Source organism: Aquidulcibacter sp., assembly GCF_049239865.1.
In the GTDB taxonomy this organism is placed as follows: Bacteria; Pseudomonadota; Alphaproteobacteria; order Caulobacterales; family Aquidulcibacteraceae; genus Aquidulcibacter.
The window spans coordinates 1-41,252 of sequence record NZ_JBMLTR010000061.1 but is presented as its reverse complement, the minus strand read 5'-3'; the positions used below and the strand labels follow the sequence as shown (position 1 = coordinate 41,252).

37 protein-coding genes are annotated in these 41,252 nt (G+C 57.0%); 30 read left to right on the top strand and 7 right to left on the bottom strand.

Annotated features, from left to right (window positions below; translation table 11 throughout):
• Positions 1-328 precede the first annotated feature (328 nt).
• From ACOVRA_RS04600 to ACOVRA_RS04590, 3 genes are all read left to right on the top strand, one after another.
• A complete protein-coding gene (locus ACOVRA_RS04600) occupies positions 329-1,222 on the top strand; it encodes a carbonic anhydrase (protein ID WP_421719272.1) in 894 nt (297 codons plus the stop codon).
• Between the two features lie 195 nt (positions 1,223-1,417).
• Positions 1,418-2,209 carry a DUF1330 domain-containing protein gene (locus ACOVRA_RS04595; protein WP_421719271.1) on the top strand — a complete coding sequence of 264 codons (792 nt, stop codon included), beginning with the start codon at positions 1,418-1,420 and terminating at the stop codon, positions 2,207-2,209.
• 269 nt (positions 2,210-2,478) lie between these two features.
• Positions 2,479-3,066: a cell wall hydrolase gene (locus tag ACOVRA_RS04590; RefSeq protein WP_367117147.1), complete on the top strand. Its 588-nt coding sequence runs from the start codon at positions 2,479-2,481 to the stop codon at positions 3,064-3,066.
• A 77-nt stretch (positions 3,067-3,143) separates the two neighbouring features.
• On the opposite strand, the gene ACOVRA_RS04585 is transcribed toward ACOVRA_RS04590, so the two are convergent.
• The gene (locus tag ACOVRA_RS04585) at positions 3,144-3,944 is read right to left on the bottom strand and encodes an SDR family oxidoreductase (protein ID WP_421719270.1); all 801 of its coding nucleotides are present in this window, start codon (positions 3,942-3,944) and stop codon (positions 3,144-3,146) included.
• 153 nt (positions 3,945-4,097) lie between these two features.
• Here ACOVRA_RS04585 and ACOVRA_RS04580 point away from each other — a divergent pair, with 153 nt between their 5' ends.
• The 21 genes from ACOVRA_RS04580 (at position 4,098) to lpxB (ending at position 25,789) form a co-directional block, all read left to right on the top strand.
• Entirely contained in the window at positions 4,098-4,379 is a 282-nt protein-coding gene (locus ACOVRA_RS04580) for a succinate dehydrogenase assembly factor 2 (RefSeq protein WP_290801870.1), read from the top strand.
• A 56-nt stretch (positions 4,380-4,435) separates the two neighbouring features.
• The gene (gene trhA / locus ACOVRA_RS04575; RefSeq protein WP_421719269.1) at positions 4,436-5,092 is read left to right on the top strand and encodes a PAQR family membrane homeostasis protein TrhA; all 657 of its coding nucleotides are present in this window, start codon (positions 4,436-4,438) and stop codon (positions 5,090-5,092) included.
• Between the two features lie 210 nt (positions 5,093-5,302).
• Positions 5,303-5,701 carry a hypothetical protein gene (locus ACOVRA_RS04570; protein ID WP_421719268.1) on the top strand — a complete coding sequence of 133 codons (399 nt, stop codon included), beginning with the start codon at positions 5,303-5,305 and terminating at the stop codon, positions 5,699-5,701.
• Between the two features lie 129 nt (positions 5,702-5,830).
• Entirely contained in the window at positions 5,831-6,208 is a 378-nt protein-coding gene (locus tag ACOVRA_RS04565) for a VOC family protein (RefSeq protein WP_421719267.1), read from the top strand.
• Positions 6,209-6,301: 93 nt separating this feature from the next.
• A complete protein-coding gene (gene mfd, locus ACOVRA_RS04560) occupies positions 6,302-9,769 on the top strand; it encodes a transcription-repair coupling factor (RefSeq protein WP_421719266.1) in 3,468 nt (1,155 codons plus the stop codon).
• Between the two features lie 75 nt (positions 9,770-9,844).
• On the top strand, positions 9,845-10,483 hold the full coding sequence (locus tag ACOVRA_RS04555) for a hypothetical protein (protein ID WP_421719265.1): 639 nt from the start codon (positions 9,845-9,847) through the stop codon (positions 10,481-10,483).
• 172 nt (positions 10,484-10,655) lie between these two features.
• The gene (gene rpsB, locus ACOVRA_RS04550) at positions 10,656-11,471 is read left to right on the top strand and encodes a 30S ribosomal protein S2 (protein WP_290801854.1); all 816 of its coding nucleotides are present in this window, start codon (positions 10,656-10,658) and stop codon (positions 11,469-11,471) included.
• 71 nt (positions 11,472-11,542) lie between these two features.
• A complete protein-coding gene (tsf, locus tag ACOVRA_RS04545; protein ID WP_421719264.1) occupies positions 11,543-12,466 on the top strand; it encodes a translation elongation factor Ts in 924 nt (307 codons plus the stop codon).
• Between the two features lie 190 nt (positions 12,467-12,656).
• Complete coding sequence (gene pyrH, locus ACOVRA_RS04540) at positions 12,657-13,394, top strand: UMP kinase (RefSeq protein WP_290811629.1); 738 nt, start codon at positions 12,657-12,659, stop codon at positions 13,392-13,394.
• Positions 13,395-13,397: 3 nt separating this feature from the next.
• Positions 13,398-13,955, top strand: a complete 558-nt coding sequence (frr, locus tag ACOVRA_RS04535) for a ribosome recycling factor (RefSeq protein WP_421719263.1) — start codon at positions 13,398-13,400, stop codon at positions 13,953-13,955.
• 1 nt (position 13,956) lies between these two features.
• Positions 13,957-14,727, top strand: coding sequence for an isoprenyl transferase (locus ACOVRA_RS04530; protein ID WP_421719262.1), 771 nt, complete (start codon positions 13,957-13,959; stop codon positions 14,725-14,727).
• Between the two features lie 2 nt (positions 14,728-14,729).
• A complete protein-coding gene (locus tag ACOVRA_RS04525; RefSeq protein ID WP_421719261.1) occupies positions 14,730-15,581 on the top strand; it encodes a phosphatidate cytidylyltransferase in 852 nt (283 codons plus the stop codon).
• On the top strand, positions 15,578-16,786 hold the full coding sequence (gene dxr, locus ACOVRA_RS04520) for a 1-deoxy-D-xylulose-5-phosphate reductoisomerase (RefSeq protein ID WP_421719260.1): 1,209 nt from the start codon (positions 15,578-15,580) through the stop codon (positions 16,784-16,786). The genes ACOVRA_RS04525 and dxr overlap by 4 nt, the downstream gene beginning before the upstream one ends.
• Before the next feature lie 41 nt (positions 16,787-16,827).
• Positions 16,828-18,027 (top strand): M50 family metallopeptidase, encoded by a 1,200-nt coding sequence (locus ACOVRA_RS04515; protein WP_421719259.1) that lies wholly within the window; start codon positions 16,828-16,830, stop codon positions 18,025-18,027.
• 90 nt (positions 18,028-18,117) lie between these two features.
• Complete coding sequence (bamA, locus tag ACOVRA_RS04510; protein WP_421719258.1) at positions 18,118-20,550, top strand: outer membrane protein assembly factor BamA; 2,433 nt, start codon at positions 18,118-18,120, stop codon at positions 20,548-20,550.
• Between the two features lie 36 nt (positions 20,551-20,586).
• Positions 20,587-21,306 (top strand): OmpH family outer membrane protein, encoded by a 720-nt coding sequence (locus ACOVRA_RS04505; RefSeq protein ID WP_421719257.1) that lies wholly within the window; start codon positions 20,587-20,589, stop codon positions 21,304-21,306.
• Positions 21,307-21,475: 169 nt separating this feature from the next.
• Positions 21,476-22,510: a UDP-3-O-(3-hydroxymyristoyl)glucosamine N-acyltransferase gene (gene lpxD, locus ACOVRA_RS04500; protein WP_421719256.1), complete on the top strand. Its 1,035-nt coding sequence runs from the start codon at positions 21,476-21,478 to the stop codon at positions 22,508-22,510.
• Complete coding sequence (gene fabZ, locus ACOVRA_RS04495; protein ID WP_395631601.1) at positions 22,507-22,959, top strand: 3-hydroxyacyl-ACP dehydratase FabZ; 453 nt, start codon at positions 22,507-22,509, stop codon at positions 22,957-22,959. Before lpxD ends, fabZ begins: the two co-directional genes overlap by 4 nt.
• Entirely contained in the window at positions 22,956-23,750 is a 795-nt protein-coding gene (gene lpxA / locus ACOVRA_RS04490) for an acyl-ACP--UDP-N-acetylglucosamine O-acyltransferase (RefSeq protein WP_421719255.1), read from the top strand. The genes fabZ and lpxA overlap by 4 nt, the downstream gene beginning before the upstream one ends.
• 39 nt (positions 23,751-23,789) lie before the next feature.
• Entirely contained in the window at positions 23,790-24,641 is an 852-nt protein-coding gene (locus ACOVRA_RS04485) for an LpxI family protein (protein WP_421719254.1), read from the top strand.
• Entirely contained in the window at positions 24,638-25,789 is a 1,152-nt protein-coding gene (gene lpxB / locus ACOVRA_RS04480; protein WP_421719253.1) for a lipid-A-disaccharide synthase, read from the top strand. The genes ACOVRA_RS04485 and lpxB overlap by 4 nt, the downstream gene beginning before the upstream one ends.
• Here the strand turns inward: lpxB and xseA are convergent.
• Positions 25,786-27,246: an exodeoxyribonuclease VII large subunit gene (gene xseA / locus ACOVRA_RS04475; protein WP_421719252.1), complete on the bottom strand. Its 1,461-nt coding sequence runs from the start codon at positions 27,244-27,246 to the stop codon at positions 25,786-25,788. The two genes, lpxB and xseA, sit on opposite strands and share 4 nt — an antisense overlap.
• A gap of 187 nt (positions 27,247-27,433) precedes the next feature.
• Between xseA and ACOVRA_RS04470 the strand changes: the two genes are divergently transcribed.
• Positions 27,434-28,024, top strand: coding sequence for a fasciclin domain-containing protein (locus ACOVRA_RS04470; protein WP_421719251.1), 591 nt, complete (start codon positions 27,434-27,436; stop codon positions 28,022-28,024).
• 17 nt (positions 28,025-28,041) lie between these two features.
• On the opposite strand, the gene ACOVRA_RS04465 is transcribed toward ACOVRA_RS04470, so the two are convergent.
• Genes ACOVRA_RS04465 through ACOVRA_RS04450 form a run of 4 tightly spaced genes read right to left on the bottom strand, consistent with a single transcriptional unit; the run spans position 28,042 to position 31,461 of the window.
• The gene (locus ACOVRA_RS04465; protein WP_421719250.1) at positions 28,042-28,968 is read right to left on the bottom strand and encodes an AEC family transporter; all 927 of its coding nucleotides are present in this window, start codon (positions 28,966-28,968) and stop codon (positions 28,042-28,044) included.
• On the bottom strand, positions 28,965-29,450 hold the full coding sequence (gene ruvX, locus ACOVRA_RS04460) for a Holliday junction resolvase RuvX (RefSeq protein ID WP_421719249.1): 486 nt from the start codon (positions 29,448-29,450) through the stop codon (positions 28,965-28,967). The genes ACOVRA_RS04465 and ruvX overlap by 4 nt, the downstream gene beginning before the upstream one ends.
• Positions 29,450-30,160 (bottom strand): DsbA family oxidoreductase, encoded by a 711-nt coding sequence (locus tag ACOVRA_RS04455; protein WP_421719247.1) that lies wholly within the window; start codon positions 30,158-30,160, stop codon positions 29,450-29,452. The genes ruvX and ACOVRA_RS04455 overlap by 1 nt, the downstream gene beginning before the upstream one ends.
• Positions 30,157-31,461: a diguanylate cyclase domain-containing protein gene (locus tag ACOVRA_RS04450; protein ID WP_421719246.1), complete on the bottom strand. Its 1,305-nt coding sequence runs from the start codon at positions 31,459-31,461 to the stop codon at positions 30,157-30,159. The genes ACOVRA_RS04455 and ACOVRA_RS04450 overlap by 4 nt, the downstream gene beginning before the upstream one ends.
• A 96-nt stretch (positions 31,462-31,557) precedes the next feature.
• Between ACOVRA_RS04450 and ACOVRA_RS04445 the strand changes: the two genes are divergently transcribed.
• The 5 genes from ACOVRA_RS04445 (at position 31,558) to ppdK (ending at position 40,713) form a co-directional block, all read left to right on the top strand.
• Positions 31,558-32,349 (top strand): SDR family NAD(P)-dependent oxidoreductase, encoded by a 792-nt coding sequence (locus tag ACOVRA_RS04445; RefSeq protein ID WP_421719245.1) that lies wholly within the window; start codon positions 31,558-31,560, stop codon positions 32,347-32,349.
• A 308-nt stretch (positions 32,350-32,657) separates the two neighbouring features.
• A complete protein-coding gene (locus ACOVRA_RS04440; RefSeq protein ID WP_421719244.1) occupies positions 32,658-34,607 on the top strand; it encodes a hypothetical protein in 1,950 nt (649 codons plus the stop codon).
• A 139-nt stretch (positions 34,608-34,746) separates the two neighbouring features.
• Complete coding sequence (locus tag ACOVRA_RS04435; RefSeq protein WP_421719273.1) at positions 34,747-35,631, top strand: glycine--tRNA ligase subunit alpha; 885 nt, start codon at positions 34,747-34,749, stop codon at positions 35,629-35,631.
• Positions 35,632-35,634: 3 nt separating this feature from the next.
• Positions 35,635-37,785, top strand: coding sequence for a glycine--tRNA ligase subunit beta (gene glyS / locus ACOVRA_RS04430; RefSeq protein ID WP_421719243.1), 2,151 nt, complete (start codon positions 35,635-35,637; stop codon positions 37,783-37,785).
• Between the two features lie 270 nt (positions 37,786-38,055).
• On the top strand, positions 38,056-40,713 hold the full coding sequence (gene ppdK / locus ACOVRA_RS04425; protein ID WP_421719242.1) for a pyruvate, phosphate dikinase: 2,658 nt from the start codon (positions 38,056-38,058) through the stop codon (positions 40,711-40,713).
• Positions 40,714-40,926: 213 nt separating this feature from the next.
• Here the strand turns inward: ppdK and ACOVRA_RS04420 are convergent, their stop codons facing one another.
• Positions 40,927-41,097, bottom strand: coding sequence for a hypothetical protein (locus ACOVRA_RS04420; RefSeq protein ID WP_421719241.1), 171 nt, complete (start codon positions 41,095-41,097; stop codon positions 40,927-40,929).
• Positions 41,098-41,252 lie beyond the last annotated feature (155 nt).

Genomic DNA, 41,252 nt, shown 5'->3' with positions numbered 1-41,252 from the left:
CGAAGTGGCTGGCATGGACGTCGTCGACCTCGGCACCGAATAAGGTCGCTGAACCGCTCTTATCTAGAAAGGCCCCGGAGCAATCCGGGGCCTTTTTTTGGCTGGGGAACTCTCACTACCAAAGCTCCCCTCTCCCATAAGAAGAGGGGCATGCCCATGTGGATCCTTTCTGATGCAATCTCCGTTTCGCCAAAGCGCTTCCGCGCTCCAAAGCCTTCTGCGATATCGGTCGGCCACATCCAAGGTCCCACACCCCCTCACACAAAAGTGAGAAAGGCTTAATGCCTTATGGTTAAGCATAGTGCCGAACAGAGCGAAGGGTGTGACCATGAAGCGTGTGTTGGCAGGTGTTGGAATTGTAGCCTTGGTGGCCATTATCGGCATTGGCACGGCTAAAGCCTTAATGAGCGGTGAAGCGCCCCATGCGGCGGCTGAAGCCAAGCATGATGCCGCCGATGCCCACGCAGCGCCCGCAGCCCACGAAACGGCAGAAGCCCACGCGGCCCCCGAGGGGGAGAAAACGTCCATTCTGTCGCAATTGATTCCTGGCAAAGATGGTGCCCATTGGGATTATGAGGGCACGAATGGTCCTGAGAATTGGGGCAAGATGGCTGAGGCCAATAAGGCTTGCGCTTCTGGCCAAGAACAATCCCCCATCGATCTCACCGGCGGGGTTGATGCGGAGGTTTCCAACATCGCCCTGCATTGGAAGCCCGCTGAATGGAACGTGCTCAATAACGGCCATACCATCCAAGTTGAAGGCAAGGACGGCGGCTATGCGACCATTGATGGCGAGCGCTTTGACCTCATTCAATTCCACTTCCATACCCCGTCTGAGCACACGATTGACGGGCGCAATTATCCGATGGAAGTCCATTTCGTGCATAAGAATGCCGAAGGCCGGCTAGCGGTTATTGGTGTCTTGATGATGCCCGGTGGCGAGAATCCTTTGTTCTCTACCATTATGGAAAAGGCCCCTAAGGAAGAAGGCACGGCCAGCGTCGGCATGATTGAGCAACGCGGCATGATCGCCCCTATTGATGGCGTTTATCGTTATCAAGGCTCACTGACCACACCTCCTTGTTCTGAAACGGTTTTATGGACTGTTCTGTCGACACCAATCTTGGTCTCGCAAAAGGATGTGGAAGCCTTCCAAGCGCTTTTCCCGATGAATGCAAGACCGATCCAGCCAGTCAATCGCCGCTACGTGCTGCGGGATTAAGGTAAGAGCCGCTTAGCCGCCGCACGGGGAACAGGCATTTTCACGCTTGGCCGATTTTTGTGGAACCAATGTTTCACCAAACCCCGTCTAAACACTGCTTACCGCTATCCCCAACCTTCCCAAACTCACAAAAGAGTATACCATTCGCTTCTAAAGGCTATGACTAGGTCTATGCCGCAGAGAGGATTGGTTGAGATGACGCAGAAGACAGGTGCTTTCACCCGCGTGGCAGGCTTGCTGGCTTTGGCGATCAGTATACTAACCAGCCTTGTCCCCACCGTGACCGCTGCCCAAACAACCCCCAATCCCGGCTATCTAGTTGTTGTCGGCAAGACCACAGATCGCGCCAAGATCGCAAGCTATGCCGCAGAATTGCCAGCGATATATGCAAGTCTTGATGGCTATTATCTCGCCATTGGGGCACCGGGGCGGGGTGTCACTTGGCTAGAGGGACCTTGGACAGATCGCTCGTTGATCTTTGCCAAATTTCCGACGCGCGCCGGTGCCGATGCCTTCTGGTGGGGCGACGCCTATCGGGCTGCCATTCGTAAGCGCGACAATGCCGGCGTGTTCAGCGTGGTGGCGATTGAAGGTGCAGGCCCTACGCCGTTTGAAGGGGCAGGGTCAGGCTTTTTGATCGTGATGACGGGGAGTACCGGAAAAGGGCCTGCCGACCAAGATGCATCTGCGCGCGCGGCAGCGAGCCTGATCGACGGGGTCAAAAGCTCTGGCGGGCAATTGGTCAATACACCCAGCATTGGGCAATTTACGCCGATGGAAGGTGATACTGTTTTTGACCGTTTCGTAGTCGCAGCTTGGCCCAGCCTTGCTGCGCGCGACGCCTATCTGGCAAGTGGCGATGCCGCAGAAGCCAAACACCTGCGCGCTATGGCCGGGATAAGTGCCGTGGCGGCGGTAAATGGCGTTCCACGCAACCAAGCCCCCACCGCGGTAAACCCAAATCCGACTGGCGTCGCGCCCAAATAAAGCGAATCATTTGGGGTAAAATAAGGTCGTATTCAGGCGTTTTTGGCAGCAATTTTTGGGTTCTTTTCGTCACCCAATTATCCACGGGAAGGGGGTAAAACGAGCTGAAAAGCGCGCTGACAACCCCCCTATGCGGAATTGCAACGCTGGCGTAAGCGCCTAAAACCCTTAACTTAATTTGTCTGTTTTTCCCCAATTTAGCGAAAGTTACAGGTTGCGACTGCGTTGCTGCGTTTGCGAAATGGGGTTCGGCGGGCTAAAAGGCACTCATGAAGTCGGGACAGACCGGCCTCTCTAGGACCTTCGTGCGTGATGCAGCGACCGTCCTAGGGACTGTGTGTTTGATCGTATGCCTCAGCACGATCGCTCATGCAGAACCTGTGGTGGAAGATGCCCAGGTTGATGCCGACATAACCACGACCCAATCCCAGGGTACTCCGCAATCGAAGCGCAACACGGCCGAGCTCGACCGTGCGCGTCAGATACGGTGTCTGGCTGAGGCAGTGTATTATGAAGCGAAGGGTGAGCCCCGTCGCGGCCAAGAAGCAGTAGCTGAAGTGGTTGCAACGCGGGTGGCTTCAAAGGCATATCCAAAGAGTTTCTGTGGCGTTGTTTACCAACGTTCAGGACGGAGTTGCCAATTTTCTTGGGCATGCAGCGCTAGGCGTGCCCCAAGCGGTCTACAATGGCAACGCGCCAATGAGATCGCAGAACGTGTCGTTGATGGGTGGAGACCCGGTGTAGCACCCGGTGCGACCCACTTTCACGCGACATTTGTTGACCCCAGCTGGGCGCGCGTCTATCGCCGCGTTACAAGCATCGGGGGCCATGTCTTCTACCGCCAGATCGTGCGGTAAAATCAAACGAAGTCCATTTTGACTTCCAACCTATCAGATGCCCTCGCTGTCTCCGGCGAGGGCATTTTGCTTTTCGATTAGCTGTTCAGGACGGTCTTGCGCATTTGCTTGGCGAGATATTTGGGCAAAAAGCGGCTGAAGAAATGCGCGCGGTCTGCCGCTTTGCCGACTTTGACGATGACATCTTCCCCATGTACCGCATCCCAAGTGCGCGCAGCGGCCATTTCGACTGGGTAAATTTCAATGCCATTCATGGCAGGCCGCTCTTTCGAGTTTGACCCTGCCTTTTCAACCATATCGAGGATGGGGGTGTCGACAAACCAAGGGCACAGGGCAATGACGCGAATATTCTTGCGCGAGAATTCAACGTCTAAGGCCTCACTCAAGCCGCGCACGGCAAACTTGGTCGCCGAATAGACGGCAAGGCGAGGGGAGCCAACGAGTCCAGCTGTGGAAGCGGTATTAATGACGCGGGCACCGGGCGTGGTTTCCAGAAGCGGCAGGGCGGCATAGATTCCGTTCATCACTCCTTTGAGATTCACATCCACCACCAGGTCGGCGTCATCGTGTGCCACATCTTCATACCAGCCGTGCTTGCCGATCCCGGCATTGTTGAACAACACATGCATTCGCCCGCCCGTCGCATCGCCAAACTGGCTTACAGCATTGCTCCACCCATGGCGGTCGCGCACGTCAAAGACGCCCGTGCAGTACGAATCAACTGGCATATCTGCCGCGGTTTCCGCAATGCCCGCGGCATTGACGTCATAAAGCCCGCAATACCAGCCGCGTTGCGCAAAATGATGGGCGGTGGCCCGGCCAATGCCTGATCCGGCTCCGGTTATAAAAATCGTTTTCCGGCCGCGTGCTTCACTCATTTTCATTCCCCGCTAGATGGTCTGGTGCGTCAATGGGCGGCGCAACTCGATAGGACCTGCAGAAACCCTACCGAACGGCACAAATGCACTGCGGTCAAGTATGCTGGAATGCGATTGGCGCGCTATATGATGGCGCTAGACAGGAGAGACGTCATGGAAGACCGCGATACGTGGATCAAGCAATTGCGCTATCGCGCTTGGCGGCGCGGCTTTCGCGAGCATGATTTCTTGATGGGCACATTTGCCGACCAGCATTTGGCAAACTGCAGTTCAGAAGATCTCGATCTTTTTGAAGCGCTTCTCGATCAAGCCGATTGGGATGTCTATTATTGGATCGTCGGCCAAGTGCCGGTTCCAGAGAAATTTCAGGGTCCTGTGATGGAAAAATTGCAAGCGATGAGCTTCACGGTTGAAACCATTCGTCGGACAAGTTGACGGGCGAGAGGGCTTCGCGCCCTTACGAATGACACAAACTTCTGTATAGTCGAGCTATGATAGCTGATCTTGACCATTATCCAAGTGTTTGGGCCCGGCGGGCGGACTTAATCGTCCATCTCGCGGGATTGACCTTGGCCTTGTTTGGCGGTGGTTTGGCTTTAGGTCTTGCCGTCAGCAACGGGATGCTGGGCAAAGTCGCGGCGGTTTCCATCTATGCCTTGGGCTTGATCGCCATGCTGGCTTTCTCCCTGGCCTATAATTTTGCCAAACCCAGCTGGCAGCCGTTTTTACGCCGCTTAGACCATGCGGGCATCTTTTTGATGATTGCCGCCAGCTATACGCCTTTCACCACGCAAGCTCTAACTGGGGCTTGGTCCATCGGCATGACGACGGCTGTCTGGGCTTTGGCTGCCCTTGGCATAGCGGGCAAGATGTTTTTGCCCGGCCTTGGCAAAGCCATTTGGGTTGTCCTCTATCTGGCTCTCGGCTGGATGGTCGTCATTGCCATTAAGCCGATGATTGAAGAAGTTCCTGCTGTGGCCATGTGGCTGTTGGCGGCTGGTGGTGTTGTCTATTCGGTTGGTACGATCTTCTACGCGGCAAAGGGTCTTAAGTTCCGCCGCGCGATATGGCACGGCCATGTTGTGGCCGCAGCGGGCCTGCATTATGCGGCGATCTTGGTAGGGGTCGTGCTTGTCGGGGCCAATTAAACTGCCCGTTTAGCGCAGACGAGACGTCCCTCCCTGCAAAAATGTTTCCGACAGGTAAAAACATTTTTGATCTCCCCTTGAAACCCGTTTCTCCCCTGCATTTAGATGGCCGCGCTCATAGAGAGCCCTGATGCACAGGTTGATTGGAGAAACGACATGAAAATGATCACGCGTTTGGCTGCGGGGGCAGCTTTGGCCATGGCTATGACTATGGGTGCAGCGGCACCCGCCATGGCGCAAGAGTCGAGCTATAAGCCGGGCTCCGTTTTTGAACTTAGCTATATCAAGGTGATGCCCGGCGAATTTGAAAATTATATGGACTATCTTTCGGACCGCTGGAAAAAATCCAATGAATTTTTGAAGAAAGAGGGCGTCGTTCTCAGTTATCGTGTTTTGGCAATCAACAATGCCCGCGAGGGTGAACCAAGTTTGGTTTTGCTAATTGAATACAAGGACTATGCAACCAACGCGCAAAAAGACGCAGTCGGCAAGAAACTGAACGAGTTTATGGCCCAGACCGATCGAAGCTCTCAGGCCGCTTCTGCCGCGCGCCGCAAAATGCGGGAGCAAAGGGGCTCGATGGAGCTACAAGAGCTCATTTTGAAATAATTCTGGCAAAATCTCTGGAACAAAGGGCTGTGGACGGACCGCGTCCGCAGCCCGATTTGTTTGGTCCGCCCGCTTGACGCCCTCTGCCAAGCGCCGCACAAGTTTCGCCCATAACAGGGAGAGAACACCATGGCGAAAATCGGCTATCTCAGCATCGGAACCAATGATTTTGATAAAGCGACAGGCTTTTACACCACGCTTCTGGGCGAAATTGGTGGCAAGCCTTTGATGCCAACCTCTGCTGGCTTGATCTACCGTTTGCCCGAAGGGGCGATGTTGATGGTCACCAAGCCCCATGACGGTGCAGCAGCCACTTTTGGCAATGGCACGATGATCGCCATCCAAGTGGATCAGAAAGAGCAAGTCGCAGCCATGCACGCCAAAGCGCTGGAATTGGGTGGTTCGTGCGAAGGCCAGCCAGGCCCGCGCGGCGCTTTTGGCGATTTTGCCTATTTCCGCGATTTGGATGGCAACAAACTGGCGGTCTATTACTCCACCCAAATGTAGAGACTGAATCGGCGGCTACTGAAGTCCTGCCCTCGCCAAGGGGGCAGGGCGTCGCTATATCGCGTGACCATCCTCCGCAAAGCACAGCGACCCATGCCGATCTCTCTTGTCGAAACCCTCGCCAACGCCGTTGGCCCGTTGCGCGTGTCAGGTGCCGTTGAAGGCTATGACGCAGGGCTGATCGCGCGTGCCGCTTTGCTGCGGGGCGGGGTGACGTTGCATGTGGCGCGCGATGATGCCCAAGCGTCGAGCTTTCTGGCGGCGGTTCGCTTTTATGCGCCTAGCCTGTCTGTTCTGCGGCTGCCGGCTTGGGATTGTTTGCCCTATGACCGGGTAGGCCCAGCGCCTGAAATCAGCGCGACGCGGCTATCGACTCTCACCCAATTGATCCGGCGAAAAGAGGGCGATGCGCCGGTACTGGTATTGACGACGGGCGCCTCCCTTCTCCAACGCGTCGCGCCTCGCGACAGGTTGCGCGCGGCATCTTTCTCCGCCCGGCCTGGCCAGATCCTCGATGTCAGCGTCATTCAGGCCTATTTCGCCGCCAATGGCTATGTACGGACAGCGACCGTGCGGGAGCGCGGTGACTTTGCCATTCGCGGCGGGGTGATTGATCTATTCCCGCCAGAATTGCCAGAGCCTGTGCGCCTCGATCTGTTTGGCGATACGCTGGAAAGCATCCGCAGCTTTGACCCCGAGACCCAGCGCTCAACCCATCAATTGCAAGGCGTGGTGTTAGCGCCCGTCTCAGAAGCTATTTTAGACGATGTCGCGGCCAGCCGTTTCCGTCTGGGCTATTTGGAATTATTTGGTGCCGCCCAAGGCGACCCGCTCTATGAAGCGGTCACCAAGCGCATGCGCCGCAATGGGATGGAACATTGGTTGCCGCTGTTCCATGAGCATATGGAGACGGTGTTTGACTATGTGGGTAATCACGCCCTGATTAGTCTTGATCCCCATGCCATGGATGCCGCGACCGAACGTGCGGCCCAAGTGACGGATTATTACGAGGCGCGCCGCATCCCGCCGCCCAAAGGCTCTGCTCCTTATAACCCGCTACCACCTGAACGGCTCTATGCCACGGTGGGTGAACTAGAAGGCTTGCTCGCCAGCCGCGATGTGCGTCGTCTCAGCGCCTATCAAGAGGCCGAAGGCGGTCAAGCGCTGATCGAGAGCGGTGCTAAGGCAGGTCGCAACTTTGCTGCCGAACGCGCCACCGAAGGCGTCAATGTTTGGGATGCTGCCCGCAAGCATGTCGAAGCTTTGGCGGCCCAAGGTGTGAAGCCAATCTTGGCTGCTTGGACGGATGGCTCGGCAGAGCGTTTGGGCCATGTCTTGCAAGAGCATGGCATGGCGGCCCTGTTCCCGCTGCCCAATGCGGATGCCATTGCCTTGATGCCCAAGGGCGCGATTGGTCTTGCGGTTCTGCCGTTAGAGCGCGGCTTTGTCGCTGAAGACTATGCCATTCTGTCGGAACAAGACATTCTGGGTGAGCGCTTGGGCCGTGCGCGCAAGCGCCGCAAGGCTGCCAGTATCATTCTGGAGGCGGGCAGCCTGTCGGCGGGTGACCTTGTGGTGCACATTGATCACGGCATTGGTCGCTATGAGGGCCTGCGCACGTTGGACGTGCAGGGCGCACCCCATGATTGCCTTGAGCTGATCTATGCTGGTGGCGACAAGCTGTTCCTGCCCGTTGAGAATATCGAGCTCGTCTCGCGCTATGGCTCTGAAGATGCGACCGCCCTGTTGGACAAATTGGGCGGTGTGGCGTGGCAGGGCCGCAAGGCCAAAGCCAAGCAGCGCCTGAAGGATATGGCCGAAGCGCTGATCAAGATCGCCGCAGCGCGCGCGGCCAAAGTGTCAGAGCCGATTGTGGCAGGCTCTGGCGATTATGACGAATTCTGCGCCCGCTTCCCGTGGGATGAGACCGACGACCAATTGTCGGCCATTGAAGACATCTTCAATGATCTGGCGGCTGGCCATCCGATGGACCGGCTGATCTGTGGCGACGTGGGCTTTGGTAAAACCGAAGTGGCCCTGCGCGCGGCCTTTGTTGTCGCCATGACCGGCCGGCAAGTGGCGGTCGTGTGCCCCACGACACTCTTGTCGCGCCAGCACTTTAAGACCTTTAGCGAGCGCTTCCGCGGCTGGCCGATCCGGGTGCGCCAATTGTCGCGCATGGTGGGGTCTAAGGAAACGGCAGAGACCAAGCGCGACCTCGCCGATGGCAAGATCGATATTGTGGTCGGCACCCATGCCATCTTTGCCAAGGACCTGACGATCCGCGATCTGGGTCTGGTGATCGTCGATGAAGAGCAGCATTTCGGCGTGAAGCACAAAGAGCGCCTGAAAGAATTGCGCACCGACACCCATGTGCTGACCCTGTCGGCAACGCCCATCCCGCGCACCTTGCAATTGTCGCTGGCCGGTATTCGCGAGATGTCGATCATTGCTACTCCACCGGTCGACCGCTTGGCCGTGCGCACCTATGTGACGCCTTGGGACCCGATCACGATCCGTGAAGCCCTGCTGCGTGAGAAATATCGCGGTGGCCAAGCCTTCTTTGTCGCCCCGCGGGTGGAGCATTTGGAGGATATTGAGCGCTTCATGAAGGAAATGGTGCCCGAAATGACCTATGCGGTGGCGCATGGTCAGATGAGCCCAACCCAGATGGAGCCGATTGTGACGGCCTTCTATGAAGGCGTCTATGATGTGCTGATCTCGACCACGATTGTGGAAAGTGGCTTGGACATTCCCCGCGCCAATACGCTGATTACTTGGCGCGCCGATATGTTTGGCTTGGCACAAATGTATCAATTGCGGGGCCGGGTTGGCCGCTCCAAGACCCGCGCCTATGCCTATCTGACGGTGCCTGCTGAAAAGCCCATTACGCCAAGTGCCGAAAAGCGCCTGAAGATCCTACAATCGCTCGACAGTCTTGGCGCTGGGTTCCAATTGGCCAGCCATGATCTCGATATGCGTGGTGGCGGCAACCTCTTGGGCGAAGAGCAATCGGGCAATATTCGCGAGGTCGGTGTCGAACTCTATCAGCAAATGCTGGAAGAGGCGGTCGCCAGCCTGCAGGATGGCGGCGAAGTCGTCTCGGCGCGGTCTTGGTCGCCTGCGATCAATCTGGGGGTCGCGGTTTTGATCCCAGAAGACTATGTGGCAGACCTCAATGTGCGCCTGTCGCTCTATCGCCGCTTGAGCGAGCTGGAGAGCGATGCCGACCGCGACAGCTATGCCGCAGAACTGGCCGACCGCTTTGGCCCCTTGCCAGAAGAAGCGCGGCAATTGATCCAGATTGCGGGCGTCAAAGCACTGTGCCGCAAAGCCCATATCGCCAAGCTGGATGCCGGGCCAAAAGGGGCTGTGCTGACTTTCCGCCCAGAATCTGCGCCCGACCCGATGAAGCTGGTGGCAGCCGTGCAAAAGCAGCCTGCGCTGTTCCGCTTGCGGCCAGACGGCAAGATGGTGGTCAATGGCGATTGGTCTACCCCCGAACAACGCCTCAAAGGTGCCCGCCGCGCCGCTGCCTTCTTGGCTGCAGAAATGGGGTGAGGGGCGAGGGCTTGACGGCGGCTCTTGCAAGAGATCACATTCAAGTCTTCTAAGTTTTCAGTTGTTCGGATTTTTATGAAGTTATTGGGTGCCCTAGCGGTTTTGATCCTTGTCTCTGGCTGTCAAGCGATTGGACAAGCAGATACCTGTCCATTGCCACGCGAAGATACCGAACGCCTCCTCGCGCTCAATTTCGAACAATTCGACCAAGACCTCAAAGGCGGGTGGCGTGCTGTTGGCGATCGGCACGGCTGCGAGGCGCGCGGCGCGCGGTTGATTGAGGCCTACATTAAGAAGCATCAGAAAAACATTCCAGCCAGACGCGTGGCGACGCTTAATTGGCACCTCGGGCAGATGTGGGCTTCTGCGGGTAACTCGCGCAAAGCCATCGCCGCCTTCAAGGCGACAAAGCCTGAAGGCGATGACGCTCAAAACTTTTATGCCGATGCTACGATTGCTTACCTTCAGCGCGATAGAAAAGCCTTTGATCATGCGCGGGCGGGTTTGGCAGCTCTGCCGCCGCCAAGGAATTGGGACAAGGCGGTCGCCGACTACGAAAAGCGCTTCAACATGCCTGGGCCGGTGTGGCCGATCAATCTGGATGTGGTGGATCGCCTAGGCGCGTGCTTTGATGAACCTTACTGGCTGGCTTATTCAGGTGCTTGCCTGAACGCAGTTACCCCAACCACACCCCCAACTGCCGTCAAGCCTTGAGTTTTGAGGGCATTGCTCCTACATGACCGCCATCACGCACGCGGGCTCGCGGCGCGCGAACCCTTTTTTATTCCTTTGGGGATGGGCAGGGGTCGTTCGTCCATCCGGCGCGGTTCTCACTCCGAGGCCGCTCCTGCTCGCGGAGGCTAGCCGGAAAAAGGATTGAAATACCATGGCAGTGCCAGAATTTACTATGCGCCAATTGCTCGAAGTGGGCGCACACTTTGGTCACCAGACCCACCGTTGGAACCCAAAGATGAAGCGTTTCATCTTTGGCGAGCGCGCCAACATCCACATTATCGACCTCAGCCAAACTGTGCCTTTGTTGCATCAGGCTTTGCTGCGCGTCCGTGACGTAACCGCAAAGGGCGGCCGCGTCTTGTTCGTTGGCACCAAGCGTCAAGCATCCGACCCTGTGGCCGCTGCTGCAAAGCGCTGCGCCCAATATTATGTCAACAGCCGTTGGCTGGGTGGCACGCTGACCAATTGGCAGACGATTTCAAAGTCGATTGCCCGCATGCGCGAAGTTGAAGCCATTGTGCAAGGCGACGCACCTGCAGGTTTGACCAAGAAAGAAATCCTGAACCTGACCCGCGAATATGAAAAGCTTGAGCGTTCGCTCGGCGGGATTCGCGACATGGGCGGTATTCCTGACTTGATGTTCGTAATCGACACCAACAAGGAAGCAATCGCGATCAAAGAAGCCAAGAAATTGGGTATCCCAGTTGCGGCGATGATCGACAGCAATTGCGATCCCGATGAAGTCGATTTCCCAATCCCAGGTAACGACGACGCTGCGCGTTCCATCCAATTGTTCTGCGACCTGATTGCAGATGCAGCTTTGGATGGCTTGGCCGAAGGTCAATCGTCTTCGGGCGTTGATTTGGGTGCCATGGAAAACCCAGTTGAGCCTGTTTTGGCTCAGATCACCGAAGAAGCTGTCGCAGAATCGGTTGATGGCGACGTCGAAGCTCCTGCTGAAGCTTAAAATTTCCCGCCTTGGTTTGTGCTGACACAGGCCAAGGCGGACCCCACAAACACTCTACCCTGGAGGCGATTATGGCCGAGATTACGGCTGCCCTCGTTAAGGATCTTCGCGAGAAGACCGGCGTCGGCATGATGGACTGCAAAAAAGCGCTGACCGAAAACAATGGTGACATCGAAGCATCGATTGACTGGTTGCGTGCAAAAGGCCTTTCGAAGGCTGCGAAAAAAGCTGACCGTGCGGCGGCTGAAGGCTTGGTTGGCGTTTACGTCGCGGGCAACACCGGTGTGTTGGTCGAGCTGAACGCTGAAACCGACTTCGTGTCGCGCAACGAGCAGTTCCAAGCAGCCGTCAGCGGCATCACCAAGCTGGCCCATGGCTTTGACGGCTTGGAAGCATTGGGTGCAGCACCTTCGCCAGCCGGTGAAGGCACTGTCAACGACTATGTGACCAATCTGATCGCCACCATCGGCGAAAACATGACCTTGCGCCGCATGGCCAAGGTTTCGGTCAACCAAGGCGTTGTGGCTTCTTATATCCACACCGCAACCGGTGAAGGCTTGGGCCGCATCGGCGTGTTGGTTGGCGTTGAAACCGGTGGTGACGCCACTGTTGCCAATGACATCGGCCGCAAGGTTGCGATGCACATTGCTGCGACCGCGCCTCTGTCGCTGAAGACCGACGATCTCGACCCAGCCGTGGTTGAGCGCGAGCGTCAAGTTCTGACCGAGCAAGCCCGCGAAAGCGGTAAGTCGGATGACGTGATTGCCCGCATGATCGAAGGCCGGATCCGCAAGTTCTATGAAGAAGTGGTGCTCTTGCAGCAGCCATTCGTCATGAACCCAGATCAAACCGTCTCGGCTTTCGTTGCTGAAACGGCAAAGGCTGCTGGCATCAGCGCAGAAGTCACTGGCTTTGCGATGTTCAAGCTGGGCGATGGCGTTGAGAAAAAAGAAGATGATTTCGCCGCAGAAGTGGCCGCATTGAGCGGCACTTAAGCTAAGAATTCGTCGTCTTTTGGCCGCGATTGCCGAATAGACGGAAAATAGCAAAGTGTAAGATGACACTTTGCTGACAAGAAACAGGGCGGCGTGCTTGGCGTGCCGCCCTTGGTCTGTCAGAAGACCTGCCTGCATGCTTTCGGGCGAGTCATGTTAAGGCCTGTCGAAAGCTGGGAGACGCAGCCAAATGAATGAAGTAGCCAAGCCAAAAGACCAGAAACCGCGCCGGATCTTGCTCAAGATTTCGGGCGAGGCGCTGATGGGCGACGGTCAGTTTGGGATTGATCAAGAAACCTGTCTTGGATTTGCGCGCGACGTAAAGGCGGCCCGCGATTCTGGCATTGAATTATGCTTGGTCATTGGTGGCGGCAACATCTTCCGCGGTATTTCAGGTGCCGCCAAAGGGATGGAACGTGCCACGGCAGACTATATGGGCATGTTGGCCACCATCATGAATGCACTGGCGCTGCAAGGGGCCTTGGAGAGCATTGGGGTTCACACCCGGGTGCAGTCTGCCATTCCCATGCAAACCGTCTGTGAGCCTTATATTCGTCGTCGTGCGATGCGCCACATGGAAAAAGGCCGCATTGTGATTTTCGCTGCCGGTGTTGGCAGTCCGTTTTTCACCACGGATTCGGGTGCGGCTTTGCGCGCCGCTGAAATGGGCTGTGACGCTTTGCTGAAGGGCACAGGTGTTGACGGCGTCTATACTGCGGACCCCAAGACCGATCCAACTGCCACCCGCTATGACAAGCTGTCCTATACAGACGTCTTGGCAAAGAACCTCAAAGTGATGGATGCGTCTGCCGTTTCTATGATGCGCGACAGCAACATCCCGATTATCGTTTTCAACATTCGTCAACCCGGGCGCTTGGCCGAGGTGCTTGCGGGCACCGGAGTCTGCACCGTCATAACGGACAACTGAACCATGCCGACCTTTGATATCCAAGACACTAAACGCCGAATGGAAGGCGCAATCACAGCCTTGAAGGGCGATTTTCAAGGCTTGCGAACCGGACGGGCCAACGTCAATCTGTTGGAGCCCGTCATGGTGGAATCCTATGGTGCTATGGTGCCCCTGAACCAAGTCGGGGCCATTTCCTCGCCCGAGCCGCGCTTGTTGACGGTGACTGTTTGGGAAAAGTCCATGGTGAATGTGGTCGACAAGGCCATCCGCAATGCCGGCATTGGCCTCAATCCTGTGATTGACGGCATGACCCTGCGCGTGCCCATTCCGCCTTTGAATGAAGAGCGCCGCCGCGAACTGGTGAAATTGTCGGGCAAATATGCCGAAGCTGCCCGCGTTGCCATCCGCAATGTGCGCCGCGACGCGATGGAGCAATTGAAGAAGTCTGAGAAAGACGGCGACATCAGCGAAGATCAGTTGAAGAAGCTCTCCACCCAAGTCCAAGAAGCCACCGACTCCTTCGTCAAGCAGGTCGACCAGACCGTGAAGACGAAGGAAGACGAGATCATGCAAGTCTAGGATGGCAGGGGCGCTCGCCGACTGGGCCGCAAAGGCCGCACATCAGCTTTCGCCTCGAGGCGGTGAAAGTGAAGGCGCGCGTCCGCGCCATATTGCCATCATCATGGATGGCAATGGGCGTTGGGCGACCGCACGGGGCATGCCGCGCGCCTTTGGACATTCGGCTGGCGTGCAAGCGCTGCGCAATACAGTCGAGGCTGCAGGCGACCTCGGCCTTGAAGTTCTGACTGTCTATGCGTTCTCAACCGAGAATTGGCGCAGGCCGCCCGATGAAATTGAAGCTTTGTTTGGCCTATTGCGCGGATTTATTCGCTCTGATTTAGCGCGGCTTGATCGGGCAGGGGTCCGTATCCGCGTTCTGGGAGAGCGCGAGGGTGTACCAGCCGACATTCTGACCTTGATGGATCAGGCTGAAAAGCAAACGGCAGACAATACGATCATGACTTTGGTCATCGCCTTTAACTATGGCGGCCAAGCAGAAATCGCCCGTGCAACTCAAGAGATTGCGCGCCAAGCAGCTGCAGGCCTGCTTGATCCTGCCACGATTGGCCCTGAGACAATAGCGCAATTCCTGCCCAGCCGCGACTGGCCAAATCCAGATTTGGTGATCCGCACCAGTGGCGAGCAGCGCCTGTCTAACTTCCTGATCTGGCAGTCGGCCTATGCCGAATTTTTGGTCTTCGATACGCTGTGGCCAGACTTTGGTCGACCGCAGTTGGAAGAAGCGCTGCAGGTCTTTGCCAAACGAAACCGTCGTTACGGGGGCGTTTGACTTTGAATTCAGCGCCGGAGCATGACCCCAAACAATCTGCCTTCTCCATTGGCTTAGCGGCTGACAAATTAGGGGGAGACCTGCGGGTTCGCTTTGTTTCAGCTGTGGTGATGGTCGCGCTTAGCTTAACTGGGGCTTGGTTTGGCGGCATAGGCTGGGCGCTTCTGGCCGCAACCATCATGGCCGCACTGGCTTTTGAATGGGGCCGAATGATTGCGCCCAAAGCCGTCGATCTCGTACCGCGATCTTTGATCGCTGCCGTATGTGGCCTTTGCTTTGTGCTTTTGCCGCGCAGCTTTGAAGCTTTAGCTGCGTTCGGCTTCTTTTTGACCTTGGTGCGATCCCCGCGAGAGTTTGGGTTTCTCGCCATGGCAGGCTCTATCTATCTCGCCTTATCAGGTTGGGCGTTAGCGGGGCTTCGGGGGCAGGATGAGATTGGCCGCAGCCTGATGTTCGGCTTGTTTGCCATCGTCTGGTCGACAGATTCGATGGCTTATTTGGTCGGTCGCGTCGTCGGTGGACCTAAGCTATTTCCACTCATCAGCCCGAATAAGACCTGGTCTGGTTCGATTGGCGGCACGGTTGCAGGCATTTTGGCAGGCGCTCTGTATGGGCTACTCGCTGGCAATAATCCGGTTGCTTGGGCACTCGTGGGCTGGCTCTTGGCTGTCGTTTCGCAAGGGGGCGACCTGCTAGAATCCTTGGCGAAGCGTCATTATGGGGTGAAAGACGCGTCAGGCGTCATTCCCGGTCATGGCGGCGTGCTGGATCGTCTTGATGGACATTTGGCCGCAGCTTTGGCCTTTGTGGCCATTTTGCTAGCGATTCCCGGTTTGCGCGCTATGCTCACATGAATATGACGAAATCTTTGACTATTTTAGGGGCCACGGGCTCTGTTGGCCAAGCCACATTGGATGTGGTGATGGAAGCCAATGTACGTGCCCGCGCCGCCGAGCAGGGTGATGCGTATCGCGTGGTCGCGCTGACCGCCAATCGCGATTGGGCAGGCCTCGCCGAACAGGCCATTTTGACTGGGGCCAGTTTTGTGGCGCTGGGCGATGCACGCTTTGGCCCACAGCTGACAACGGCCCTCGCTGGCCATCCCACCGAAATCGGTCTGGGACCTGAGGCATTGGTAGAAGCAGCCGCACGGCCCGCCGACGTCGTGATGGCCGCCATTGTGGGGGCGGCAGGGCTCGCCCCGGCGCTCGCCGCAGCCAAGCGCGGTGCCACCATCGCGCTGGCAAATAAAGAATGCCTCGTCTGTGCAGGCTCGGTTTTCTTGAAGGCGGTGCGAGACGGTGGGGGCACGATCCTCCCAGTCGACAGCGAGCATAATGCGATCTTCCAGGTCTTGGACAAATCAGACCGGGTCGAGAAACTGATTCTAACCGCCTCTGGTGGCCCATTCCGCACTTGGAGTGCCGCCGCGATTGCAGCGGCAACGCCAGCGCAGGCAGTGGCCCATCCCAATTGGTCTATGGGGCAGAAAATCTCGGTCGATAGTGCCACTTTGATGAACAAGGGACTGGAGTTGATCGAGGCTGCGCTTCTTTTTGGGATGCCGGAAAACAAGATTGAGGTGCTGGTTCATCCGCAATCGGTTATCCACAGTTTAGTGGCGTACCAAGATGGCAGTGTTTTAGCACAATTAGGTGCAGCGGATATGCGCATCCCGATCGCCCATGCACTGGCTTGGCCAGCCCGATTGGTGACGTCAGCACCACGATTGGACTTGGCGGCTATTGCGAAGCTCGACTTTGAAGTTCCTGATTTAGAACGATTTCCTGCGCTCAATCTTGCACGCTGTGCGCTGCAGAAGGCGGGGGCTGCCCCGACAATCTTGAACGCGGCCAACGAAGTGGCCGTCCAAGCCTTTCTGGATCGTAATGTTTCCTTTCCAGAAATTGCCGCAATCGTGTCGGAAACCATGGATGAAGCCTGCCGCCTTGGCATGGATGCTGCTTTGGGAGACTTGGATGATGTCTATGCTGCTGATGAAGCGGGCCGTAGCATTGCCACTCAAAACATTGCGAAACGCAAGTTTGTCTCAGTTTAGGCCGAGGCACTTGTGTCTCCTAGGCCGGAGTTCTTGGTGAGATGTTAGAAAATATTGGCGGCATAGCAATCAGCCTTGCGTCCTTCGTGGCGGTATTGGGCATCGTCGTTTTCGTGCACGAATTTGGTCACTTCCAAGTCGCGCGTTGGTTTAAGGTCAAGGTCGAATCCTTCTCGATTGGCTTTGGTCCCGAACTTCTGGCTTGGACCTCCAAGGCAGGCATTCGCTGGCGCATTGGGGCTTTGCCTTTAGGCGGCTATGTCAAATTTGAAGGCGATAAGGACGCAGCGTCGCAGCCCGACGTCACCCAGGCCAAGGCCGATAAAAGCAGTGGTTTGTTCCATGCCCAGCCAGTGGGCATTCGCGCCGCGGTGACGGCTGCAGGGCCTGCCTTTAATTTCGCTTTCTCCATTGCCGTGTTTGCCATTTTCTTTGCGATGTTTGGCGAAACCGTTCAGCGCCCGGTGATTTCGGGCGTGCTTCCAGATGGTGCCGCGGCGGCCGCGGGCATCAAAGCTGGCGATGAAGTTGTGGCGATCAATGACCGTAGAGTCGATGATTTCGTTGAATTGCAGACCGCGATCATGGTCTCCGGCGGCAAGGAAATGCGGCTTGTGCTCAAGCGCGACGGTGCCGAAATTCCGATTAACGTGACGCCGAAGGTCGTCGAGCGCAAAACCCCCTTTGGTGATACCGAAACACAGGGCCTTTTGGGCATTGAAACACGCTTTACCAAGGACACACTCGAGCATCGCACCTATAATCCTGTTGAAGCAGTGGTGCGCGGTGGCGAGCAAACGGGGTCAATCGTCAGCACGCAGGTGAATTTCATTACGGCCCTGTTGCGGGGCGGCATGTCGGCCGGCCATTTGAATGGGCCGTTGGGCATCTATCAGATTGCCGGTAAAGTCACAGAAAACTCTGTGGAAAGTGCGGGCCCTGATGCCAGCGCGGTTAAAGTGGCCGAATCAGTCGGTATCGGCTTGGTACGACTTGCCGCGGTCCTCTCTATTGCGGTCGGCTTCATGAATCTCCTGCCTCTGCCAGTTCTCGACGGGGGGCACTTGGTATTTTATGCGGCTGAGGCTATTCGTGGTAAACCGATCCCTGAAAAAGTGCAGGCAATCAGCTTCCAAGTTGGTCTTGTTTGTATCTTGAGTTTATTCGTTTTTGCGACTTTCCAAGATCTCGACAGGGCAGGTTTGTTCAACGTGCTGAAAGGCTTTGTCGCCGCGGGCTAGGATTGCTGTGCCAAATTGTCTATCCACCACTTCTGAAACTCGGGTGTGACCTTCATGGCACGCTTGCAACAAGGTTTAACGGGCTCCTGTATGGCATCAATTAAACGTCTGCTGATTGGCGGCGCTGCTGCATTGGCAGCAAACGCTTGCTATGGCCCTTTGGCCTTTGCCCAACAGGCTGGCGACGTCAGCGAAGCTGCGGCCCCGCAAATCATCACCAGTGTAGCGGTGGAAGGCAATCAGCGCATTGAGACGGCCACAGTGCTGGCCTATGTCGCGATCCAACCCGGCGAATCCTTTAGCCCAGAGCGGATCGACATTGCCTTGAAGACCCTGTTTGCGACAGGTTTCTTTGCCAACGTCGAATTCGAACAGCGCGGTCAAACCTTGGTGGTAAAGGTTGCTGAAAACCCAACCGTCAACCAAGTATTGTTTGAAGGCAATAGCGCGGTCACCAAGGACAAGCTTGAAAAAGAAGTCCAGATCAAGCCGCGCTCTTGGTTTACGCAAAACCGGGTGCAGGCCGACATCCGTCGCATGCAGGAAGTCTATCGCCGGTCGGGCAAATTTGCCGCCAACATCGTGCCCAAGATCAAGGTGCTGCCGTCTAACCGCGTCGACCTGATCTTTGAAATCAATGAAGGTCGCACCACGGGCATCCGCAAGGTCAATTTTATTGGCAACCAAGCGTTCTCGGATTCGCGGCTGAAGGGCGTTGTGGTCACGCAAGAGTCGGAGTGGTGGCGTTTCTTCTCCAGCAAAGACAATTATGATCCAGACAAATTGGATTATGATCGCGAACAATTGCGCAAATTTTATCTCAATGAAGGTCACTATGATTTCCGAGTGAAATCAGCGGTGGCCGAATTGACGCCAGACCAAAAGGACTTCTTCGTCACCTATGCGGTGGAAGAGGGGCAGAAATATACGTTTGGCGACATCACGGTAAACACCAAAAACTCAAAGCTGAGCGGCGAAGTTCTGCGCGCTTTTGTGCCGATCCGCAGCGGCGCGATGTTTGAGCGCGACTTGGTAGAAAAGGCGATTGAATCGATCACCTTCGCCGCCGGTTCGTCCGGCTATGCGTTCGTGGATGTCCGCCCGCGTGAAACTGCCGACCGCGATAACCGCAAGGTCAATATCGTTTTTGACGTTGACGAAGGTCCGCGCGTCTATGTTGAGCGTATCGATGTCATCGGCAATACGGCAACCTTGGACCAAGTTATCCGGCGTGAGTTGCGCTTGGCAGAAGGCGATGCTTTCAACCGCGTCTTGATCGATCGCTCTAAGAACCGGGTGAAAGCACTGGGCTTCTTCAAAGAAGTTGAGATTGAAGAAAAGCCCGGCTCCTTGCCCGACCGCACGGTTGTGGAAGTCAAAGTTGAAGAGCAAGCTACCGGGGAACTGGCTTTCAGTGTCGGTTACGCCTCGCAAGAAGCTTACAATTTCGCGGTCTCGATCTCCCAGCGTAACTTGCGTGGCCGGGGGCAATTCTTGCGCTTCCGGGTGGAGACCAGTTCGCGCACGAAGAATATCGACATCCGCTTTACCGAGCCGCGCTTTATGGGGCGCAACATCGCCGCTGGCGTCGATATCTTCTCGATTGAGCAGGATTATCTGCGCGAAGCGGGCTTCTTGACTAATTCAACTGGTTTTGGCGTGCGCGGCGGTTTCCCATTGGCGGAAGATCGCAGCTTGGGTCTGCGCTATACCTATCGCAATGACACCAACGAAATCCCATCGGTCTCGTGTTTTAATGCAGATGGGACACCATTGCTCGATGCAAGCGCGCTGTGTCGTTCGCTCGGCAAAACGACGACTTCGCTGGCCGGATATTCGTTCAACTGGGACCGTCGTAATGATCCCCGCCGTCCAACCCGCGGCTTTGACATTTCGCTCACCCAAGATTTCGCTGGTGTCGGCACGGGGGTTAAATACCACCGGTCTGAGTTCACGGGCGGCGTCTATCGGGGATTGTTCCCCGGCTGGCGTGCCAGTGCAACCTTGTCGGCAGGTCACATTGCCGGCTGGGATGGCGACACGATCCGCGTGAACGACCGCTTCTTTAAGGGGGGCCAAAGCTTCCGTGGCTTTGAAATCGCCGGTATCGGCCCACGCACGGTCTTTTCCGTCCGCGATGCCGATTCAACCCAACCCAACGGCTTGTCGCAAACTGTGCGTACCGTGTATGGCGACGCTCTGGGTGGCAAGACCTATGGTATCGCGTCGTTTGAATTGACTGTTCCTACGCCATTGCCTGAATCTTACGGGATTTCGGCGGCTTTGTTCTTGGACGTCGGTACGCTTGGCGGGCTTGATCCCATCGACAAGGTTAAAGGCGACATCAATTACGGCACCTATCAAAACACCCGAGATGGCTTGGCTCTGCGTGCGTCTGCAGGCTTGTCCGTCAATTGGGTTTCCCCATTTGGCCCTGTTCGGTTTGACTTCTCAAATCCATTCATGAAGCAGGATTACGACAAGGCTGAAACCTTCCGGTTCTCAACCGCGACCAATTTCTAGGGCTTTCCGCCCCCTAATGTTCCAGGAGAAACATCTATGAAAGCACAATACGTGATGGCTGGCGTTGCAGCCTTGTTGGTGGCTGGTGCCGCTCAGGCTCAAACCCCGGTTCCAGTACCAGCCCCAGCACCAGCGGCTGCAGCAGCCCCCGCACGCCCAGCTGGGTCGCCTGCTGTGTTGAGCCCAGTGGTCGTTTATGACCTCGGCAGCCTCATCCAAGACAGCTTGGCTGGCCAAGACATGTCCAACAAGTTGAAAGCTATTCGTGACCAAATCAATCGCGAATTGGAGCCAGATCAGCGCCAGCTCGAGTCTGAATTGCGGGCGATTTTGTCCAGCTCCGTGCAAGAGTCGCAAAGCGCGGCCGGTCGTCAGCGCCAAGAAGCGTTTCAGCGCCTCAACAATGAATTCCAACAAAAGCAAGAGCGTTTGAGCCAAGTCATGCAATTGACCGAGCGCAATGCGATTGACGCCTTCAACAAGGCCATCGCGCCTGCGTTGCAGCAAACCTTGGTGGCCCGCAACGGCCTGATCGCTATTTCGGCAAACCAAGTTGAAGCCTTCATTCCAGGCGTCGACATGACCGCTGATTTGATCACGCGCCTCAACGCGACCACGAAGACGATCAATGTCGTTCGTGCGACTTTGCCAACCCAAGGCGGCGCAGCGGCTCCAGCAGCGGCTCCAGCCGCAGGCGCACCAGCTGGCGCACCTTTGCCAGCACGTCCACCCGCTGCAGCGCCAAAGCGTCCATAAGATCGAACGCGCCCGCCCTGCGGGCAGGGGCAAGCGCCTGAAACACCTAATGCCACATGACGCGGTCTCCTCCTTGGGGGCCGCGTTTTCTATCCTGCGTGTCAGGCTTGCGTGGGCCAGTGATAATTCGCTTATAGGGGCTTAAATTGTCCGACTCGGAGCCTAAACGATGATTGATCCGCGCTTCTATAGGCTCCTTGGGCCCAAAACATTGCGCGACTTGGCCCAAGTCGTGAAAGCTGACCTACCTGCGGGATTCGACCCTGAATTGGCGCTGACCAGTTGTGCGCCACTCGATCAAGCGCAAGCAGGGGACTTGGCCTTTTGTCAGGGCCCGGCCAAGGGCAAATCCACCATTGAAACCGGGGCAGGGGCTTGTCTGGTACGGGCCGAACATGCGGCCATGCTGCCACCGGATGTCGCGCCCTTGATCGTCAAAGAACCGCGCGCTGTTTTTGCTGCCGCCGCAGCGGCGTTGGTCGCGCGTCGCGATTTCGACCCGACGGCACCTGCAGTGCCCGCCTCAGTAAAGCTGGAAGCCGATGTGGTGGTTGGTCGAGGCGTCGTAATCGGCGACGATGCAGAGATTGGACACGGCACCACGATTGGCCCCAATAGTGTGATCGGGCCGGGCGTCGCGATTGGTCGCAATTGCCGCATTGGTGCCAATGTCACGATCTATTGTGCTCTGATTGGTGACCGAGTGATCATTGCGTCGGGTAGTGTGATCGGCGAGGTCGGCTTTGGCGTTGCCCCAACAGCCACCGGGCCTGTCGATGTGCCGCAATTGGGCCGGGCGATCTTGCAAGACGAAGTATCAATCGGCTCGCTTTGTGCCGTCGATCGCGGCGCCTTTGGCGATACGGTGCTGGGCATTGGCTGCAAGATCGATAATTTCACGCAAATCGCGCATAATTGTCAGCTTGGATTGGGCGTTGTGATTGCCGCTTTCGGCGGGATATCTGGCTCATGCGAGATTGGAGACAATGTGATGATGGGCGGCCGCGTCGGTTTGGGTGACCATATTCGTGTGGGTGAGCGTGTCGTCATTGCGGCTGGGAGTGGCGTTCTGGAATCCGTCCCCGCTGGCGAAGCATGGGGTGGCTATCCGGCTAAACCACTGCGACAATGGATGCGAGAATCGGTTGCCCTCAAACGACTGGTCAACCCAAAACCACAAACAAGCCCGAAGGGCGGGGAATGAAGATGAGCGATATTATTGATTGCGACGAAATTGAACGCCTGATCCCGCACCGTTTCCCATTTCTGTTGATTGATCGGTGCTTTGACTATGTCGAAGGCCAAAGCATTCGTGGGATTAAATGCGTCACGGCAAATGAGCCTTTCTTTCAGGGCCATTTCCCGAACCGTCCGCTGATGCCCGGCGTATTGCAGATTGAAGCGATGGCCCAAGCCAGTGCGGTGTTGATGTCCAAGACGCTTAAGGTCGACGCGAAGACAGCTGGCATCATGTTCATGTCTGTCGACAATGCCAAGTTTCGCCGCCCAGTTCGGCCTGGCGATGTGTTGAACATTCATGTCGAAGTGCTGTTGGGTCGCCGCAATATCTACAAATTTGCCGGTAAAGCTGAAGTCGATGGCCAATTGGCCTGTGAGGCGGAATGGGCTGCGATGAAAGTAGATTTGGCATGAGCGCGACAATTCACCCCTCCGCCGTCATCGAAGAGGGGGCGGTGATCCATGACGGGGCCAAGATCGGCCCTTTCTGCTATATTTCCAGCCAAACGACCGTTGGTCCGGATGCGCATTTGGTATCGAATGTCACAACTTATGGCCGGGTCTCCATTGGGGCGAATACGCAAGTTTGGCCGTTTGCGGTCTTGGGCGGTCCACCGCAAATCCATCCCTATCAGGATAGCGATACCCAGCTTGTGATTGGTGCGTCCTGTGTGATCCGCGAGCATGTCACCATGCACCGAGGATCCACCCGCGATCAGGGCCTGACCAAGATTGGCGACGGCTGCTATTTCATGGACAATTCCCATGTGGCCCATGATTGCGTGGTCGAGGATAATTGCATCCTCGCCCGTAGTGCGACTTTGGGCGGCCATGCCCATTTGGCTAAGGGCGTCTATATTGGTGGCCTCGCTGCGGTTCACCAATGGACGCGCATCGGCACCTTCGCTTTTATCGGCGCTTTGGCTTTGGTCACGCGTGACGTCATCCCCTTCGCCATGGCCAATGGCAATCCGGCGCATTTGAAGGGCCTCAATATTGTGGGCTTTAAGCGGCGCGGCAATTCGACCGCACAAATCCGCGATATTCTCGCTGCCTTCGACATGTTGTTTGGCGATGATGTGACGCCGTTACAGGACCGCATCTCGGACGTGAGCGAGAGTTTCCAAGACAATGAGCAGGTTCAGGCCATGCTGGACTTTTTGAACGGCACTTCCAAACGCGGGATTTGTAGCGCGGAACGCTGAGACCTCCTACATGGAGGCTGACGGACCAAAAGGGACAAAATGCGCGCATTTTCAAAATTGGGCATTATTGCCGGGGCAGGGGACTTACCCGTCCTCTTGGCCCAGCATTGTCGCGATTCCGGCATGCCGGTGCATGTCAGCCGGATCAAAGGCATGTGCGACCCACGCTTGAGCCTCTATCCCGGCAGCGAGTGCGCTTTGGCCAATTTTGGCGAGCGCATGAAAGCCCTCAAAGCCGATGGTGTCGATGCTTTGGTGTTTGCAGGCCTCGTCAATCGACCCGATTTTTCGACCCTCAAGCCAGACTTGCGCGGGGCGCTCGCGCTGCCTCGGATCATGGCCGAGATGCGCAAGGGCGATGATGCCCTCTTGCGGGCTGTCCTCGCCGAGTTTGAGCGCGAAGGCTTTGCCATTGTCGGTACCGATGAGGTCTTGGCTGATCTTTTGGCCGAAGCAGGCTTGATCGCTGGCGTTGAACCAACCGAAGCCCAATCAGAAGACGTGATAAAGGCAATGTCTATTGCCGCTGAAATCGGTCGATTGGATATTGGACAAGGTGCCATCGTCGTGGACGGCTTGGTGCTGGCGGTAGAGGCCCAAGAGGGCACAGACCGCATGTTGGCACGGGTGTATGATCTCTCCACCCATATTCGTGGCACCAAGGCAGAGCGTCGCGGGGTTCTGGCTAAGCGCGCTAAGCCCGATCAGGAGCGCCGGGTGGATCTGCCAACCATTGGCGTCAAGACCGTGGAGGGGGCCTCTAAAGCGGGCCTAGCTGGCATTGTGGTGGAGGCGGGGGGGGCTCTGATTATCGACCGCAATAATGTGATCGCCGCCGCGGAGGAAGCTGGCCTCTTCATTCTTGGAGTTTCGGTGGACAGCCAATCATGAAACCCTATCGGGTCTTTGTTGTTGCGGGCGAGCCCTCAGGCGATGAGCTCGCCGCCGAGCTGGTACAAGCCCTGCGCGCCCGCCGCCCCGATCTGGTCATCGAAGGCGTGGGTGGCGAGAAATTGGCCAGCCAAGGTATCCAAAGCGCAGTTTCGATTGAGGGGCTGTCCGTTCTGGGCCTGACTGAAGGCTTAGCCGCGCTCAAAACCGTCAATGCGCGGGCTGAAGAAACAGGCGTTGCCGCCGAAGCTTTCGCGCCAGATGCGGTGGTCTTGATCGATTCTTGGGGTTTTACCCTGCGCGCCGCCAAGGCCATTCGCGCGCGTGTTCCACAAGCGCGTTTGATCAAAATGATTGGCCCCCAAGTCTTTGCGACCCGACCGGGGCGCGCCAAGACGGTTGCGGCAGTCTATGATGCTTTGTTCTGTATCCATGATTTTGAGGTGCCATTTTATGACGGCACAGGCCTGCCGGTTACGATCATTGGCAATCCAGCTATCGCGCGGGCAGGCAAAGGCGATGGTACACAGTTTCGGGCGCGCCATGGGCTGACCGATAAGAAAATTGTTCTTCTGTTGCCCGGCTCACGCGGTGGGGAAATCCAGCGGGTTGCACCTGCCCTAGAAGGCGCGGCAGCCCTGATCAGCAGCAAAGACCCTCAGGTACACGTCGTCGTTGTTCTGGCCCCCTCGGTGGCCGAGCGCATCACAGAGCGTGCGGCCAATTGGGCGTTCCCGCATGCTGTGGTGGGCGAGGATGAAAAGCTTGACGCCTTTGCTGCTGGCGATGTCGCTTTGGCTTGCTCGGGCACCGTGACCACCGAAGTCGCGCTGCAAGAAACGCCGATGGTTTTGGGCTATCGGCTTGGCGCGATCAGCGGCTTTATCATTTTGAACTTCTTACTGAAAAGCCGATTTATCTGCCTGCTCAACATTGCGCTTGGGCGGATGGCCATTCCTGAATTTGTCCAAAATGGCCTGACGCCAGCGGCCTTGGCCGAAGCCGCCTCTCAGCTTCTCTATGATCCAAAGGCTGCGCAAGACCAATTGAATGCCCAAGCTTTAGCGCTTGATAAAATGGGCCGTCATGACCCGCCAGCGGCAGAGCGTGCTGCCGATGCTTTGTTGAAACTGTTGGACGCGTCTTAATCGAACAGACTGCCCTGAACCGGCCCATCGCTGGCGCGGACTTTAACATCACCGTCGAGGAACGTCAGGGTCAAACGGGCGTCGGCTTTAATGGCAGACTTGGCCCGCACCACTACGCCCTTATCGGTGCGCACCACGGCAAAGCCGCGCTCCAGCGCAGAGCGATAGGATAAGGCTTCAAGCAAGCTGGCTTGGCCAGCCAAATGACGCGTCTTGGCCTCCAAGCTGCGCGTAACGCCTGTTTTCAGCCGTTGGCTGGCAAGGGCTAAGCGCTGTTCAGCGCGCACCAAGGCGTCGCGCTCTAAGGCGGTACGGCGGGTGAGGGCGGCACCCAATCTTTGGCCGAGGCTTGTGACCAGTAGGGCCTTGCGCGTGACATCTTGGTGCAAGACTTGCGGCCGTAATCGCCCACCAATCGCGGCAAGGCCATGTGCTTTGGCCGCGACTAAGGTGCGTAAGGACGGGCCAAAGCGTAGGTCGATCACATCCATGCGCTGGCGGGCGCTGGAAAACAACGTGTCGGCGCGGGGCAGGCGGGCCGTCGCCGCCCGAAGTTCGATTTTAGACCGCTCTAGGCCTCGCACCATGGCGCGCGAGAGGCGGGCACCAATCAGGCCGAGCCGTTCTTGCAGTTCCAAGCGCACGGGCACGGCGATTTCAGCGGCCCCTGTAGGTGTGGGCGCACGGCGATCCGAGGCAAAGTCAATCAGGGTCGTGTCGGTCTCGTGCCCGATGGCCGAAATCAGCGGGATGGTGCTGGCAGCGGCCGCCCGCACAACCACTTCTTCATTAAAGGCCCAAAGGTCCTCAATCGAACCCCCTCCGCGTGCAATGATCAAAAGGTCTGGGCGTGGAACTGCCCCGTCGGCTGGCAGGGCATTAAAGCCTGCAATGGCGCGCGCCACTTGATCTGCCGCCTTATCGCCCTGCACCAGAACCGGCCAGAGGATCACATGGACCGGAAAACGTTCGGACAGGCGATGGAGAATATCGCGGATCACAGCCCCGGTCGGGCTGGTCACCACGCCAATGACGCTGGGTAGATAGGGTAAAGCTTGCTTGCGCTCTGGGGCGAACAGACCCTCTGCCGCGAGGCGTTTGCGCCGCTCTTCCAATTGCGCCAGCAAAGCGCCCACACCTGCAGGCTCCAGCCGCTCAATGATGAGCTGATATTTCGAAGAGCCCGGGAAGGTCGAGATTTTGCCGGTGGCGATGACTTCCATGCCTTCTTCGGGACGGAACTTCAGGGCTGCGGCCACGCCCTTCCACATAACAGCCGATAGGACGGCATTGGCATCCTTGAGATCGACATAGACATGGCCAGACCGAGCCAAAGTCACCCGGCCCATTTCGCCGCGCACGCGCACATTGCCAAAGTCATCTTCCAAGCGACGTTTGATTGCGCCTGAAAGCTCAGAGACAGAAAATTCTGGGGCGTTAGAAGGCTCTTTGCTCATGGTTTCTATCTAAAGCGATGCGCGCTTTGGGGGAAGGGACTTTGTATTTGAGCCTCTTGGGCCAGAAACAGCGTCTAGAATTACAATTCAGAGAGAAACATCACGAAATTGGGTTCTCATACATCCAGTTGAACCGGGCTGCGTAGACTGTCCCAGAGCTATCCCGCTCGATCTTTAGGACCAAAATATGTTAAACTTCAAAATGTTCGCTTCGGCGGCAGCCGCCCTCGCTTTGTCTGCAGCACCGGCAATGGCGCAATGCGCTAAGACTCAGAACGATGCCGCAGCCCAAGCGGCTGGCTATCAGACCATCGGCTATCATGCGGCTTCAAATGCTGCAAAGCCCGCCAAGGGCGACATCATTGACGTGGCAGTCGGGGCGGGTAGCTTCAACACCTTGGCCGCTGCTCTTAGTGCTGCTGGCTTGGTCGATACGCTTAAAACCTCTGGCCCATTCACCGTGTTTGCGCCGACCGATGCCGCCTTTGCCAAATTGCCAGCAGGCACGGTGGAAACGCTTTTGAAGCCTGAAAATCGCGCGCAATTGATTTCCATCCTGACCTATCACGTCGTGCCCGGCAAAATCACGTCCAACCAATTGCTCGACAAAGTCACCCCGGCCACCACCGTTCAAGGCCGTAAGGCCACGATTGATGGCCGCAATGGCCGCGTGACCGTTAACGGCGTTGCCGTGATCGCCGCCGATGTTGGTGCCTCCAATGGCGTGATCCATGTGATCGACACCGTTTTGATGCCACCTGCGCCTAAGCATCACTAAGCCAAGTGGCGGCCTGCTTAGGCCGGCATCGTCAACACATGCCATAAGGGGATGGTGACCAAGGCGATCAAGGTCGTCGCGGTCACCAAACCGGCCATTAAGGGCGCATCGCCCCCTAATTCACGGGCCAGAACATAGGCTGCAGGGGCGCTCGGCATCGAGGCTACACCAATCGCCACTGCACTGGGCAGGGGGGCTAAGCCCAGCATTTGGGTGACCAGCAACATGAGAAGTGGCGCAATTGCGAGCTTCGAGACCACCCCAACCGCCAAGCGCAGCGGTACTTTGCCCAAGCCCTCAAAACTCAAAGCCGCCCCAACGCTCACCAAGGCCACGGGCATGGCGGCCCGGCCCAATAGCGCGAGTGCTGGCTCCAAAGGTCCGATAAATTTGGTCAGCCCGATCAGATTGGCGATAATCCCGGTCAAGCTTGCTAGCACCAAGGGGTTGCGCATGACTTCGCCTAAAGCGCCCTTAAGGCTCGGCACAATGTCATTCTTGCCCCATCGCGCCATGACAAAGACGCTCATCAAATTCACAAAAGCCACCACGGGGCCAAAGCCCAAAGCGATCAGTGCAAGCCCTTCAGGTCCGTAAAGGGCAGGGGCTGCTGCTAAAACGATAAAGCCATTCCAGCGCACACTGGCTTGAAAGATGGAGGTAAAAGCGGGGCCATCGTCACGAAACCAAAGCCTCAGGCTAAGACCCCACAGGCCTGCCAAGGCAAAGCCCACGACCAAGCAGGTGAGGAAGTGGACCGTGTCCGGCCCTGAAAAGTCCGCTCCTGCCACTGTTGAAAACAAAAAGGCTGGATAGAGCATCCAATAGCCAAAGGAATTGACGGCTGCCCAAGAGGTGTCGGGCACGATCTTGGCGCGCTTGGCCACAAAGCCAATGGCGATCACCAGAAAGACGGGCAAAATCGCGGTGAAGGCCACGTTCATGACAGGGTGCCGAGGCTGAACCCGCCCTGCAAGCGGTCCAAAAGGCCTTGCAACATATAGGCGGCGGCAGCTGCATCGACGACCGCCGCGCGCTTGGCGCGGGTCATGTCGGCGGCAATCATTTGACGTTGGACGGCCGCCGTCGATAGCCGCTCGTCCCACATCAACAGCGGCACATCGCGAATGTTCAACAAATTGCGCGCAAAAGCGCGGGCGGCCTGGGAAGAGGGGCCTTTTGACCCGTCCATATTGATCGGGTGTCCCACCACGAGGCCACAAGCGGAGCGGTCATCAAAAATCGCAAAAATCGCTTGCCCATCCGCAGCCATCTTCGTGCGCTTGACCCCGCCAGCAGGGCTGGCGATCAGGCGGGTGACGTCAGAAGCCGCAACCCCAATCGTGGTCGACCCGGGATCAATCCCGATTAAGGCCTGACGGGCAGGCAAGCTTTCACAAAACTCCCGATAGTCCAGAATCGGCATCAGTTAGTGCCGGGGGCGGCAGGTTGCGGCGCTGTGACTTGTTCGGCCCGCGCCCGGTCGAGCGCCGACACAAAGGTCTCAACCCCTTGGGCACCGACCACCGCAAAGCTTTGATTAAACAGGACGGTTGGGACACCAGTGACGCCCATGCGCTGGGCGATCTCCAATTCCTGCTCAACCGGGGCAACGTCGGCATCACTGGCCAAAAGCCGCGCGACGAGGTCGCCATCCATGCCAAGGCCACGGGCAATTGACACCAAGGTCGAGGATTGACTCAAGTCCTCACCTTCGACGTGATAGGCCTGAAACAGAGCTTCGGCGCATTCTACTTCAACACCGGCTGAGCGGGCCCAGCGCAGCAAACGGTGGCAATCGCGCGTGTTGGGTGTGGTTTTGATGGCGTCAAAATTGAATTCAATGCCGACCCGAAGCCCAGCATCGACCACGGCTTGGGAAATCTCTTTTAAGCGGGCTTCATCGCCGCCAAATTTGGCCAAAAGCCGCGCCCGACGGTCTGCGCCTTCTTTGGGTGTCGTAGGGTCGAGTTCAAATGGCCGCATCGACAAATGGGTGGGAACCTCACCGCGTGTTACACAGGCTGTTACCAGCGCGCGAAACCCAACATAGCACCACGGACAAATCACGTCTGAGATAAAATCGATGGTGACCGGACGGTCCAGTACCGGAGCTTGGGTAGGGGTATCGCTCATGCGTTTTGGCCTTGTTCCAGCATACGGGTTACGCGTTGCAGCAAACCCGCAGCATTCTCTTGCGGTGATAGGCTCGCGCTTGCAATCGCCAGCTTGATTTGGATGGGCTGGTCGTTGCTATAGCTGGTGTGATCGGCCTGTACGTCAAATGCCGTACATTCGAGGACGGCAGCAATACGATTTGCCGCAATCGAGGCCGCCTCATCATCCGAGCTTGGGAAGGCAACAACAAAGGTCGTTTGATCAAGACGCGCAGCTACATCTTCGGCACGCACCAAGCGCGACAGCATGGCCCCAGACTGGCCAATCAAGCGCTCAATCCCTTGACGCGTATGTACCACGCCAAGGCTGGCTTCAGTGTCGAGGCGGGCTACGGCAATGGACAAAGGCCGGTCGGTTTCGTGCGCTCTTTTAACCAAGCTTTCCAGATGCGCCAAGAAGAAAGACGGTGCGTAAAGGCCAGTGGTAGCCTCCATGGCGGCAGGCGCGCGGGCTGCCGCAAACGCCAAGTTCAATGCATCGCGGCTGCGCTTTTCTTCGACAAAGTTGAGAAGGCGATCTGCAGCGGCGGGGTCATCGTCGCCCGCAACCGCAAAATCCGTCGCGCCGCGCTCTATGGCTTCGTGAGGATTATCGAAATCAGGTGATCCAAGGATCAGGCAAGGCATGTGGAACATGCGCGCATTGCGACGCATAGCGGCACAAAAACTCAGCGCCGTGGCGCGGTCATCGCGGGCCAAGATCACGACGCCATCAAACTCGCTCTCATGAAGATAATCAAACGCCGTAAACGAGGTGAAGGCCGCAATGGTCTCTGCACCCAAATGTGTGATTGCGGTTGAAAACTGCAATAAATCAGGGCCGGGTTGGCCAAACATCAAAATGCGGGGCACTTTCGCGCTGTTGACGATGGGCGGATGAGAAGGGCCGCCAAAGTGGGCCAAGGTCCGAAACCGCATTTTGGCTTCGTCTGCCATCACCGCGATGCGCAAGCTCGATCCCAAACGGGCCGCCAAGACGCTGGGCGTCGCAAAGGCATCCAACACCCCGTCAAAGGCGCTGATGTCGAAGTTTTCTTCGCCATTACTCCACGCCATAAACAGGCCAGCCCGCGGCCCAAGGGCAGCTTTGAGCGACCGCACAAGATCAGCGGCCTTAGGCCCACTAGCCCCGCGTGTATCGACCACAATGGCAGCCGTCTGGCGACGTTGATGGTCTTCGCCCGCAATGGTGAAGCCTGCTTGGGATAGCACTTCACTTGCGTCATCGCCGGCGAGAACGAGAATATGTGGCTTTGCCATCCTATGCCTACTTTCAAGGGCCATTGCGAAATTCGTGTAGCACCCTAGCGTGGGGAAACTGAGTCGTCAGTAAACGAATGTGAAAGGCCCCCTGTTTTGACTGCCAACCCTGCTTTGATCCAGCCCAATTTCAGCCTTCAAGGCAAAACCGCTCTGATTACCGGGGCATCTTCGGGGCTGGGCGCGCATTTCGCCCGCCTTTTTGCAGGGCTTGGCGCAAAGGTCGTATGTGGCGCACGACGGGTCGATCGGCTGGAGGCCTTGGTCGCGTCGATTCAGGACGCAGGCGGCCAAGCGCAGGCCGTAAAATTAGACGTACAAGATGAAGCCAGCGTGATTGCCGCCTTTGATGCCGCCGAAGCGGGCTTAGGCCTTCCGTCCATTGTCATTGCCAATGCAGGCACCAATGAGATTGGCCTCGCGACCGATATTTCGATGGACGCCTATGATGCCATGATGTCGGTCAATGTGCGCGGCGTGTTTCTCACCGCACGCGAAGGGGCCAAGCGCATGATTGCAAGTGGCAGTGCGGAACGCGGTGATGGCCGAATTGTGCTGATTGCCTCGATGGCGGGTCTGAAACCTTTGCCTGGCCTTGTTCCTTATTGCGTCTCGAAAGCCGCCGTCGTCATGATGGCAAAGTCGATGGCTGCAGAATGGATGCGCAAGGGCATCAATGTGAATGCCATCTGCCCGGGCTATATTGAGACCGAGATAAATGCCGATTGGTTGGGCCAAACTGGCGGGCAGAAAATGGTCGCCGGATTTCCGCGCCGCCGTTTGATGGACGATCAAGCTTTGGATGGGGCGATGACGTGGTTGGTGTCAGATGCTGGCCGTTACACCAGTGGTGCGGTTGTCCAAATCGATGATGGACAAGCCTTGTAACATTTATGGGTCGACAGGTATCTAGCTAGGAAGTCTCCATTTCTATCCTTAAACTTGACCGTATTGGGTGACGCATATGCAAGTTGTGCGAGGTAGAACATTGCATGCCTTTCTCTTTGTTAACCTTTTCTTGACTGGATAAAGTCCATAGAAATACGGGCTACTACATTTGTAGTACCTGATAAATAAAATTGAATTCATTGGGTTTATTTTCCATTTACCAGTCGTTTTTAGGCGTTGTTAGGACCTTGCGTGTTACTTTCCAGATTAGTGCCCTGACGTTTGCGGTGCTTTGAAGGATTGAGACGATGAAATTCTCGAAGTCTTTATTAGCTACGAGCATCAGTCGCGTTGAGCGCGGCAATGTCGCGGTCATTTTTGCGTTGGTCTCGTCCGTGTCCTTGGGCGTGCTGGGAGCTTCTATTGAGCTGAACCGCGTGGCCAACACCAAAGCATCCTTGGCCGCCGCTGCCGATGCAGGTGCTTTGGCGGCCAAGCGCGAGCAGGCGGACAAGAGCTCTCTGGGCGACACGCTTGCCAGGGCTGCAGGGGTGACGGCCGGTACAAAGGCATTTCTAGCTTCCGCGCCTGGTGAGGATCGCGGTGTTAGCAATCTTCAGGCCTCTGTTACATGGGATGCAGATGGTTCAGCGCGCCTGACAGGTACCGGCACACAGAGCTTGATTTTGGGCGGCTTGATTGGTCGATCCACCATTGCGATTAGCGCCGTTGGTGTTGCCACGGCGGGGACGGACCGGCGCTTGGAAGTGGCTGTTGTGGTTGATACGACCGCATCCATGTTCCAAAAGGATGGACGCCCAACCACGCGCTTTACCCAAATGCGCAGCGCGGCCAAAGGCTTTGTCAACACGCTGTTCAACACCGTCACCATCCCAGACCGTCTACGGGTTGCGGTTATTCCTTGGACGACGACTGTCAATATTCGCAGTGAAGTGCCTAATCAAACGTGGGATAATGCCGCAGCAACCGTGCGAAGCCCAGTTGATGCGGGCACGCGGTCGCTGCCGACAAATCTCATCAGCCGCACGTCTAATATTAATGAGACCACGTCCACTTTAAACTCATTGTTTGCGCCAGTTGGTTGGCGTGGATGTATCGCCGGCACGGGTGAAAGCCTCAGTGCAACGGATGACACAAAAACCGGTATGAGCTGGAATGCCCTGCGGGTGCCGCCGCGCGTCAACAATGCCACGCGAACCAAAGGCGTGAGCGTCCCTAGAATGTGCGACAACTGGACTGGTTGTCCGCCGCCACCTCCAGGGCCACCGCCTCCTCCGCCGGGGCCACCGCCACCGCCACCACCACCACCACCGCAAACACAAGGCAAATTGATGCTGCCGGGCCAAAAGCCTGAGAGGTTTGCATTTTTAAGCTTTGGCAAGTCGACGGTGAACGCGGCCTGCGTCAATAATCCCTATTCGTGCCCCTATAATTCGTGCCCATCTGGCAGCCAAAGCATCACGACCATCAATTGCTCGCAAAACGACAATAATGGCACGCGCAACGCCTTCTTCAATTTCACCGGCAGCCAAGCTTGCATCAGCAGCGGCGGTTGCCAGTTGAATTTGAACACCGGCACCGCCAATGGCTGCGCCGCTGACTACAACGAGATCACGTGGAACAATGCCAATGGTTCTTGGTGCTCGTGGGTACCAAGGCAGACGTGGGATAGCTTCCGCCGCATCACCGGGCCAAACCTGAACTGTCCGATGCCAATGCTGGGCTTGTCGGCCAGCCGGAGCCAATTGATCGATACGATTGACCGTCTGTCGCCATCGCCAGGGGGAACCCACGCTGATGTCGGCTTGCGTTGGGGCCTGCGCGCGCTTTCACCACGTACCGAATGGGCAAGCTTCTTCCAGCATAACCGGCCTGAACCGTTTGATTCCTCGACAGTCACCAAAGTTATGGTTCTGATGACCGACGGGGCAAACGAGCAAGCGGTCAACTTCCCCGGCTATTGGGGTTGCAGTGAATCCGGCGCTCCAGGTTGTTCGGGATCGCCAGATCGCGCCACACTCGATAGCCGCATGCAATCTTGGTGTACGGCGATCCGCGAAACTTATAAGATCGAGCTCTATACGGTAGCGATCAACGTCTCTGATACGGATGCCGTCAGCCGCCTGCGCACCTGTGCGGGCAGTGCAGAGCGTGCATTTGCCGTCGATGCAAGCCAGTTGAATGCGACCTTTGAGCAGATTGCGCGGGAAACCTTCAGCCTGCGCTTGAAGGAATAGGCCAAGTTTCCACCTTCTTCTGCGCTAAATGCGGCCCCGCTTGTTGCAAGCGGGGCCGCTTGCGCTTTATGCACAGATCGTCATGACCCAATTCAATGCTCCTCAAGCCGCCCCACGCGAAACGCCTTGCTCGCGGGCGCTGGCTGCTGGCAAAGTGCCCAGCTTCCAAGATATTATTCTTACCCTTTCGGACTATTGGGCCCGCCAAGGCTGCGTCATTCTGCAACCCTATGATACCGAAGTTGGGGCAGGGACCTTGCATCCCGCCACGACCTTGCGCGCGCTTGGTCCAAAGCCGTGGCGCGCCGCCTATGTGCAGCCGTCGCGCCGCCCCAAGGATGGCCGCTATGGCGAAAACCCAAATCGCTTGGGCCATTATTACCAATATCAGGTGATCCTAAAGCCCAACCCGCCCAATTTGCAGGAGCTGTATCTCAATTCGCTCTATGAAATTGGCATCGACCCAACTTTGCATGACATCCGCTTTGTCGAAGACGATTGGGAAAACCCTACCGTTGGCGCTTGGGGGCTCGGCTGGGAGATTTGGTGTGATGGGATGGAAGTCTCCCAATTCACCTATTTCCAGCAAGTCGGTGGCCTAGATTGCAAGCCCGTCTCGGGCGAGCTGACCTATGGGCTAGAGCGCTTGGCCATGTATGTCCAGGGCGTGGAAAATGTCTATGACCTTGATTTCAATGGTCTTGGTGTCAGCTATGGCGATGTGTTTCTGGAAAATGAGCGCCAGCAATCCACCTTTAACTTCGAAGAATCCGACCCAGCCATGCTGAAGCGCTGGTTTGAGGATGCAGAGCGTATGTGCACCCATTTGCGCGACAAACGCTTGCCACTGCCGGCCTTTGACTGGGCGCTGAAATGCTCGCATTTGTTCAATTTGCTCGACGCGCGCGGCGTGGTGTCCCCGACCGAGCGGCAGAGTTTTATCGCGCGTGTTCGCGATCAGGCCAAAGGCTGTGCTGTTCTCTGGGCAGAAACCCAAGCCCCAGCCCAAGAAGAGGTGGTCTGAACCATGCCCCAATTCTTGCTCGAACTTTTCTCCGAAGAAATCCCCGCCCGCATGCAAAAGCGGGCCGCAGAAGACCTTAAAAAGCTCTTGATGGATGCTTTGACCAAAGCTGGCTTCTTGCCCGGTGGGATGGAAACCTTTAGCGCGCCGCGCCGCCTCGTCGCCGTCGTGGAAGGCCTGCCAGAGCGGACGGCCGATGTGCGGGAAGAGCGTAAGGGCCCCAAAGTTGATGCGCCCGCCCAAGCCATTGAAGGCTTTTTGCGCGGTGCTGGCCTTTCCGATATCGCCCAAGCCCGCGTGGTATCGGACCCCAAAAAGGGCGATTTTTACGTCGCCGATCTGGTCAAGCCAGGCCGGGCCACGCCGGATGCTTTGGCTGAGATCGTGCCTGACATCATTCGCAACTTCCCTTGGCCCAAGAGCATGCGCTGGGGCGAGGGCACTTTGCGTTGGGTGCGGCCCTTGCACCGGATTCTGGCCGTGTTTGACGGCGAGATCGTGCCGTTTGACGTCGACGGGATCGCCTCTGGCAATATCAGCGAAGGCCATCGCTTCCACGGCACGGGCACGTTCGAGGTCAAGGATTTTGAGGATTATGAGGCCAAATTAGCTGCCGCCCATGTCGTCCTCGACCGCGACCAGCGCAAGGCCCAGATCAAGGCCGACGCCCAAACCCTGTGCCATGCCCGTAACCTTGAACTCATTGATGATGAAGGACTTTTAGAAGAAGTCTGTGGTCTGGTGGACGAGCCGCATGTGATCATGGGCGATATGGATCCCTCCTTCTTGGACCTGCCGCCAGAAGTCATTCGCCTGACCTTGCGCGTCAATCAGAAATATTTCGTCGTCCGCGATCCTAAGACTGGTGACCTCGCGCCGCATTTCATCATCGTGTCCAATGTGAAGGCGACCGACGGCGGCAAGAAAATCGCGCTCGGCAATGCGCGCGTGCTGGCCGCCCGCCTCAATGATGCGCGCTATTTCTGGGATCTGGACCGCAAGGCCAGCCTCGAAAGCCGCGTGCCGAAGCTCGATACGTTGGTTTACCATCAACGACTGAAAAGCGTCGGCCAAAAAGTCGAGCGGATGATTACATTAGCCGGCACGATTGCGCCATTAGTAGGGGCGGATGTCGCAGATGCCCAACATGCTGCTAAGCTTGCGAAGGCTGATCTGACAACTGAGATGGTTGGGGAGTTCCCTGAACTGCAAGGGGTTATGGGACGGTACTATCAGCTCAACCTGTTTAAGTCGCCAGAGTTAGAGCAGGAAACTAGCATTTACTCGGTTGGTGCCTCACTTCGTGACCAAATCATCGCCGACGCCATTCGCGACCACTACAAACCCGTCGGCCCGTCCGATCAGGTACCGAGTGAGCCTGTCGCGATGGCTGTGGCTATAGCCGATAAGTTCGATACGCTTACGGGCTTCTTCGCAATTCAGGAAAAGCCAACTGGCTCTGGTGACCCCTTTGCACTGCGTCGGGCAGCATTGGGCGTTATCCGGATTATCCGCGAAAGCGGGGTCCGCTTTGCTTTGACGTCAATGCTGAATTCCGCGCGCAGAGGCTATGACAAGGTCTTAAATGCGGATGCTGTTATCGCGCCCCACCAATATTCAATTGTAGCGTTAGAAGTCCGCGACTTCATCCTCGAGCGCCTACGCGTATCCCTCCGCGATGAAGGCTTTGCGCCAGATGTGCTCGAAGCAGCCTTTGCCATTCCCGATGATGACATCGTGCGAATCGCTGCCCGCGTAACAGCCCTTGCCAAGGTTCTAAAGACCGAAGACGGGGCCAATCTGGTGGCGGGCCTCAAGCGCGGGGCCAATATTCTGCGCGCGGAGGAAAAGAAGGACGGTGCTGCGGCACATGGTGATGTTACGGCCTCACTGTTGGCCGAACCGGCCGAGCAAGCGCTGCATGATGCCCTTGTGGCGGCCGAAACCCAGATGGAGCAGGCCTTGGCAGCAGAGCAGTTTGATGCGGCGATGGGGGCCTTGGCAGGCCTACGTGCGCCCGTTGACCGCTTCTTCGAGGGCGTTCTCGTCAATGATGCCGATGCCGCCATTCGTCAGAACCGTTTGGCGCTATTGGTAAAATTGCGCGCGGTGAGTGAGCGGGTGGCCGACTTCTCAAAGCTCGCAGGCGGCTAAAGCCCAATCCACCTATCCGCCGCGACTTGCGCAAAATCAAAGACGGCGGCTGTGGCCTAAGACTTGCTTCCAATAGGACCTCAATCTGGGCACGTGCCCGGATTCTGGACGATTTTGCGTGTTGTAAAACTACATATCCAGAAGGGTGTGTGTCTTGCGACACAGTTCGGCCATTCTGGGCTTTCATGTGGGTTGATACTTCACTGGACTGCCTTAGAAGGGCCGCTAACACGCGCCTATGGCGCAGGAATCACATGAGGCAGATGCTACATGAGTAAATTGGTTTATAGCTTTGGAGCAGGCCTCGCGGATGGCGACGCCAGCATGAAAAATCTGTTGGGTGGCAAGGGTGCCAATCTGGCGGAGATGAATAAGATCGGGCTTCCCGTTCCCCCGGGCTTTACCATTACGACGGAGGTCTGCACGGCCTTTTACGCTTTGGGCCAGAAATATCCTGATGCACTGGCCGATGAAGTCAAAGCGGCCATGACGACGGTTGAGACCACGGTCGGCAAGGGCTTTGGCGATGCCGTCAACCCGCTTCTGGTGTCGGTCCGCTCTGGCGCACGCGCTTCCATGCCCGGCATGATGGATACGGTCCTGAACTTGGGCCTGAATGATGAAACCGTGGAAGGCCTCGCCGCCCAATCCGGCAACCGCCGCTTTGCCTTTGATAGCTATCGCCGCTTCATCCAAATGTATTCCAATGTGGTGCTGGAACTCGACCACCACATGTTCGAGGATATTCTCGAAAGCTATAAGGAAGTCCACGACTATACGATTGATACCGATCTTCAGGCCGAAGATTGGGAAAAGGTGGTTGTGAAATATAAGGCCGCGGTTGACTCCGCGATGGGCAAGCCATTCCCGCAGGATGTGAACGACCAATTGTGGGGCGCGGTCGGTGCTGTGTTCCGCTCGTGGATGAATGACCGCGCCGACTTCTACCGCAAAATGCACGACATCCCTGAAAGCTGGGGCACCGCCGTCAATGTGCAGGCCATGGTGTTTGGCAATATGGGCGAAACCTCCGCAACTGGTGTTGCCTTCACCCGCAACCCTTCGACGGGTGAGCGCCTGTTCTATGGCGAATATCTGATCAACGCCCAAGGCGAAGACGTCGTGGCCGGTATCCGTACACCAAAGTCTATCACGCGTGTTCAACGCGAAACCATGGGCGAGGGTGGTCTTTCAATGGAAGAGGCCTTACCCGAAGTGTTCCAGCAACTCGTCCAAGTCTATGGCCAGTTGGAGGGCCATTACCGCGACATGCAGGACATTGAGTTCACGGTTGAGCGCGGCAAACTCTGGATGCTGCAAACCCGTAACGGTAAGCGCACGGCCAAAGCGGCTCTTAAGATCGCCGTTGACATGGTTGCCGAAGGTCTCATCACCGAGAATGAAGCCGTGATGCGGGTCGACCCCGCAGCCCTCGACCAATTGCTGCACCCCACGATTGCACCAGGAGCTGCCCGTGACTTGATCGCTGTCGGCCTGCCGGCCTCGCCGGGCGCTGCGGTCGGCGAAGTCGTCTTTGACCCCGATGAAGCCGAAGAAATGGCCAAAGCGGGTAAGTCGGTCATTCTTGTCCGCGAAGAAACCAGCCCAGAAGATATTCACGGCATGCACGCCAGCCGCGCCATCGTCACCTCGCGCGGCGGCATGACCAGCCACGCCGCCGTTGTAGCCCGTGGCATGGGCCGTCCTTGCGTCTCAGGTGCGGGCGAAATCCGCATTGACGAAGAGGCAGGTGTGTTCAAGGTTCGCGGTCGTGAGATCAAAAAAGGCGACATCATCTCAGTCGATGGCTCCAAGGGCGAAGTCCTGTTTGGCGCGGTGGAGATGGAACAGCCTGAATTGTCGGGCGACTTTGCCGCACTCATGGTGTGGGCCGATAAGGTCCGCCGCTTGAAGGTTCGCGCGAATGCCGAAACCCCACTCGATGTGCGCACCGCGCGTGAGTTCGGCGCTGAGGGTGTCGGCCTGTGCCGCACCGAACATATGTTCTTCGACGCAGACCGGATTGCCGCAGTCCGTGAAATGATCTTGTCGGAAACCAAAGCAGGCCGCGTTTTGGCACTGGCGAAGATTTTGCCAATGCAACGCCGCGACTTTGTTGAGATTTTCACCATCATGAAGGGCCTGCCATGCACGATCCGCTTGCTCGACCCGCCGTTGCACGAATTCCTGCCGCATAGCTTGGAAGATGTGGAAGCGGTCGCCAAGGCGACGGGTCTTGATAAGGCGAAGCTGTTAGAGCGCGCGAAAGACCTGCATGAAGTCAACCCAATGCTGGGCCACCGGGGCTGCCGCCTCGGCATCACCTATCCTGAAATCTATGAGATGCAGGCCCGTGCCATCTTTGAAGCTGCGATTGAAGTGGCCAAGGCCGAAGGCGAAGCGCCTGTTCCTGAAATCATGATCCCACTGGTGGCGACCGAAAAAGAATTGCAAATCCTGAAAGATCGGGTCGATGCGATTGGTCGCGAAGTCATGGATCATGAAGGGATGGAGATTGAGTATTTCGTCGGCACCATGATTGAATTGCCACGTGCTGCGTTGAAGGCCGACGAAATTGCCCGTCAGGCAGCCTTCTTCTCCTTCGGCACCAATGACCTCACCCAGACGACCCTTGGCATCAGCCGCGATGATTCCGGTCGCTTCATGGGGGCCTATGTCGAGCAGGGCATTTTTGAAAAAGACCCGTTCGTGACTTTGGATCAGTCTGGCGTCGGCGACTTGATCAAGATTGCCCGGGATCGCGGTCGGGCAACCAAGCCCGACCTGAAGCTCGGCATTTGTGGTGAGCATGGTGGTGATCCTGCCTCCATCACTTTCTGCGAAAAGGCTGGCCTCGACTATGTGTCCTGCTCCCCCTACCGCGTCCCCATCGCGCGCTTGGCTGCGGCGCAAGCAGCGCTAAGCTGAGACTAGGCAGATAGGCAGCGGCGTTGGAGATACGCCGATGTGTCCCGAAGGGACTGAAGGGGAGCGCGCAGCAAGAGCTGCGCATCCGTACGCGTTGACAGGCGCAGCTTGTGCTGCGCGGTCCTTTTGGTGGGGTTTCTATCTAGAAGCGTTTTGGTGATCCTTCTGTCTCACCAAACCGCTTTGAATATCGTGATCGGGCGATGTGTCGCGTCAAGTCCAGATTTCCTTTGGAAATCTGCCGCGGAGCGGCGCGAAGCGGACTTGACCCGTCAAATCGCCCACGAACAATCGAAGTTGGCCTTTGGGGCAGGCACGGCCTGCACCAAAGCCTTCCAGATAGAAAAATCCTAAAGCGCTGTCATCCCCGATGGCTTGAGCCAATCGGGGATCTCCTGACGCAAAGTCCCCTGAGGTCCCCGCTCTCCACTTCGCTCCGGCGGGGATGACATTGTGGAGGGAACTCCCCTCTCCCACTGGGAGAGGGGAGCGCATAAAACAAAACTTATCCCCACTCTCAAAACCTCAGATATTTTATA

Coding starts and splice junctions, on each gene's coding strand:
- lpxB (WP_421719253.1), top strand. CDS start 24,638: ATGAAACCCTATCGGGTCTTTGTTGTTGCGGGCGAGCCCTCAGGCGAT.
- ruvX (WP_421719249.1), bottom strand. CDS start 29,450: ATGCCGATTCTGGACTATCGGGAGTTTTGTGAAAGCTTGCCTGCCCGT.
- dxr (WP_421719260.1), top strand. CDS start 15,578: ATGAATATGACGAAATCTTTGACTATTTTAGGGGCCACGGGCTCTGTT.
- ACOVRA_RS04465 (WP_421719250.1), bottom strand. CDS start 28,968: ATGAACGTGGCCTTCACCGCGATTTTGCCCGTCTTTCTGGTGATCGCC.
- ACOVRA_RS04595 (WP_421719271.1), top strand. CDS start 1,418: ATGACGCAGAAGACAGGTGCTTTCACCCGCGTGGCAGGCTTGCTGGCT.
- glyS (WP_421719243.1), top strand. CDS start 35,635: ATGCCCCAATTCTTGCTCGAACTTTTCTCCGAAGAAATCCCCGCCCGC.
- bamA (WP_421719258.1), top strand. CDS start 18,118: ATGGCATCAATTAAACGTCTGCTGATTGGCGGCGCTGCTGCATTGGCA.
- ACOVRA_RS04470 (WP_421719251.1), top strand. CDS start 27,434: ATGTTAAACTTCAAAATGTTCGCTTCGGCGGCAGCCGCCCTCGCTTTG.
- lpxA (WP_421719255.1), top strand. CDS start 22,956: ATGAGCGCGACAATTCACCCCTCCGCCGTCATCGAAGAGGGGGCGGTG.
- xseA (WP_421719252.1), bottom strand. CDS start 27,246: ATGAGCAAAGAGCCTTCTAACGCCCCAGAATTTTCTGTCTCTGAGCTT.
- mfd (WP_421719266.1), top strand. CDS start 6,302: ATGCCGATCTCTCTTGTCGAAACCCTCGCCAACGCCGTTGGCCCGTTG.
- ACOVRA_RS04485 (WP_421719254.1), top strand. CDS start 23,790: ATGCGCGCATTTTCAAAATTGGGCATTATTGCCGGGGCAGGGGACTTA.
- ACOVRA_RS04570 (WP_421719268.1), top strand. CDS start 5,303: ATGGGTGCAGCGGCACCCGCCATGGCGCAAGAGTCGAGCTATAAGCCG.
- rpsB (WP_290801854.1), top strand. CDS start 10,656: ATGGCAGTGCCAGAATTTACTATGCGCCAATTGCTCGAAGTGGGCGCA.
- ACOVRA_RS04455 (WP_421719247.1), bottom strand. CDS start 30,160: ATGAGCGATACCCCTACCCAAGCTCCGGTACTGGACCGTCCGGTCACC.
- ACOVRA_RS04565 (WP_421719267.1), top strand. CDS start 5,831: ATGGCGAAAATCGGCTATCTCAGCATCGGAACCAATGATTTTGATAAA.
- frr (WP_421719263.1), top strand. CDS start 13,398: ATGCCGACCTTTGATATCCAAGACACTAAACGCCGAATGGAAGGCGCA.
- ACOVRA_RS04505 (WP_421719257.1), top strand. CDS start 20,587: ATGAAAGCACAATACGTGATGGCTGGCGTTGCAGCCTTGTTGGTGGCT.
- ACOVRA_RS04555 (WP_421719265.1), top strand. CDS start 9,845: ATGAAGTTATTGGGTGCCCTAGCGGTTTTGATCCTTGTCTCTGGCTGT.
- ACOVRA_RS04450 (WP_421719246.1), bottom strand. CDS start 31,461: ATGGCAAAGCCACATATTCTCGTTCTCGCCGGCGATGACGCAAGTGAA.
- lpxD (WP_421719256.1), top strand. CDS start 21,476: ATGATTGATCCGCGCTTCTATAGGCTCCTTGGGCCCAAAACATTGCGC.
- ACOVRA_RS04530 (WP_421719262.1), top strand. CDS start 13,957: ATGGCAGGGGCGCTCGCCGACTGGGCCGCAAAGGCCGCACATCAGCTT.
- ACOVRA_RS04515 (WP_421719259.1), top strand. CDS start 16,828: ATGTTAGAAAATATTGGCGGCATAGCAATCAGCCTTGCGTCCTTCGTG.
- ACOVRA_RS04590 (WP_367117147.1), top strand. CDS start 2,479: ATGAAGTCGGGACAGACCGGCCTCTCTAGGACCTTCGTGCGTGATGCA.
- ACOVRA_RS04580 (WP_290801870.1), top strand. CDS start 4,098: ATGGAAGACCGCGATACGTGGATCAAGCAATTGCGCTATCGCGCTTGG.
- ACOVRA_RS04600 (WP_421719272.1), top strand. CDS start 329: ATGAAGCGTGTGTTGGCAGGTGTTGGAATTGTAGCCTTGGTGGCCATT.
- fabZ (WP_395631601.1), top strand. CDS start 22,507: ATGAAGATGAGCGATATTATTGATTGCGACGAAATTGAACGCCTGATC.
- tsf (WP_421719264.1), top strand. CDS start 11,543: ATGGCCGAGATTACGGCTGCCCTCGTTAAGGATCTTCGCGAGAAGACC.
- ACOVRA_RS04585 (WP_421719270.1), bottom strand. CDS start 3,944: ATGAGTGAAGCACGCGGCCGGAAAACGATTTTTATAACCGGAGCCGGA.
- ACOVRA_RS04440 (WP_421719244.1), top strand. CDS start 32,658: ATGAAATTCTCGAAGTCTTTATTAGCTACGAGCATCAGTCGCGTTGAG.
- ppdK (WP_421719242.1), top strand. CDS start 38,056: ATGAGTAAATTGGTTTATAGCTTTGGAGCAGGCCTCGCGGATGGCGAC.
- pyrH (WP_290811629.1), top strand. CDS start 12,657: ATGAATGAAGTAGCCAAGCCAAAAGACCAGAAACCGCGCCGGATCTTG.
- trhA (WP_421719269.1), top strand. CDS start 4,436: ATGATAGCTGATCTTGACCATTATCCAAGTGTTTGGGCCCGGCGGGCG.